Source organism: Bacillus sp. AFS098217 (assembly GCF_002551815.1).
Lineage (GTDB): Bacteria > Bacillota > Bacilli > Bacillales > Bacillaceae_G > Bacillus_A.
The window spans coordinates 1-57,671 of sequence record NZ_NVPR01000024.1 but is presented as its reverse complement, the minus strand read 5'-3'; the positions used below and the strand labels follow the sequence as shown (position 1 = coordinate 57,671).

The following is a 57,671-nucleotide window of genomic DNA, read 5'->3' as shown; positions in this document are numbered from 1 at the left end:
TATTCTAATTGCTTACCATATACAAGCATGTCTTCTCCATTCGGAAGCATCGCAATTCCTGTAATTGGTTCTTTTAATTCCCATGTTGTTAATGTCTTTTTCGACTTTTTATCAATAAAACTAACGCTACCTTCTTTAATATTTGTCGTTATGAGTATACTTTTATTTTTAGCAATCGGTGTATATGAATTTCCTTGACACCCTGCTAACAGAAACAAAAAACATAGAAGAAAAACGTACTTCTTCAAAAGATTCCCTCCATCTTTAGATGATTTCGTTATAATTGTAAAATAGCAAATATTTGTGAGGAAAGTGTGAAATCTTCCTATCTTAATGAAACTACATATATAATGTACAACAAACAGAAATAGAGGTGTGCAAATTATGCTTTTTCCTGATTTAGCAAATAAAATTGTACGTGAAGTTCGAAGGCTAATTACAGAGAACATCATTATTATTGATATACAAGGGACAATTATTGCAAGTACAGACACTGAACGAATTGGACAATTTCATGAAGGTGCTCTTCGTTGTGCAAAGCAAAAGAAAACAGTCATTATTACAAAGGAAGATGAACAGCATTTACAAGGGGTAAAAGCTGGAATGAATCTTCCGCTTCTGTTCCATGATGAAGTAATCGGTGTGATCGGTATAACGGGAGCACCCGAAAATATTTCACAGTATGGAGAAATATTAAGAAAAATGACCGAATTATTAATTCATGAAAATTATTTTCTAGAACAACTAGAACTTGAGCAACGTTCATATGAAGCATTTGTTTTTGATTGGCTTCAAAGTAATGATTGGTCCCCTAGTTTTCTAGATCGTGCAAAAACACTGGGCATCGATTTATATAAAAAGAAACAACTCATTTTATTTTCCTTTGATCAAGATGACACGATGCTGCAACGTAAAATTTGGCAACATATTCGGAACCTGCTAACGAAGGAGGAACTATTTGTACGCTGGGGAAATGACCGTTTTATTTTATTTACGACAATGGAGTCAAAAACGAAGTCCTTTCAATTTTTAAAACGATTAAAGCAAGATTGTGAAACTTTATTCCCTATTACACTATATATCGGTATTGGGCAAACTGTTATGCCAAGCGAAATGCATATATCCTATGAACAAGCATTACGTGCTCTTTCAGTTGCTTTTGAAACAAAAGGTATTATATTTAATGAAGATTTACGTTTAGAAATGTGTTTACAAGATATTACTGCTGAAACCCGTACAGAATTTCTGAAACGCACGATTTATAACTTATTATCTGCAACTGAACTCATGCAAACGCTACGCTTATTTATTGATCATAATCAATCATATAAACAAACAGCAGAAATATTGCACATTCATATTAATACATTGCATTACAGACTCAACAAAATCGAAGAATATACAGGACTTAACCCAAAACACTTTAAAGATTTAATCGTTTTATATTTCGCCCTCCTCTTATTAGATAATCATACAAAAAAAGATGGAAAAATCAATTAATCTTCAGTCATTCATCCATAGAAAGAAGTCCCCTACTTTTTTATGATTATAATGAAAACACTGTTACAACGCTTTTATCCTTATGTTCTTTCATCGGTATATAATAAGTACAATTTGAAAAACCAACATAAAACCTTTCTTTTTAAGCGGGAGAGAGCATCCAGCTATGCATAGAAGCGGTCAGATCCCTTTCCTGCCCCATGCGAAGTTAAAACAAAGAGAAAAAACGAGTTATTCTTCGGAGTAGCGACTTATATGTTGAAAAATCAAAATGGATTTATATATTCACGGACAATAAAAGCAACTTGAGATGAAGGTTCGTTTTATATCACAAGGTCAAACTCTTATAAATAGGATAACAAGTTAACAGTTTGAGGGGGATTTCTAATGTTAGAACAGCGTATTATCGATTCATTCGTATCCATTGTTGGTCAAGATAATGTAGATACATCCAACATGGGGCGTTTAACGTATAGCTATGATGCAACGCCAAACTTCCAAGCGATGCCTGATGCGGTCATTGCACCACGTAATACAAATGAAGTAGCTGAAGTCTTAAAAGTATGTAACGCCCATAAAGTTCCTGTGTACGTTCGTGGTTCTGGTACCAACCTTTGTGCAGGAACATGTCCACTTGAAGGCGGAATCGTTCTTATCTTCCGCCATATGAATCATATTTTAGAAATAGATGAAGAAAATTTAACAATTACTGTGCAAGCTGGCGTAATTACACTTGATATTATTAAAGCCGCAGAGGAAAAAGGACTATTTTATCCACCAGATCCAAGCTCCATGAAAATTTCTACAATCGGTGGTAATATCAATGAAAATTCCGGTGGCTTACGCGGTTTAAAATACGGTGTAACTCGAGACTATGTTATGGGGCTTGAGATTGTCTTGCCAAATGGCGATATTATTCGTACTGGCGGTAAATTAGCCAAGGATGTAGCTGGATATGATTTAACTCGCTTATTTATTGGTTCGGAAGGTACACTTGGCGTTGTTACAGAAGCAATTTTAAAACTTGTTCCAATGCCTGAAACGAAGAAAACCATGCTCGCATTATATCAAGATATCAATGAAGCCGCTCGCGCCGTTTCTGCAATTATTGCCAATAAAATCATTCCAGCAACACTTGAATTTTTAGATCAACCAACAATTGAAGTAGTAGAGGAATTCGCACAAATTGGTTTACCTACCGATGTTAAAGCCATTCTTTTAATTGAACAAGATGGTTCACCTGAAGTTGTAAACCGTGACATTGAGAAAATGGCTGATGTTTGTCGCTCCATGCATGCTGTTGATGTTCGCATCGCTAAAGACGAAACTGAAGCAGATGCACTTCGTACAGCACGCCGTAGTGCACTCTCTGCATTAGCAAGACTGAAACCTACAACAATATTGGAAGACGCAACCGTACCACGTTCTAAAATTGCTCCAATGGTTGAGGCGATTAATGCTATTGCAAAGAAATATGATATTTCCATTTGTACATTTGGTCATGCTGGTGACGGAAACTTACATCCAACTTGTATGACAGATGCTCGTAATAAAGAAGAAATGCACCGTGCTGAACAAGCCTTTGCAGAGATTTTCCAAAAAGCAATTGAACTTGGTGGTACAATTACAGGCGAACATGGCGTTGGTGCCATGAAGGCTCCTTATTTAGAATTGAAATTAGGTAAAGAGGGCATCGCTGCTATGCAAGGAATTAAGCAAGCTTTCGACCCACATAACATTATGAATCCTGGAAAAATGTTTGCCAAAGATTCTCGTAAAAGAGTGGTGGTTGAACGATGACAACATTACATACAGAACAGATTCAAAAAGAATTTAAAGAGCGTCTTAGTGAAGACGAATTATTAAACTGTATGCGATGTGGTTTTTGCTTACCAACTTGTCCTACCTATATTCAATCTGGATATAAAGAGTCACACTCCCCGCGAGGTCGCATCGCCTTAATGAAGGGAGTCGTAGATGGTTTAATTGAACCTGATAAAGATGTTGAAAATACATTAAATGTTTGTCTTGGCTGCCGCGCTTGTGAACCTGTTTGTCCATCCGGAGTAAACTACGGGCATTTATTAGAAGAAGCGCGTGATATTATGAATCAAAATAAGAAATTTTCTATGCCAGTCAAAACTGTTCGTAAGGTTGTATTTGAAGGTCTATTCCCTCATCAAAATCGCATGCGAACATTAACAGGACTAATTGGGTTTTATCAGCGCTCTGGTTTACAAACATTCACACATAAAACAGGTATAATGAAGTTATTCCCAGAAACACTTGCAACAATGGACCTTGTCTTACCAAAAGTACCAAAAATGAAAGACATGAAGAAACGCCCAGAATTTTTACCAGCTGAAACAACCAAGAAAAAACAAGTTGCTTTCTTTACGGGGTGTTTGATGGATACAATATTTTTAGAAACAAATAACGCCACAATGAAACTCCTTCAGCTTGCTGGCTGTGATATTGTCATCCCGAAAGAACAAAGCTGCTGCGGGGCTCTGCATGGTCATGCTGGTGAAAAAGGCGGGGCAAAAGAACTTGCCAAACGAAATATCCAAGCCTTTGAAGATCTAAAAATTGATTATATTATTACAAATGCTGGTGGTTGCGGAGCATATCTCGTAGATTATGATCACTTATTAAAAGATGATCCCGAATGGGCTGAGCGTGCAAAACAGTTTGTTGCAAAAATAAAAGATATTACAGCTATTTTAGTAGAATTAGACTTCCATAAACGAACTGATTTACGTCTTCCACCGCAAATTATTACGTATCAAGATTCTTGTCATTTGCGCAATGTGATGCGGACATCTTCTCAGCCACGTATGCTACTGCAAGCAATTCAAGGTGTAACATATCGCGAAATGAAAGAAGCAGATCGTTGCTGTGGCTCTGCTGGTATTTATAATATTGTTCATTCAGAATTATCTATGGAATTCTTGGATTATAAAATGGAACGTGTGCATGAAACAGATGCCACAACAATTGTTACTGCCAATCCAGGTTGCTTACTACAAATGAAACTTGGCATTGAGCGTGAACATCTTTCTCATAAAATGAGAGGCATTCATATTGTAGATCTATTATTAGAAGCAATTGAACATCACTCTTAATATATGTAACAATGCGAAAACGGCTATCTCTTTCTTCTATGTAAAGAGATAGCCGCTTTTTTATCCGCTACAAGATTAAAAATATGTTACTATCTCATAAAAAAGAACAACAAAAACATTACAGCTTTGTAAAAAAACACCCATTATATTCCTCAAAAAAACATAGAAACCCTTGATATAATAGGTTCCTCAATTTCTGAAAAAGGTAATTCTAACCAAAAAATCTCCTTTATAAGCAAAGTGAAAAATGCTGAAAATTCCTCTTATAATCTAGTTTTCTCCCATTTCATCTCTTATTTTAATATAGGATAAAATAGGAAATTTTATAGTCTATGAATTTTTTTCCATCTTTTTTTCGGCCTTTTGTATGCTACGATGAATTTGTCAGCCGGACAGGCTATCAAAAATTAGTCTGTTTGAAAGCAGTTCAAAACTTTTATATAGGGGGACACACATCATGAAAAAACGTGGTCTATTATCTGTCGCAGCAGTAGCGGCACTTACACTAGGAGTATCATCTCTTGATGCACAAGCTGCAACAGTTCAGCCATCTGCAATTAAAGTTCAAAATATTCAGCAATCTAAAGTTGTTATGAAGCATATGAATCAACAAGAATTGCAAGCATACTTACAATCTATGGGAATTCAATCTCTATCACAATGGAAGCAAGTACAATTCCAACCAAATTGCTCTATTCCTAACGAACCAACTGCACCTACTACACCAGAAACTACTACACCGGAAACTACTACACCGGAAACTACGCAGCCTGTAGAACAAAAACCAGCTGAAAATAAACCAGCTGAAGACAAAAAAGGTTCTTTAAGTGAATTTGAACAACGCGTTGTTGAATTAACAAATGCTGAGCGTGCAAAACAAGGCTTACCAGCATTACAAGTTGATGCTGAACTAAGCAAAGTAGCACGTACTAAATCTGAAGATATGCAAAAAAATCACTACTTCGATCATAACAGCCCAACATATGGTTCTCCATTTGATATGATGAAGAAGTTTGGTATTTCTTATAAAGCTGCAGGCGAAAACATTGCACAAGGTCAACGTACACCAGAAGAAGTTGTACAAGCTTGGATGAATAGTGAAGGCCACCGTGCAAACATTTTAAATAAAAGCTTCACTCACATCGGTGTCGGCTATGTAGAAAATGGAAACTACTGGACACAACAATTTATTACGAAGTAAATAGAAAAGGAGTCTTCTTAACGGAAGGCTCCTTTTATGTTTCATAGTTTTCTAGTATATATGAGTACAAAATGCAAAACATAAAAGAAATGGATCCACAACAAATAACACTAACCAATAAGTAAAATCCCCATTCAAGCTTCAAAAATAACGAAATCAATATGATACACGCCATACTTTGAAAAATACGTTGACTAAACAAACGTATTTTCTGTAATTTTATCGGTTCTTCCTCTTTTTTACCACTCTTTTTAAATCCCTTACTAATCATAAACAGGAACACACTAATTCCTATTGTGAGGCCCATTTGAAATGGGATAACGATTCCTAGACTAATGAAAAGAACGAGCATATGGATAAACACCAAAAATAAAGTCACATTCTTTTTAAATCTCATTACAACAAAATAATCATCCCTGTTAAACTTATATACATATTGTGAAATCATATGCATCAAGCCATGAAAAAAAATGATGAGACAAGGAATAAATACTGCAACAACTTGCTTCCTTGCAAATTCATTTGGCTCACCGTGCTGGTTCCAGTGTACCGCTATATGATTCGGCAAGTACGGGTAGAGAAATAAAGTAAATAGAAGGCAAGCAAAAAATATCCCCATCATATATTTATATCTTACCAAATGATTTTCACCTCTCTTTTCTATTTACGGCTTCGATTCTTACAAAAAAATTTCCTGCAAAAAATATTTTTCTCAACCAAAAAGCCAAACCTTACTTGTTTGACTTTTGGAAAGACTGCATAATTTTGTTTATGTGTGCAGGGAATGGAACTTCTACTGTAATCTCTTCTTTTGTAATCGGATGTAAAAAAGCAATTCGCATAGCATGTAATGCTTGATGAGACATATATATTACTTGGCCCCCATATAATACATCACCAAGTAACGGATGCCCGCTATAACTCATATGAACGCGAATTTGATGGGTCCTTCCTGTCTCTAATTGTAATGTTACAAGCGTCACATCTTGGTTCTTAAAATATTTCTCTACCTTATAATGCGTTACAGCATGATCACCTTTTAAAGAAACTCGGCGCCTTGTTGCATGATGTCGATCTCTTCCAATCGCTGCATCAATTGTTCCTTGTCTCTTTTTCACTTTTCCTTCAACCAGTGCCATATATGTTCTTTTGATTTTGCGTTCCATCAATAATTGATCCATAATAGCTCCAGCTAATCTATGTTTCGCAAATACGACACCGCCCGTCGTATCTTTGTCTAACCGATGGATATGACGAACTTTCGTTTCTAAACCTTGCATTTGGAAATGAAAAGCGACCAGATTCGCAAGGGTTCCTGTCCCTTTTTTTTCAGAGGGATGTGTATCCATTTGCGCTGGCTTATTAACGATTAACACGTGGTCGTCTTCAAATATCACGTCTAAATCACCAAATTCCGGCTCGACACCATATTCTTCTTGAATAAACATATGAACTTGCAACTTGTCCCCTTCTTCTAAACGTTCATTCCATCGCTTCTGCTCACCATTCACAACAACTCCTTTTTCCATGCGAAGTTGATGCAACAATTTTTTAGGCACACCCCACTCTTCTTTTAGTAAGGACTCAATACTCATACCATTCCATTTAGTAGGAACCGTAATTTCGCACCATTCTCCCTTTTTCTTCGTTTCCATACCTTATCACCTTATTTCTATTGATTCTCCTATTGTAACGGAAAATACATTATGATGCACCGTCTAAACAAAAGACAGCCTATATAATAGACTGTCCACTAGGCGCGTAGCCTCCTCATCTCTTGCAATACTTCTTCTGCTTTCTGTTCATACGATAAATCCTTAAAGAAATCTGCTAACCGTTTATAGTCGTTATATGCATCTAATAAATCATCCATTGTGTCTATCTTAGCAGTTTTTGATTTTGATTTTGATTTCACTTTAACTGGATATCGATAGCCAGACACCTCATGAATTTTATAATACTCTTCATCTACTTGGATCACTTTCACAAGTTCTTCTTCTTCCGCATCAATTGTATACCCATCAAATTCTCTCAATAACTCATAAATAATATGAGTCCATTCATCTTTTGGATAAAACCCTTTTTCTAACCTATAGCCGACAATGCGATACATGTGCCCATCATTTTCTGCAAACTGTACAGTATCATTTAACTTAAATTTAAAATAACGAAACATTGTCTTCACCCGCTTTTATATGTATTGTTCTTATCACATACTATTTGCAATATGAGGGGCATGCTATTCATAAAAAAACACCCATCTATAAGATGAGTGTTCTTCAGTCTAATGATTTTTCTTTTTTCTTGCGAAATGGCAGCCACCAATTCCAATCTCCAAACATTTTCATTAAACTTGGTACAAGCATAAGTCGAATGATTGTTGCGTCAAGAAAAATAGCAAGTGCTACACCAAGTCCCATTTGTTTTACTGGTAAAATGTCAGTGAATGCAAATGCACCAGTAACAACAATCATAATTAAAGCAGCTGATGTAATAATACGACTTGTTGATACAAGCCCTTCTAATGTTGCCGTATCGTTGTCTTTCGTTTCTTCATATAATTCATGGATACGCGAAATAAGGAACACTTCGTAATCCATACTTAAGCCAAATACGAGACCAAAAATAAAGATTGGTAGCACGAATAAAACTGAACTTTCTTCCAATCCAAAATGCCCGCCTTCAAATAACCAAATAACAATACCAATTGTCGCACTTAAGCTAAGTATATTCATAACAATCGCCTTAATAGGAATGAGTATAGATCGAAAAGCGAATAATAAAATAAAGAAAGTGGAGCCGAATATGACAGACATACCAATTACAACTTTATCTTTTATTTCATCCTCTAACTCTTGCTGGAATGTTGTCATACCACCTAGATAATATGTAATGCCATCTTCCTTATAGTTCTCTTTAAAATCACGGACCCATTGCTTCGCGGTTTCAGTCCGCGGCTTCGTATCCAAGAAAATTTGAAGAGTTGTCTTATTTCCTTTTGTATATGCTTCAAATACAGGCGCTATTTGTGCTCCTTGAGGTGATTGTAATAATGCAGCAACTTGTTCAGCTGTCATTCCATTTAGCTCATCATACAAACTCTTTACTTTGTACACATGCTTATCTTTTTTCAGCTTCTGAATCACATCTTCTATCTTTTGTAAACTTTCTTTTTCAGTTACTTTCTGCTTCGTCTCCAGTACTACGGTCACATCAGCATGTGTTTTCACAATTTTATTAAATGCCTCTTCATATCTTTCATACGCGATTCGTGTATCGCTTTTCTCTGGCAATGCTTCTACACCAGGAAATTGAAGATTAGCCGTACGAAGTGGTAACAAACAAATGAGAATAAACATTGTAACAACGATAATCATCATGATAGGGTGCTTCATTACAAACTGGGCAAACTTCCTCCATATACTTGATGTTCGAGGAGGCATTTGATTTTTTTTCAATAACCGTTTTCCAATTAAGGATAGCAATGCTGGAAGAAGTGTAAGCGAAAATAAAATACTCATTACAACAACAATCATTCCGCCGATTGCAACAGATTGAATATAATCTATTTCAAAGAAAAACAAACCGGATAAACCAACAAATACACATAACCCTGAAAAGATAATGGCACGTCCCGCTGTTTGATATGTAACAGCTATCGCTTCCTTAACCGTCCTGTGCGCCACTTCCTCGCGAAAACGATTCACAAATAACAGCGCAAAATCAATTGATAATGCAAGTCCAATCATCGGTGCAACATTTAAAACAAAAATAGATAACTCTTTATCTACACCGATAAAATATAAAATTCCCATCGTACTAATGACACTAAGTGCCCCATTTAAAATCGGTAAGATGGATGCAAGCAAACTCCCAAATGAAAAAAGTAATACAAGAAATGCAATTGGTAATCCAATCATTTCTGCTACTTTCAAATCATTCTGTGTTCGTTCATTAATTTCCTGATTAATCTTTGGATATCCTGTTGGTGTTACTGTCAAAATATCGTTACTTTCCTTCTTGATTTCTTCAGCAAACCGTAATGTCTTTTCACTTCGTTCTTTATTTGTTTTCCCGGAAAATAAGATTGTCGCATAACCAATATCATCTTGTAACATTTCTTTATTTTCTAACGGATGATGAAAAGAGTCATATGATTCTTCTGCTTGAATTTTATTAATAATTTCTTCTATTCGTTTCTGAAAGGTCTCTGTCGAAATTCCTTTATGCTTTTGAAAAACAAGAAAAAGTGTATCTTGAGACTGCTTAAAATCTTTATCCAAAATTGCTTTTGTCGTTAAATAGTCTCCTTTTGTTTGAAAACCATCACCACCTAATACACCAGGAAGTTTCGGCGCAAAACTACCAAGCACAATAGCTAATACAACTAATACTGCTATCACTGTATAGCGAAATTGATAAAGAAAAGCTCCTACTTTCCCCCACTTGTCCACTTTATGTACATTTGTCTTCACACATTTTCACCTACTTTATGTAATTCGTGAATCCACTTATATTTTAGCACATCTATATTATATAAAGCTTCACGAGCAGCTTATCTACTCCCTAATTTCTTTACTTTTTCTAAGCTTTGAGGTGAAGGTAACAATTTATATCATATACAAAAAAGCATCTAAAAAAACCGTTCATTCCGGTCTTTTCAGACGCTTTTTATCTCTCTTGATTCATTGCAAATCTCTCTGAAAATAAACGATGAAAATAAATTGCAAGAATTAACAAAATGCCACCTAAGCAATAACCCGCTAAAACATCAGTTGGATAATGAACAGATAGAATAACCCTGCTTAATCCAATCCCTATAATAAACAATGCCATAATAATCGTAATCATATACTTTCCAGCTTTATTTTTTAAATTTGCGGCAATGATATAAGCAAGGAATCCATATGTAATCATTGATAACATTGCATGTCCACTTGGAAAGCTATACCCAAGTGCATCAAGCGCCTCATTCAAATTCGGGCGATTTCTTTTCACGATTTCTTTGATTCCTTTATTCACAATATGCGTTGTTAAGATAGCAAGCGGGTAAATAAACATCGCTACATAATAACGTTTCTTCCAGAAGACAAGCAAACTTAGGATAAGTATACTAGTAATACCAATCGCAGATCCCATTTTTGTAAAATATGAGAAAAATAAAAGAGAGCTCTCCGTTTGTAATCCTCTTACAAGCTCTTGTACATATTTATCAACCCTTATTACACCACCGGCTTGTACTCTCCACGCAATGATGCCGAATACAACAAATAATAAAGTCATACAAACCAGCTCATATCGATGTAATTTTTGCTTCAATCCTTTTCCCCCTATGTATAAAAAAATGCGATTTCTATTCAGAAACCGCATTTTTATTACTTATTTTCCTTTTGTTTTTAACTCTGTCCAGTAACGGTCGTATTCTTTTAATTTATCGTCTACATCAACAAGCCATTCTGTACGATTTAATTCATCTTGCGATAAGAAAATCATATGATTATCACGGTAAGCTTTACTGTGAAGATCCCAAGCTTTTTCATTTGGGTTACTATATCCAATGGATTCATAGTTTTTCACACTTACCTTTTCATCCATTAAATAGTTCATAAATTTCTCTGCAAGCTCTTTATGTTTCGCACCCTTTGGAATCGCTAATGTATCAGCCCAAATTGTACCGCCTTCTTTTGGAACAACATATCCTATATCTTTATTCTCTTTTGCAATGTACGCTGCATCCCCAGACCATACTGTTCCAATCCATGCATCCTCTGTAATAAATTTTTGTTTAATATTATCTGTATCAAATGCAAGTAAATTTGGAAGTAACTTATTTAAATCCGTAGCTGCTGTCTTTAACTGTGCATCATCTTTCGTACTATTTGAGAATCCATTCTTCTTAAGGGCCATGCCTAATACTTCACGAGAATCGTTTAATAAAGTAACATGTCCTTTATATTTGTCATTCCATAAGTCATTCCAGCTTGTTGGAGCTTCTTTTACATGCTTTTTATTGTAAGCAATTCCTGTTACACCCCAAGTATATACAAGAGAATATTTATTCTCTGGATCAAATGGAGGTGTTTTAAAATTAGACACAAGATTCTTTACGTTTGGAATGTTTTTCTTGTCTAACGGTTCTAATAAGTTCATTTTCGCCATTGTTTGAACCATGTAATCAGACGGTTGAATTAAATCATATTTAGCTCCGCCAGCTTGTAATTTTGCAAGCATTTCTTCGTTACTTGCATATTTATCATAGTTAACTTTCACGTTATATTTCTTTTCAAAATCCTTTATTACGCCCTCATCAAAGTTATCAGCCCAGCTATAAATATTTAACTCTTCTTTCTTTTCTCCACAGCCCGCAAGTACGCCTGCAACAAGGCCGAAGCCAATTGCTGCACCAGCTATCGTTTTCACTAATTTCATTAATTCATTACCTCCTCGTTCTTTGTAGTTTCTTCCTTCTCTTATAAAGGAAGAGGTCCTCCGGAGTTTTCTTCACCATCTGCCCCTTTATTGCGGAATACTTCCGATAGAATCATCAATCCAACAATAACAACAATTAATATTGTAGAAAGTGCATTAATTTCAGGTGTTACCCCACGTTTCACCATACTGTAAATATATAATGGCAATGTCGTTGATCCTGGTCCAGACACGAAGAAACTAATCACAAAGTCATCGATTGATAATGTGAATGTTAATAATGCCGCTGAAATAACTCCAGGTGCAATTCCCGGAAGCGTGACGTAACGAAACGTTTGCCATGGGGTTGCTCCTAAATCACTCGCCGCTTCTTCTAAATCACGTCCCATACCAGAAAGACGCGCTGCTAAAATAACAACAACAAATGAAATACTAAATGTAATATGTGCAATAATAATTGTGACTTTTCCAAGCTCTATCCCAATTTGACTAAATAAAATGAGTAACGATAATCCCATTAAAATATCAGGGATTAGAATTGGTAAATACACAAGACCATTAATTGCCCCTTCAAAACGATATTTATAACGATGCAACGCAACAGCACAAATCACACCAAGAACTGTCGTCACAATTGTCGTTACAATCGCAATTGTAATACTATTTATAAATGCATCAATCACATCTTGTTTTTGAAATAAATCTGTATACCAATGGAGTGTAAATCCTTCCCACTCTGCGTTAATACGAGAATCATTAAAAGAATATACCATTAGAACCATCATTGGAAAATACAAGAACAATAAAATTAACCAAGAATAAGAAACTAAAAACTTCTTCATCTTTGCCTATTCCCCTCCGTTTCCATATTTATATACTTTCGTCGCACGATAATATAAGTAAATTAACAGAACAGAGAACAGAACAACAATCATTGATAATGCGGATCCAAATGGCCAGTCACGCGCACCCAAGAATTGGTTTTGAATAACGTTTCCGATCAATGCTACTTTCGATCCACCCATAACATCTGATACAACAAACATTCCAATAGATGAAACGAATACTAGAATCGAACCAGTAGCAACCCCTGACATTGTCATTGGCAATGTTACATTCCAAAATGCCTTCATTGGTGTTGCTCCTAAGTCATATGCTGCTTCTAACTTACGTTTATCAAGCTGCTCAATTGCTGCATACACTGGTAAAATCATAAATGGCAGTAAAGAATATACCATTCCTAATATTACAGATGGTGTATTATATAATAAATTTAATGGTTCAGTAATAATGCCCAACTTTAGCAGTAATGTATTTACAAGACCTTGTGAACGTAAAATGACAATCCATGCATATGAGCGCACAAGAAAGTTAATCCAAAACGGAATTGTTGCTAACAATAAAAGAATAGACCGATATTTACGATCAACAATTGTAATTGTATACGCAAATGGATAACCAATAAGTAAACAAATCACTGTTGTAATAACTGCAATTTTCACTGTTTCCCATAATGTATTCATATACAACGGATCAAACACGCGCGATATATTATCTAATGTAAAGTGCATTTCCACTGTTCCGTATTCTCCGCGCTGTAAGAACGCAAATGCTAATACGAATACAAGCGGAATTAAAAAGAAGATTAGCAGCCATGCAACCGTAGGTAATGCAAGTAGTTTCCCTTTTTTCAATTTAAGGTCACCTCATCTTCTTGCTCCCAGCCTACGTATACATTATCTCCGATACTCCACTGCGCTGCTTTTTCAGCAGTTTGATATGCCATTAATAGTTCAGATGTTTTTTCATCACGTACATAAAGCTTTTCCATATTTCCAACAAACTCAATATCTTCAATATGCCCAAGATGGTATTCTTTTAGAATTGGTTGCTCAACCGAACGCACTTTTACATTTTCAGGGCGAACTGCTACATAGTTTTCCCCATTTTTTATAATATTATTTTCACCAATGAAAGTCGCAACAAACAATGTTTTTGGCTCTTTATAAATTTCCTTTGGCGTTCCAATTTGTTCAATATGGCCTTGATTCATAACAACAATACGATCACTCATACTCATTGCTTCTTCTTGATCGTGCGTTACATAGATAAACGTAATTCCTAAATTACGCTGTAAATTTTTTAATTCGCGCTGTAAATCTTTTCTTAACTTAAAGTCAAGCGCTCCAAGTGGTTCATCCAGTAATAGCACACGTGGATTATTGACAATTGCTCGTGCAATTGCAACACGCTGCTGTTGTCCACCAGAAAGCTTTGATGGTTTACGATTGCGGAATTCAAGTAGCTGCGTTAAACGCATTGCTTCTTCAGCACGCTCTTTTTGTTCTGCCGCCGATACTTTTTGCATCTTCATACCAAAACAAATATTTTTCTCAACATTCATATGTGGAAATAACGCATAGTGCTGGAACACTAGGTTCATATGACGCTTATATGGTGGTAAATCATTGATTCTTTCTTCATCAAGTAAAATGTTACCTTTTGTAGGAGTTTCGAAACCTGCAATCATACGAAGTAACGTTGTTTTCCCACAACCACTTGGTCCAAGAATCGTTAAAAATTCTCCTTCTTTAATATCTAAAGAAAGAGGTGGAATAATCACTTGATCTCCAAAATGTTTTTCTATCGCTTCAACTTTAATAATCTTTTTCATTTTCCCGTCCTATCTACCTCAAATTTTTAATTTTTATATTCATGAATAAATATTAATTTTCTATAGATTATTTTTTGTTTCGATCCAAACAAAAATGATTGTTTAACAGTGTTCTATTCTATTCTCTATGTAGTATGTTTGATTCATTTTCGCACGATACATATGTCGAACAGAAAAACCCCTTCAGGTAAGAAGGGGTTTTTATCATACGGCTACGCCTACTGATAAACACCATCATCATTTTAACAACTTTCGTATAAATTTTAAAGCACTTTTTGTAGAAGAATAACGAATTTTCATATCCAATACCGTGGATTGGGACAAAATACTCTTATAATGGGAAAATGTGCGAAAACTTTGTTCACCGTGATAGCTCCCTAATCCGCTACTTCCAACGCCGCCAAAAGGTAAATATGGTGTCGCAAGATGATACACGACATCATTGATACACCCTCCGCCATATGAAATATTACTTGTAACTTGTTTTTGAATCTCTTTATTGTCTGAAAAGACATATAGAGCGAGCGGTTTCGGATTCTGCTGAATGACTGCAATAACATCCTCTATTTTTTCATACTCCATAATTGGCAAAATCGGACCAAATATTTCATCTTCCATAATAGAATGCTGCCATGTAATATTTGTTAAAATGGTCGGTTCAATGTGCAATGTTTCTTCATTATAATTCCCACCAATTTCCACACTACCATCTTGTAAGAACGAACATAATCTTTCAAAATGACGCTTGCTAACCATTCGCACATAATTTTCGTTTTGTAGCGGGTTTTCCCCATATTGATGCGCAATTTCATTTCGTAACGCTTCAATAAGCTGTTCCTTTATAGACGAATGAACGTATATATAATCCGGCGCAACACATGTTTGCCCTGCATTCAAAAACTTCCCCCAAACAATACGCCTTGCTGCTACATCTAACTTTGTATCTTTATGTACAATACAAGGACTTTTCCCGCCAAGTTCTAACGTAAGTGGGGTCAATTTTTTTGCTGCTGCTTCCATAACAATCTTTCCAACTCCAACACTACCCGTAAAGAAAATATAATCAAACGGCTCGTTTAACAGCACCGTACTCTCTTCCACACCACCTTCAACAACCGCAACAAGTTCTACCGGAAATAACTCTCGTAACATGTTGGCAAGAAGTTTCGAGACATTAGGTGTTAATTCAGACGGCTTTAAAACAACTGTATTTCCAGCGGCTATTGCTCCTACGAGCGGCGCAATTGCCAATTGGAATGGATAATTCCAAGGAGCTAAAATAAGCGTAACACCATAAGGCTCTGGAACGATTTTTCCTTTCGAGCCAAAATGTGTAAGAGCCGTTCGAACACGCTGCGGTTTACTCCATGAAGAAAGATGTTTGATTTGAAAGGAAATCTCCTTTAATACATACCCAATTTCTGTTGTAAATGATTCATGATTCGATTTATTTAAATCTAATTTTAGCGCTTGAAAAATCTCATTCTCAAAGCGTCTAATTCCTTCATATAGTTTCTGTAACTGTTGCTTCCTTACCTTTATATCTCTTGTGTGACCTTGATAAAAATATGTTTTTTGTTCGTTTACAATAGAAGTAATGTTCATCCATTCACCCGCTTTCTATATTTATATAAATCCATTTTAATTTTTCGACCTCTACATCCTTGCTATGCAGAATAAAAAGTAACCTACACTCGTTTGCTCTTTCTGTTTTTACTTCGCATGTGGCAGAAAAAGGCCTGACCCCTTCTATGCATGAATAGGTGCTCTCTCCCACCTAAAAAGAGCGGTTTTATGTCGGTTTTTTAATTGATGTATATATACTACTACTTCATTTTATATAAAATTTCTATGATAGAAATATTCCTATACTTAAAGTTTAATTATATATGAGTTTTCACTCCATGTGTACTTCATTTGCTCATCAAAAAAGCTGTTGAAAGAAAATCTTTCAACAGCCTCTTCAACATTAGCGATATAAACGAATAGCACCTGCAGAATTATCATCCGCTTGACCTACTACTTCAAATTTCAGACCAAGCTTCGGTACGATACGTCCTGCATCTGGAATTTGTTTGTTAATATATGCTTTAGAATCATCAAACTTCGTTACCCCTGGTAATCCGTCGTATACAAACGTACCACGAGTTGGAGATACAACTTTCCAAGCTGGGGTTTGATCAAACGAGAACGCTGCATCAGCAATTTGATAACGTGTACTATTTTTAAATGTCGGTTTCCCATTCAAAGTACCTGCAATCGCTTCTGGATGAGAATCAACTACACCAAGGAATCCGTTCCCTGGATGGATTCCAACCCAGTTATCTGTATAACTTGAATCTGCATACCATACAACCATACCTGTGTTATATACTGGACCGCGAGCAAATTTTAATGCTTCATCCGCACCAGCGTAGTTTCTCCACTCTAAATAGTAGTTGTTCTTTTTCTTTTCCATTCCATTAGATACAACGAAACCATCTAATTTGAATTGTGGTGTACCTTCTGCATCATCGGAGAATACAACATTACCATCTACTGTTAGCGTTGCATTATCAAGAGCAAAACCATTTAATGCTAAGCCGCCATCCGTAATATATTCAAATACAAGTTTCACTTTCTTACCTTTGAATTGACTTAAATCATAGGACTTATCAATCCATTTTCCATTTGTTGTATCAGCATTTTTATTATTTGCTTTCTCACCAAGTTTATCAATTAACGTTTTTGTACCATCTTCTGTAACAGCATGTACTTCAAGGAAATCATACCCTGCTTCAATTTCATAAAGTGATTTGAAATTTAATTTTGCATTCGTTGCATTTGTTAAATCAAATACAGGCGTTTCTAACGTTGTATGAAGATTATCACCTTTTGTACTGTAATAGTACTTCTTGCCGAATGCAGGCTCGATTCCCTTTACCTCTTTATCTGGTAAGTTTACACGAATCATACCTGGTCGTTCCGATTTCGTAACACTTTGATCTAAATATGTCGCGTAACCGATTCCTCTGTTTAATTTATCATAATCTACTTCTACAATATTCGCCCAGTTTCCACCAATTATTTTTTGGAAAAACTCTTTGTTTTGTGGAGAAAAGCTTGTTGGCGTTGTTCCAGCAATTTTACCAGCCCAGCTACCACCACTCATAATAGACCAAGCCTCAATTGGCTCACCTGAACCAGTATACTGTGTATCATATTCATCTGGAAGACCTAAGTCATGACCATATTCATGAGCGAATACACCAACTGCTCCATCTTCTGGCTCAATTGTGTAGTCAAATGCCGCCATCTTCCCGCCCCAATACGGCACTTTTGCTTTTGTACCATCGATTTGGAAAGGTTGTGGTCCAATCGTCCAGCGGTGTGACCAAATTGCGTCGTCTCCTAATTTACCGCCACCAGCTTCTTGTCCAACACCAGCATGAATAACCATTAAATGGTCGATTAAGCCGTCAGGTTGATTTTGATTTCCATCTCCATTCACATCATATTGATCGAATTGATCAAATTCTGATAAATCGATCCCACTATCCACTGCTGCTTTTAATGCATCTTTAATTAAATCACGAGGTCCTAATGGCCCTTTATTATCATGACCGCTTCCAGCATCTGCGCCATAATCAGCTGCCTTGCCTGGAACTGTTAACCATTTTGTAACCGTTCCATCTACTGTATAACTACCGCCAGATTGTTCTTCATAATATTTCTTAAATGTTTCAATTTTGCTTCCATCATCTAATGTAAATGGTTCATCACCAAATAACATTTTTTGATAATGTTCCTGATTAAAATCATTGGAATACATATAACCAGGCTCTTTATCGATATTGTTATGTTTAAAGTCAGCATATTCTACAAGTAAAACAAGTACTTTATCCTTACGAACTGGACCATTGTATTCTTTTTGCTTCGCAGGAGTAGTGGGTACTTTACCATTTAAAGCACCTTTAGTTGGAGCTGTTCCTGCGCCATTACCATTTGCCTGCTGCTCTAGCTTTTCTTTCGTGTCTGCTTTTGCATCGTTTACCTTCTTCAGAAAGTCAGACGCTTCTTTTGTCACTTGATCCCCTGTTCGTTCTTCTTTTCCAGGCTTGTCACCTTTCTTTTTCTCTACATACTTTTCAACAGCTTTCTTTGTTTCCTCATTGGAAGCTGTTGATTGAATTACCCCACGCTTCTTAAGTGCTTCTGCTAAACGTTCTTCTGGAATTAAGTGATCATCAATTGGACTTGTAGCTGTTGTTTTTGCAGGCGTTTCTGCATAAACAGGCGCACTCCCAAACCCAAATGAGCAACCAAGAACAGCTGCTACAGCAAGTGTTGATAACACTTTAAATGGTTTCTTTTTCATCTCCCTAGTTCCTCCCCTAATAAAATATGTACTGTACTTTGAATTTTATTAAACATTCAGTATGTTTTCAATATTCAGTCATATTATGTAATCTTTTTAACATTTTTGTAAAAATTACTTTTTTCGTATAAGAATATATCGTAATTCATTAATGTTTTCTGAAAATATTGATAAATCTCACGAAACCTTTTATAATTTTTTTATGAGAGAACTCAGCGGGGACTTTATCTTTGGTTTTTATATGTAAAATATTGGCTTTATTGACATATTTTTAAATTGATTGTCGAATTTGTCATGAAAATGTTAAAACATCGATTATTTTGCAACACCGATTACGACCGATAATTAGGGAGGAATACACTTGTACGAAGATAAGACGGACTCACTAGATCAAGAATGGATTGATTTAATACTTGAGGCTCTTGATGCTGGAATTACGATTCAAGACATTGAACACTTTTTCGAGCGTATGAAGCAGCCTACTCGGACTTAACAGCATTGTTCTTTTTAACGAAGTTTGTGTTATAATAATAAACATCATAAGCCGACTACATACTTACAGAAAGGTGCGCAAATATGATTGGAGAACGTATAAAACGCCTTCGTTTACAAAGAGGGATTTCTTTAACAGAACTTGCTGAAAAAGCTGGTGTTGCAAAGTCTTACATTAGTTCCATTGAGCGTAATTTGCAAAAAAACCCTTCCATTCAATTTCTCGAAAAAATCGCAACGGTTCTGCAAATACCTGTTGACACACTCCTTCATGACGAAACAACATCGGAAAACCAATTAGATTCAGAATGGACACATCTCGTCAAAGAAGCAATGAACTCTGGTGTCTCAAAAGAGCAATTCCGTGAATTTCTTGAGTTTACAAAATGGAAAAAAAATCAAAAATAATACATATCAAAAAGGGGACATACTGGGGACACCCCTTTTTTTCTTTACAAAAAAGCGGGAATTCCCGCTTTTTTGTGTTTTATTTCTTGATTATTTCTCTTCGCCATCTGTTTGGTTTGCATTGAAAGTCCATTCTAAGTTTAATTTATCGCCTTGGAATTTATTTTGATCTTGCTTGTTATCAACAAATTCAAATTGTACCCATAGGTAATCCTCTGTTCCAGCTTCTAAACCACCTTTTTCACCCCACTCTGGAGCAAAGATATCTTTTGCTAAAAGATCTGGATCAGCCTTTTGTAAAGCTGCTAATGTTGTTTCATATACAGGCTCACTTTGTTTATCCCAGTTCCAAATAAATTTTACTTTAATGTGCTCACCGAAATCTTCCCCAGCATTATCGCCTTTTGCATCTGTAACCGTATATTTCGTCGCTAATTTAACATCTTTAATCGCTAATGTCCCAGTGTTCTTTAATAAGAACTCTTTCTTAACAGAATCCCCTGGTTTAAGGTCTTTCACATCTACAATTGTTTTAGGATCCAAAGTAAGATCTAATGTACCTGCTGCAAACGTATTGTTGGATACTTCTTTGTCACTAAAGTAAGCGAACGTCCCTCCGCCGATTAAAGATAATCCTAATGCTGCTGATGCAACTCCCATACCTAATTTTTTCTTTACACTCACTTTAAACTCCCCCTAGCTTTTTTTATTATCTCTTTAGACCATTAAGAAATATATGAATAGAGCGCCTTGCATTTCCCCATCCACTACACATACAATCTCCCTAATTCCTTTCTGTTCTTTAAAAAGTTACCTTATATTCATTATAAAGAACTAGATAATCCAAATACAACTATAAAAAGTCATTATTTTTTTGTCTCAACATTATACTGAATATTCTAAAAATAATTATATATACTTTTCTAGTAAACATTTATTTTCTAATTCTGTATGACAGAAGAATCCGTTTCTTGTACACGTTTCCCCTCTTCTACGTCACGAGATTGCTTAGATTCTTCTACAGGTTCTTTACCATTTGTAGGTACCTCCTGGTGCTTCTCTATTTCTTTGGCTTGTTCATTTAATTTGTGTACTTTTTCATCATTTATTTGTTTTTGAAGCGCTTGAATCTGTTCATCGATTGTTTGTATACTTGCAGATTTATCTACATTCTCACAAATTGTATGGATAAAGTTAACATCAGCTTGTATGGATTGAAGTTGTTGATTTGATTCCCCATTGTTCTTCTTTTCATCTTCAGTTAATTGATTATAGTAGCTTTCCATTTCTCCATATATGTTTTGCAACGCCTCACGCTCAGAAACGATCTTTTCACGTTGCTGTTTCCATAAAACAAGTCTTTTTTCAAGTACTTCTAGAGAATGAGCTTCTAACTCCTTTTTCATTCCTTCATATTCTTGCAAGATAGACTGTTCATGCTGCTTTGCCTCTTCCTTTAATAAATGTATTGTTTTTGGAAACACAGGTGCTGCTGAAATAGCACCTTGAACTTTTTGTTCTGTCACAAAAGCAGCTTCTGTATGAGTGACGACTTGAGAGCCCATATAAAAAGCGATTGAACACATACAGGGCAATATGAGTACTGTTTTTATTCCCTTTAAATTTTTGGACATTCTATCATCTCCTATTACATATACGCTATATTCTTTTTAAAGAACCTTTATATTCATTATAATGAAATTATATTTAAATGAAAACAGCCTTTTCCTCCAGCGCATCCTGTTTGGCATCCTAACAGAAAAAAGCTATCAATTTGATAGCTCTTCTCTCCTTTATTTGCCCTCATAATAACCTACTCATTATGGCTTTACTTCATACAGATTGTCCTACATCTGCTGATTTATTTTTCTTATCACCATCTATACTACGAATTGCACTAAAAATAGTAATCGCTGAATAACCAAGTAAGAATAGACCTGGGATAATTAAAAGTAAAGCCGCTCCTGCTTTAGAGTTTGCATAATTTAATAAATAACCTACATAAGGAACTGTGATATCTTGATATTTTCCTATTACATTCTCTGCTAAAACCGGTTTCAAATCTGGTCCATTGTTATTGTCACCTTTTGTTTCATACATGACTTTCCCATTCACATTTTTCACATCAATAATGCGGTGAGTCACAATTTTCGTCTCATTTTCTTTAAATGTAATGACATCCCCTTTTTGATATTTAGAGCCATCTTTCGTTGGTTCAATCGCAATAACGGATCCTGTTAAAAATGTCGGTTCCATTGAACCAGATAGTACCGTTTTAAACTGATATCCCATTATAGTTGGATCCCCACCACTTGCTTTAGACGAAATCACAACAAATGCTAAGAAAACCATTAACGCAAATAAAACAAATGAAATGAAGTTACTAATAATCTTCCAAACTAGTTTCATCGATATCTCCTCCTATATATAGCAATTAAAAAACTGACATAAAACCCCTCTTTTTAAGTGGGAGAGAGCATCTGACCATGCATAGAAGCGGTCAGNNGAGCAAACGAGTGTAGGTTACTTTGTATTCTGCACAGCAGAGATTTAGATGTTGAAAAATTAAAATGGATTTATATATTTATGATATATATGCATGTAAAATAGAATACTTCACAACGTTCTCAAAAAAGAACTTAAAATAATACTATAATGAACAATTTAAAAACGCAATAAAAAAATAGGCAATCATCGTTGCCTATTTTTCTTCTGAAACCGCATTCTTTTTAGCCTTTCTTATCATATATATACCAAACAATATAAGAACAATGATTCCGGCTCCAATTCCCGCTATCATTTTAAAGGAGTATGTTGGTCCGGCTGGCTTTATAGTCTCTTTCGGCATTGCGAACGCAACATCTTCTTTTGCAAGAACATTAATACTTGCAATTGTTTGATTATTCTTTGTAACATCAACTGTTCCGACTACTTCACCGCGATGAATCCCCTTGTGATACAATACTTCTTTATCAGCAGGAGCTGACCGAAAAACTGTTTTCACATTCTTTCCTTCATCCTTCTTTAACATAAGCTCTGCACTTCGTTCCAGTTCGCAATCTATATCTTTGTCTAAATATGTCGTTCTTTCATGCCAATTATTCTTATCTAATACCGTTTGTTTCGTAAATTGTGAAAAAGAATAATCAGTCATCTGCCGCATATCTTCATAAATTTCCGGCTTTCGTGAGGCCATTACTACATTTATAATTCGATTGCCATCTTTCTCATTTAATAATACAAGCGTATTCCGTGCTTCATTTGTAAAACCTGTTTTCCCACCAATACAATATGGATTTTCAAAATAAGTCGCTTTATTAAAAATAGAAACTGTTTGTCTAGATGTTGTAACCGTTGTTCGCTTTGTATTCATTGCTTGCAAAATTTCAGGGTATTGTTGAACCCCTCTCGTAATCATTGCCATATCATATGCCGTTGTATAATGATTCGGATCATGCAAACCATTTGGAGTTACAAAGTGACTATCTGTTGCCCCTAACTGCTTTGCTTTCTCATTCATCATCTTTGCAAAGTTTTCTATATTTCCTCCAATGTGCTCACCAATCGCATATGCGACATCATTCGCACTTAGTACCATTAAAATCATTAGTGCTGTATCACGATTCACCGTCTCCCCAACTTGAAATTCAAGCTGATAATTACTCTTTTCCTGGTCTAACGCCAATTGCGAGAACGAAAATTGCTCGTCAGGCTTCGCATGTTCCATTAACAAAATCGCCGTCAAAACTTTTGTCATACTAGCCGGAAATGCATGCTGATGTGCATTTTTGTCGTACAATACATCCCCTGTTTTTGCATCAATCGAAACCGCGAACTGTCCAAACACATTTGGCCCTGGTCCAGGTGCTGGTGCTGGTGTTGGCGTCGGCGCCGTTTCAGTACCAGTTTCAGCATACAACGTCATAGGTGTTAAAAAAAACAAACAAACCGCCAGCATAAAAACCATAATTTTCTTACAATTTACCATATGACTCTCCCTTTTCACTTTTCTTTTACAACATATATATGAATTCGAACACCCTAACATTTGATTGGGACTTAAATGGAAAAACAATCACCATTTTTCACTATATCACACTTTTACAATAAAGTGAAACCTCCATCAATGGTATTTTCTTCCCCCCCACTGATGGAATGCCTCACAAATTAGGTTTTTACGAGCAGTTACTTCTTTTCTTTCGCTGAGTTTTGAGGCGGAGTCTTACTGCCCGCAAATAGCAGGATAAAGGAAATCATCATACGCATAAAAATAAGAAGGACTCACTCTTTCTTATCCTTCTCATCACGCAATAAATCTATTAAATGATTCCCAGCTTCCTCTTCTGTAATCTCATCTGTCATCCCCATAAATGACCACCCTTTAGAATCTATCCATTCAATTAACTCCTCCAAAAACTCGTCATGTGACACATCCACATCAAGAATCGCACCACGAATTGAAATCGTTCTATTTCTAGGGACACGCATTTTGAAAGATTTTCTTACCATTATATATGTACTCCTTTTACTCACGAATATTTGATAAAACTATTTTCTAGTTCTGTTATACCTTATTTCCATAGGATTGTAAAAAGTATCTGCTATTAAATAACAAAAACTAAATGTTCTGAAATTTTATACTTTTCTATTGATTTTATCCTTCTACTCCTTTAAAATTAAATATACATTCTTTTACATATCATGATCCCGTAGCTCAGCAGGGAGAGCGCCACCTTGACAGGGTGGAGGTCGCTGGTTCGAGGCCAGTCGGGATCATATGAGAAACCCCTTGCGCTGCAAGGGGGTTTCTTTATGGATTCCTAACCCATTTAACTATAAATTTATATAATACATATTAAAATATTATTATATCTTAATATAAATTCATTTTATTCCTTCTTTAAGATGGTTATAGCACTCATCAATTCGTGGTATCAATAACATCATAGTACCTTGCAATATTTACCAGTTAATGGTATATTTTAAAATAATTTGATATCCATTAAGTGGAATTATTATATTAAAGGTGATGAGAGGTCCTATGAACATACAATTTAAAAAAGGCGTGTGAACTAATAGCTTTAGCAATACTAATTGAGAGTGATCAATATGGTTATTCATTGGCTAAACGTATTTCTAATTAAGATAGAAAGATCTGAAGGTTCTCTCCATCCTCTACTAAGAAGATTCGTTAATAATGGCTGTCTTTTAACTTATTTTCAATAATATCCCAAATATCCTGTGAGAAAATATTATTCTATAACCGAAAAAGGAGGAGAAAGGTTGCACTGTTTACTAAATGAACGGATAGAATTCTCAGATATGATTAATCATTTCATAAAGGAAAGTGATTTTAATGAACAAAAATGAATTTTTAAAACAACTTAGCTCTTCCTTAGAAAATATACCGAATTCAGAAAAAAAAGATATTATCTCAGAATATGAAACTCATTTTATCAGTGGTAAACAGGATGGGAAATCTGAAGAAGAAATTTCTAAAAATCTAGGAAACCCTAAAACTATCGCTAAAGAACTTAATGTTACATATGCTATAAGCAATGCTGATAATAAACGAAGCCTCAAAAATATTATAATAGCAATATTTTCTGTTATGAGCTTAAGTTTTGTGAACTTTATATTTATCATTATTGCCTTCTTCTTGTTACTCTTGTTATTACCAATTCTCCTAACGCTCATAATTGCTACTCCATTACTATTAATTTCACCTATCCTATTAATAGTAGTAGGATTTATCAAAGGATTTCATCAAATCCATTTTTCAGATGTTTATAGTGTATGTGTAGCTTCTCTCGTTGGTTTAGCAATTGCTGTAATATCTTACCAGGCACTAAAACATTTATACTCACTTTTAGTAAAGTATTTAAAATGGAATTTAGCCATTTTAAAAGGAGATTAAAATGAAAAAATATACTTTATATCTATTCATGTCGCTCACTATTGTATTTATATCTGCTTGCTCACACAATACACAATCTAATGAAGCAAACGATGTACAATCTATTAAAGTTGTTACTATTAAAATTCCAGAAAATGTATTTATCTCTCAAAAAAAGAATGAAAATATTAATGAAAATGAAATGAAACAAAGTATAAAAAATTATTTAGATTATAGTGGGGAGTTATCTGAAAACATCGTTCCGCTTTCTTCAACAACTTCTGATGAGAATTTTACTGAATCCGATCGAGAAAAATTACAAAAACTAATAGATTTAGCGAAACAAAATGATATGAATTTCCATGATTTTATTAGTAATAATAATATACCTGAGGATTATAAAAAACCTTCAAAGGAAATCTATGAATATATTTCATCTACTACGGCACTTTTATTAGAACTAGAACAGGAAATAGATAAACTCACGGAAAATGGTAACTTGTTAAAAACAGATTTTTCTTTTTCAAAGCATTTCACTAAAGTTAATGGAAGGAAGCAAAAAGAAATCGAAAAGTTTTTGAATGAAAAAAATATTAAAACTACATATTTCAATCAACAATGATATATCCCCTTCAAAATAGTCACTAAAAAAGGTCTACTTTGAAGGGGATTTTTTGTGGAAGGACTATAAATGGTGAAAGTCGCTAGTTCAAACCTAGTCTGGATCATAAAATACGGTAAAATAGCATTGGAAGCTATTTTCATACGATGATTTACTCGTTAATTTAGCCAACATGGTTGCTGATTCAAACTATGCAAAAGAATTCAATGAGATATTTAATAACCATCAATATTACTTCCCCTTTATTTACAATCAATCATTAGAAATGTTTTCCAACCCTATATACAAAAAGAGAGGGCATATATTTATCCCCCTCTTCTGTCTAATCAATATTAATCTTGCTCATCCATCATTTTCTCAAACGCAGCAGACACTTTTTCAAACTCCTTGTCACTCTCAATGTATGACAATTCATCATCTTCTTCTACTCTTAAAAAGAAAATGTCAATGTCTTCATCTGTTTCCTTTTGAAGGTCCTCTACAAAGCCAACAGCAATGTATTCTGCTCCTTCGACATTCATCGTTCCCAGCACTTCAACTTCCTGCTCCTGATCGTTCTCATCGTTAATGGTAAAAATTTCGCCTACTTCAATTCCTGCCATATTCATACATCTCCTTTCATACTCTAAAAAATAGAGCGTTTAAATCGTATACCTACTAACATATTCTCCCATAAAAAATGAAATTAATCCTCAAAAAACAACAAATTCTTGCTGCCTCATGACCAGGAACGAGATGCCACTTTCCAACCATATATGTAGCCATCCCATTCGACTTCAAAATTTCAGCCAAAGTGGCAGCAGCATCTGAAATTCTCCCTCGTTTATTCGGGTATTGAGGTCCCAAGTCTATTTCAGTTATGAACCCCACTCCCACAGAATGGCAGTTACGGCCTGTTAAAAGACAAGCGCGAGTAGGAGAACATAAAGGAGTTACATTAAAGTGATTGTACCGCAGACCGTTTTCCGCTAACGAATCAATATTAGGCGTTTCAATCTCTGAACCAAAGCAACCTAAAGCCGAATAACCTACATCATCTAAAACAATATATATTACATTGAGAGCAGATTTTCCGCCGGAACTTTCAAGCCTTGTCCTCATCCCCATTACCACCTATCCTTTCATAGTACAAGGTTTGTAAACAATGGATCTCGTATATATTAAGTAATTTATTAAGGGGATGATTTTATAATGAGTACCTACTAAAAAAAGAAGCTGTTTTCACACGCCGATTCCTTCGACTATCCTTTTTTATTCTTATAATCATCGTGGACTTTTAAATATATCCTCGTTAAACCTTATTTATGATACGGTTCACCGTGATTAATCTAAGTGAGGTTCATTAAATTAAGGTTTTTATCGGAGTAAACGTCTATTCTTCTATTTTGGTATACCACTATTTCTGAATCGCAGTTAGTTATTCCTCAACATCTCAGCAAGTTCATATAGCTGGTTATGCTGCTGAATGCGATAGTGACGTCCTTCCTTTTGCAAATACCCTTTGTCGCAAAATTGTGCAAGCACATGCAATAAATGCCGATAGGAGACGCCTAAAAAATCACAAACAGTTACGTGTTTCTCCTTATAGACCTCTTCATCCGAGGTTTGCAAAATAAAATCCGCAAGCCGGTTTTCAAGCGGGAAGGCGAGACTATACGAATATTTTGCAGCCATTTGTGTTGCTTTTATACTTAAAAACTTGGTTAATTCACGTAGGAATTTTGCATCTTCCATCAATTGTGCGCGACAGCGATGAAAAGGAAGCGCAAAGCAAATGGTCTTAGTGGAGGTTTGGATCCCTTTTGTATAGTACACCTCATTTAATAATTCCATTTCCCCAATATACTCATTCGCATTGATAAAATTAATTAAGGAAACTTTCCCATTTTGATGCGTTACATAAATTTTTGCTTTTCCTTCAATGACATAAAATAAGAAATCCGGTCTCATGCCTTCTTGAATAATCCATTCATCGCGTTTATATTCATGCACTTCTATAAACTCTTCAATCGGAAAAGAAAATAAATGCGCAATGGAGTACTCATTCAAATATCTTTTCCTTTTCTCATTTTTATAAATTTCCATAATCCACCTCAAAAATGTGAGATATCTCATATTATTGTACGTATCTCCATGTTATCATGCAAACAATGAGGGGGATACAGAATGAACACACAACGCTGGATGAGTAGACAGTTTTTTAGTTTTTATATGACATGGGGCATTTTTCTACCCTATTGGACAGGATGGATGATTCATACAAAAGGGCTTACGCTTTCACAAGCTAGTTTGATTATGAGCTTAGGTTTGGTTGCAAGAGGCCTTTCTACATTAATTGCGTTTCCTTATTTATCGAGGAAATTTAGTAGTAAAACCTTATTAAATGGAATGGCAATCGGCACACTAATTGCTATTCTGTGTTGTATTCCAGCGAGTTCCTTTGTTAGCTTACTTGTGGTAACGTTACTTTTGAATTTTATTTACCCAGCACTGATGCCTGCTTTAGATAGCGCAGCTGGCGTACTTGCGCAGAGTAATCAATTAAGACATTATGGGAAGAGCCGCTCGTGGGGATCCATTGGGTTTGTCGTGGCAGGTATGATCTTAACCATCTTTACAGGGGCGTTTGGGGATGAAGTGATTTTATGGGCACTGTTACTCGGCACATTGGTATTCGTGTGTCTTGGTTTTATGCGTGCACCCGTTGTTTTATCTAAAAAACCGCAAGCGGATCAAACAAAAAAAGGCGGTATGCTGGAATTATTTCGTATCAAACACTTTGGTTTGGTGCTCGTCATTGTGATTTTACTGCAAGCGGCACACGCTTCTTATTACAGCTATGGCTATATTTTTTTACAAGATATTCACGCACCCAAATATTTAATTGGGGTAATTATTAACATTGCCGTGATCGCAGAAATCATTTTCTTCTCAATCGCAGATCAGAGCTTTCGTAAATTTTCAGTAGGCTCCTTACTGACACTAGCGGCACTTGGTTCATCCGTCCGTTGGATATTAGTATTTGCCTTTCCAAATGTTATTGTTTTCTGTATCGCGCAAACATTGCATGCATGCTCATTTGCAATGGGGCATTATGCCTTTATGAAATATTTAATCAAAAATATTCCACATGCGCAGATTCCAAAAGCACAAGGCATGTATTCAGCACTGGCACTTAGCTGGAGTACTGCGGTGTTCACGATGTTCGGCGGTTATTTATACGAAATCGAGCCAAGATACGCCTTTATCGGGATGATTGTTTGTACCATACCGTCGATGCTACTTGCACTTGTTTATCGAAATTTGGAACATAAAAAGAAAGCAGCAGTTTTTATTTAGTTTATTTAAGACTATACAAAGCGAAATCGATCTTATATGCCGCACAAATCTTCGGATATTCAAGCGCGGCATATTTTCGTTTTTCCTAATACTTAAGATCATCATAGAGCATTAGGTAATACTGGATTATTATAAAGCAGGCTTGTTCATTTTGGACAAGCCTATTAATTTACCATCAATTTTATTCCGTATTAACGTGCAGTAAGATGCAGAGAGAAGCGAAGAAGATAGGTGAGGGATAACTGCACGTAAAAGCCCGATTGGTTCAACTAACCATCAGTGGGGATGAACCCCCCACTAATGGAAATTTTACTTTATTTAATGCATCCTTTCCTACATAAATCCTAGATCTCTTTTTCATTACTAAAAAACGCATACCAGGACGCAACCGCATTTACTTATGGTACGGTTCACCGTGACGTATCTAAATGAGGTTCTCTTGGATCGCCCTCCCCCCTCTCACTTCCTTTAAATATGAATTCTTGTCCTTAATTGAGTAACCAGCGATAGTAAAATAAGCGCAGATTTTTCGGTTAGATGCAGAATAGAGCTCGTTCCGGAGTTTATAAGGGGAGGTTTTCCGATTATGCAAAGCAAAATTACCCATTTTCATATTTTTCGAGTCAATAGGCGGAATCTCTCCGTCTATTTATCAGATCGGGTGTTTAACCTGTTCCCCAAACCGATAAGAGATATAAACTTTTCTTCTGTATAAAGCATATCCTTATTGGTCGACTTAATCTCCATGAAAACTCCCACCACTTATCTCCTTCGGATCTTGAAGTGGGGGTTTCTCGTGTATCACCTTCAAAAGATGCTTAACACGAGTGGAGTTGACACTGCTGCCTGATGGCACAACCCCTCTATTCCATCGGAAAACGCCTTTGGAACTGCTTTTTTTAAGATATTATAGGAACCATTCACATCTGCATTTAGTAATTTGTTCTCTTTTGTGCGATACAAGCCACGTTTGATACGTTTTCCACTGAACTCAGGAATATCTTCCTCACCGTAAGTTGGGATTGCATCATTGTCTAGAAAGGATGCTTTGCTTGTTATACGATTCTTCCACGACTTGTACATTAATACCCTGTCGATGCGCCTTATATGTGATCATTTCAATGAGTAGATTATATGGGATATGGCAAAAGGATTGATTTTGTCGTTTCCCCATATCACTGTTTTGTTTCCATGATATATTTTTCCCTATCACAATCATAGAGATCTCATGCTGAACTGCAAAATCGACAATGTGATAACTGATTTTGTGGAAAATGTCTTTGATTTTGAGAAACCGTTTCTCATGAAGCTTCTCTAAACGCTTTGATGTGTGTGGTCCTTCTTTTGTTTCTTTTCCATGACGAAGAATACCCAGTAAATGAGCCTTTTGCTTGTTGTAGTATTGATTAATGCTTTTGATGACATTGCCCTTTACTAACACAGGAGTAGCCCCTGTATTCGTTGTGATAGTTGCAATGTTATCGATTCCTAAATCAATACTCATATAGCGGTTGTTGTCCACATGCTCAGATGCTGACTCGGGTTGTTCTGCCACAATTTCCACCTTAAATTTCCCATAAGCAGGAGAAACGCGTACCTCCTTGAGATTTTCGATACGCCCAAACAATTTACCGATATTTAATTTCATGCTTGTTTTTGGAAAGCGAATATATTTGTCTTGGAGTTTGCATACTTGATTGGTGAAAACAATTTCTTTCATAGATGATTTGATATATTTTGGAATGCGAGGTCTACCCGTAAAAGTGGAAGGCTGTTTCTTGTATGCCTTGATGGATGCAAAGAATGATTTCCAGTTTTGATATAACTTCTTCATAACCGCTTGATTCGTTTGTGCTGGCAAATTCATATAATCTTGTTGTTTCATTGTTTTAAACAAACAATCTAGAAAGTTATAGGATAGAAACGAGTTTTCTTTTGTCGGTAATGTAAACGAGTTATATCTTATTTCATTTTGTTTTTTCGCAGGTTTTTCTTTTTGTTTTTGCACGCGTTTTTGGTATGCATGCAGTTGATTTTCATTCATGATTTCAATATGTGCTTGTAATGTATGAAGAACTTCTTGTTGAAGTGGCTGTAATGGTTGATCCGTACGTAAGGCCGTATACACTTGGCGAATATAGAAGTTTGTTGTATTGTAGAGATTTTTTGCGTTTTGACACATTTCTAAGAAGTAAGAGTATAACTTATGACCTTTCTTAATCCAAATTTGATAGGTTGCATATTCTTTTTCTTTTGTCATCATGTTCACCTCCTTCTCCCCTTCATGATACTACAAAACACTTGGAAAGAACATACATTCGTCATACTACGAAAATATTTTTACAAATGCGATGGCAATTCATCTCCACCTTAAACTGGGCTATGCCCTACACGTTTTGAAGATGGAGTTTTCTTGCCAATTTTCCGATAAAAAGTCCATCCAATAAATTTCTTAATGGATGGATTCATCTAAGATAGTTAATTTCACCGGTGGTTAGCTCAACTTAATGACTATGGGATCTGTCTCCACTTAGTGATGAAACCTATTATCACATTTCGTATCATGTGGCATAGGCCCGTCCAGGGAATCCAGAAAGGCAACGGCCTGTTTGAGGTTCATCAAAAATAAATGCGCGAGATCCATGGAAAATCCATTTCGAACCACAACGCGCATAATCGTCACCGCTTCCATATCTGGAGGCAATGGATAGGCGGGTACTTGCCAGCCGAACACACGCAATTGTCGAGATAAATCATAAAGATTCCAGTTTAATGTGTAACCATCTTTCAGTCGCCAAGCGAAAACCGGAATATCCGAACCATCAGACAAAAGTTCGAACGGTTCCATCTTCTGAATCGCCTTGCTAAGAAAAAGAGCGACTTTCTGAGAAGCCCTTTGGACATCATAGTACCCACTTTTCCCCAAACGCAGGTAATTGTAATATTGCAGGAGCACTTGTGCGCCAGGACGAGAGAAATTCAGGGCAAAAGTCGGCATGTTCCCGCCCAAATAGGAGACGCGGAAGATTAGATCCTCAGGGAGATCTTCAGCTTCCCGCCAAATTATCCAACCCAACCCAGGGTAGACTAATCCATATTTATGTCCGGATACATTGATGGACTTCACCCTCGGTAATTGAAAATCCCAGACTAAATCTGGTTGAAGAAACGGTGCTATAAATCCCCCCGAAGCCGCATCCACATGCATGGGAATGTCGAGGCCCGTCCTCTCCTGTAAATCGTCCAACGCTTTCGCAATGGCGGCAACCGGTTCGTAAAGCCCGGTATAAGTCTCACCGAGAATCGGTACCACACCAATCGTATTTTCATCCACGGCAGCGAGGACCCCCTGTGGATCCAATTTGGGATGCTCTGGGCTAACCTTCACATAGCGTGGTTCAACCTCCCAATAGTTCGCGAATTTTTCCCAAACGACTTGAACAGCAGAACTAAACACAATATTGGGCCGATCCACCGGCTTCCCTTCGCTTTTGCGTGCGTTTTGCCAGCGTCTCTTTAACGCAAGCCCCCCGAGCATACATGCTTCCGACGATCCAGTTGTTGAAACGCCCATAGTCGTAATAGGGGTGGGCGAATGCCAGAGGTTGGCTAAAATGCGGACACACCGCTCCTCAATTTCAGCTGTCTGTGGATATTCATCCTTGTCAATCATGTTCTTGTCGAATGATTTGGCATATAAGTGCTCTGCGGCAGGCTCCATCCATGTGCTAACGAATGTTGCAAGATTCAAGCGGGCATTGCCATCAAGAGCAATTTCATCATGGACGATTTGATACGCTGTTTCTGGTAACATGCCTTTATCAGGCATGTGAAAGCGCGGAACGACTGATTCTCCTTCGCGGGTAAACAGAGGATTTACAGAAAATTCGTGAGGCAGCTCCATTTGCACGTGACGCGGTAGATATTGTGGATTATCTGACATGATCTCTTTTCCTTCGTATGCATCGTTTTGAACTTCTGCTTTTCGATCCTGTGGCATACAAGTCCCCCTTAATTAATTGTTTAACAAACATATTATTTACAAAAAAGCATTTGTTAAACCAAGGGGACAATTCTAATAAAAGGTGCTGCCACCATTCGAATTAAAGGAGTATATTAACGTAAGCCATTCAAATAACAAAACAGCACCTCTCCAGCAAATTAGAGGGTGCTGTTGTTTTTTCGCTAAAACCTCATTTACTTATGATACGGATCCCCATCCCGGTATCACAAACTAACAATATCTTAGTTATATTCAATCTCCTTCTGATTAAACACCTAACTCTTTGATCATATTACCGTGTAAAAATCTCATCAATTTAGTTTTAAAAGCTATATTTTTACTGATTAGTCCTAATCCATAGCATGCTCAAGGAAGTTCTGCTTTTATAGCTATGAATAAAGGTTTCTTTAACTACGGCTCGAATTTCCAACATAAAAGACAGGAGCTTGTTGCTCACTGTCTTTTATTTATGAACTATATATTTAGTTGTAATACATACACTTCAAACATTACTAATCCATAGCCGAACATGTTATTGGCGTTCTATGCTTCTAAAAAATCATATTTGCACTAAAACTAGATTTCTTCTTTATGATGCTTTGTCGATATTTATTTTTTTCCCTTTTTTACGCCACTCTTTAAATTCAGCTGTTGCTGTGAAAAGTACGTCTGTGGATGAGTTAAGTGCCGTTTCACAAGAGTCTTGTACAACACCTATGATAAAGCCTACTCCAACTACCTGCATAGCAACATCAGATGAGATTCCAAATAAACTACATGCTAGAGGAATCAGTAATAAAGATCCACCAGCAACCCCTGAAGCACCACAAGCGCATATAGCTGACAATACGCTGAGGATGATTGCTGTAGGGAAGTCTACTTGAATACCAAGTGTATGAACCGCTGCAAGTGTCAAAACAGAAATAGTAACAGCGGCACCACCCATATTGATGGTTGCACCTAATGGAATAGATACTGAATAACTATCCTTATTTAAACCTAGATTTTCACATAATCTCATATTTACAGGAATATTCGCAGCTGAGCTACGTGTAAAGAATGCTGTAATACCACTTTCCTTTAAGCACTTAAACACAAGTGGGAACGGATTTTGACGTATAAATGCGAACACAATGATTGGATTGACAACTAGCGCCACAAAGACCATACAACCAAGCAAAATTGCAAGTAATTTTCCATAGCTTAGTAGTGCCCCGATTCCATTTGTAGTAATAGACTCAATTACTAGACCCATGATTCCTAATGGTGCAAACTTAATAATCCATGTAACTATTTTAGATACAACATCTGAAAAGTCAGAAATCATTGTTTTTGTCGTATCAGAGGCATTTCGTAAAGCCAAACCAATGAGTACCGCCCAAGCTAAAATACCGATATAGTTCGCATTATAAATCGCTTTAACTGGGTTATCAACAATGTTCAGCAGTAATGATTTGAGAACCTCCACAACACCGCCAGGAGCAGTCACACCTTCAGCACCCTTTGCAAGTGTTAAACTTACAGGAAAAATAAAACTTACAACAACGGCAGCTAATCCAGCTAAAAAGGTTCCTAAAAGGTATAGGAAGATAATGGATTTCATATTCGTTCGTTGACCACTCTTGTGTTGAGCAATGGCCGACATAACTAAGAAAAGTACCAACACAGGCGCAATTGCTTTCAAAGCACCTACAAATAAAGTACCTAAAATTACAACAGGTTTTGCTGCTGCTGGGATTGTCAAAGATAGAATAATACCAATAATCAAACCTACAATAATTTGTTTTACAAGACTCACTTGATTCCACTTTTTCAGTATACTGTTCATAGATATTCCCCCTTTAGTTTCAGATAAAATTGCAACATTGCTACTATGGAGCTATTCATTTCTCACAACCCTATGATAAAGTGAAACTTTAATCAGTGGGGTTTTCTTCATCCCCNNCCCACTGATTATTAGTTGAACCAATCGGGCTTTTACGGGCAGTTTATCTCCCACCTAACTTCTTTAGAAAAGCGGAAGCGGCTCGCTCAGAATCGCAGGACGTTGGAGCCTCCGACAGAGAGGCACTTTTTGCCTCGTCCGAGGGGGCGAAACGACCGGAGATTCTAGCCGCTAGAGCTGGACAATGCTTTCACTGAATTTTAAGGTGGGAGTATTACTACCCGTTAATGCGGGATAAAATTAAGCCTATTTCAGATCGCTTCGATTGAATAATAAATGATTTTTATTAAATATGTACCAATCCAGCTTGGCTTTTAATCTTCTCCTTCTGTGCTCTTTCAGAATTTCTCCAAAGATTTATCTAATAGAAATCCCATTTTCATCACATTTCACTCCATCAAGATAACTATCTTTCTAATAAGTAGTATTATAACGGATTATTTTCATATATCACAATATTATTCGCTTTATTTTTCAAAAAATTTTAATTTTCGAAACAAAAAACCATAAGCAAGACTGAACAATACATATTACACATCCTATTTACAACGTTCACTCATGTAAAAGAAACGAAAGAAAGAACGCCTGGTACTTTACGTCAATACCGCGAAAACTTTCATTATTTTAAAAAGGTATACTTCATGATTTATCTGCTCTGAATACGGAAATAATCCGAAGCTAACCTCCTCTCAGTTACTTAAATACCAAACACATACTAAGATTAGTATGTGTTTGGTCGCACATTGTCGAAGAGTCGATATATTCGGAGTTACGTTCGATTAAAGAGGCTGCTCCTAAGAGCAGCCTCTTTTCTTTCATGATAAAATTATGCACTATCCGATTAAGGAAGTTGAATGCTGGAATACAATTTCACCGTCTAGCATGGTCAGTTCAACCTGTATGTCCTTAATCTGTTCGTGAGGAACGTTTAGAATCGGTTTATCCAAAACAACCAAGTCTGCAAGTTTCCCCACTTCGATGCTGCCTTTCATCGTTTCTTCAAAACTTGCGTACGCGCCGTTCCAGGTAAATAGTTTGATTGCTTCCAAAACGCTAACACGCTGATTGGCTCCGACTTCCTGTCCCGATGCACTCAAGCGGTTAACAGCAACATGAATACCAAGAAGTGGATTTGGCATGATAACTGGACTATCGGAAGCAGCTGCAGCAATGATACCAGCATCAATATAATCGCGAAGGGGATACATATGATTTACCCGCTCACCATAGTCTTTTATATACCCTTCCCCAAATTCATAGAAGAACCCAGGATTAGGAATAGGAACCACTCCAAGTTTTTTCATGCGGATAAGTAAATCCGGCATTGTCAACCCCGCATGTTCAATCCGATGCCGGTGATTTGACCGCGGATGTTTTTCCAGCGCACGTTCCATGCAAGTAAGCAACATATCAATCGCTCGATCTCCCTGTGCATGTGCCGTAATTTGAAACCCTTTTTCGTGCGCTTCTCCCAATATCTCATCCAATTGTTCCTGACTATAATAGAGAATTCCGCAATCATTTGGATTACTTGTGTATGGTTCCCTTGTTGCAATTGTTGGACCTGTGCTGGCACCGTCCGTAAATACCTTTGCAGGACCGATTCGAAACCACTCGTTACCCACCCCTGACAACATACCGGCATCTATCATTTTCTTAATGTAATTTTCAGGTTGGTTCAGTTCACAGATCATGGCATAAATCCGTGTCTTCACAGCCCCGGAAGAAACCGCTTTCTGCATTGCTCTAAAAACGGAAGCACCGTATGAGCCGGCATCATGAATACTCGTTATTCCTAATTTAACAAACTCATTGCTAGCTAGAGCAAGCCCTTTAATCAGTTCCTCTTCGGAAAATTGCGCAAGTGCAAACATACTCATATGAGCGGTTTCGTACAACAGTCCATTAAGATCACCGTTTTCATCCCGTCCGATGATTCCTCCCTCCGGATCGGGAGTATTTTTAGACAAACCAGCCAATTCAAGTGCTTTGCTGTTTACTACAGAAATGTGACCGCAAGTACGTCCAATGATAATTGGATGCTCCCTGGAAATCTCGTCAAGCTCCCATCTCGTTGGAAAACGCTTTTCTTCAATTGTATTCTCGTTAAATCCCCATGACCGGATCCACTCCCCTTTAGGCGTCCGATCCGCCGATGCCTTCCCTGCTGCCAGAAGATCACATAAGGATTTCAAATGCATCTCTTTAAAATCAATACCAAGCTTATTCGTTCCAATAACCGCCATATGTAAATGAGAATCAATGAAGCCAGGCAGTAAGCTCTTTCCTTCCAGGTTTATTACATGAGTATTATCATGAATGTAATTCTTTATTTCCTCGTTTGTACCAACTGCAATAATTCGGTTCCCCTTGACCGCAACCGCTTCTAAAATTCTGTTTTTCTCATCGACTGTAATTACTTCACCGTTTAAAAATACACGATCTGCCATTTCAAATCCCCCTTAAATCGTTATTTTTGTCTCTGCTTTCTGAACAAACGGCATTCCAAGTACAAAGGGAGTTACTTTGTCTACGAACGAGACACCTCCCAACATGCGGATAAAGTGAAACTTCCATCAGTGGGGGTTTTCTTCATCTCCCACCTATCTTCTTCGCTTCTCTCCAGGTCTTGAGGTGGGGGTCTTACTGCCCGTTAATGCGGGATAAGTGTCAGCATTCCTAATACATGCGTTTTTTCAACTTCATAGCCCCTCTTCATGAATCAATTTGCTCTACTTCTGACATTTGTTAGTTACCGATACGATTCAAAGGCTTCTTCTCTCGTCTCTTCAAAAACGCAAGATTGATACCACAAAGTTTGATCAAAAACACCTCACAAACCAGCATCTTACTATGAATAAAAGGAATCCATTTTGAAAAAAGAACCTTCAATCCAAAGATAGATCGAAGGTTCTATGTTTTATTTTCAATGATATTCTATTGATGAAACATGTTGCTTAAACCTTTTCATTAAATATCTTTGTTTCTACATCCAAAGAATTAACTATATGCCAGTTCCTTTTCACTTAGACCAAGCGTCTCCGCTGTCGAAGTATGAATCTCTTGGAATAGCTCTGGGTTATCAACTAGTGAAACACCATAAGAAGGAATCATTTCTTTTATTTTCGTTTCCCACTCTTGCATATGTTGTGGGAAGCATTTTTCTAATACCACAAGCATAACATGAACGGCAGTAGAAGCACCCGGAGAAGCGCCGAGCAATGCAGCTATCGAGCCATCAGAGGCACTAACAACTTCCGTACCAAATTGAAGTGTTCCTTTACCGCCGGCAGCAGTATCTTTGATAACTTGCACACGTTGACCTGCTACTACTATATCCCAATCCTCGCCTTTAGCGTTCGGGATAAACTCGCGTAATTCTTCCACGCGCTTTTCATTCGATAACATAACTTGTTGGATCAAGTATTTTGTCAATGACATCTCTTTTACGCCCGCTGCCAACATAGTGAAAACATTATTCGGTTTTACAGAACCTAGCAAATCAAAGTTTGAACCAGTTTTTAAGAACTTTGGTGAGAAGCCGGCAAACGGTCCAAACAGCAATGTTTTTTTGTTGTCGATATATCTTGTATCAAGATGCGGAACAGACATTGGTGGAGCACCAACCTTAGCTTTACCGTATACTTTTGCATGATGCTTCTCTACAACTTCCGGATTGTTACATACCATAAATAGGCCGCTTACCGGGAACCCTCCAATATGTTTTGACTCAGGAATACCAGTTTTTTGTAGTAAAGGCAGACTTCCGCCCCCACCACCGATAAAGACGAATTTTGCAGTATGGTATTCGATTTTACCGCCATCCATATCATGCACTTTCACTTCCCACAAGCCGTCGCTCGTACGTTTAATATCCTGAACACTATGCTTGTAGTTTATCTCGACGTTTTTACTCTGTAAGTGGTCAAACAATATGCGTGTTAAAGCACCAAAGTTGACATCCGTTCCAGAGTCGATTTTTGTTGCTGCTATCGGGTCATTCGATGTACGGCCTTCCATGATAAGCGGAAGCCATTCTTTCAGCTTTTCAGGGTCATCGGAAAATTCCATCCCTTGAAAAAGAGGATTGTTTGACAGCGCTTTAAAACGTTTTTTCAAAAATGTTACATTTTTTTCCCCTTGTACCATACTCATATGAGGTATTGGCATAATAAAGTCCTGCGGATTATGAATCAGATTGCTGTTTACAAGATAAGACCAAAACTGTCTTGAAAGCTGAAACTGTTCATTAATTTTTATAGCTTTGCTAATATCTATAGATCCGTCAGATTTTTCGGATGTATAGTTCAGTTCGCACAGTGCAGAATGACCCGTACCCGCATTATTCCATTCGTTAGAGCTTTCTTCTCCTGCGTTTGCAAGTTTCTCAAACACTTTGATTTCCCATTCAGGTGCCAACTCTTTCAGTAATGATCCCAAAGTCGCGCTCATGACTCCGGCACCAATTAAGATAACGTCTGTTTTTTGCTGCATGTTGCTCATGATAATCTCTCCATCCCCTATATTGGCAAAAAAGAGTAGACGCTTCTGCTTAGATGTCGCAAAAAGCAAGGCGCCGCCTAGGCCCCACCTAGGAATACATCTTTTCTGTCTCAATTATAACCATCTCATATTCTATTATAAGTATTTATAGGGTAAAATATCTAGTATTATCTGATAATTATAAACTGTTTAAGGCTAATAAAAAAGTGAGAAGTCCATCTGCAAGGCCCTAGGAACACAAAAAAACAAGGCCTTAATTCCCAGATTGAGGCTTTGTTTTGCCGTTAACAGTGAATCGACACCCTATAATTTCCGCCATTACTTGTAGTATAGCTCTCCTAATTTTAAGCAAACTTATTTTTTTAAAAAAATTACATTTGTTGATTAATATAATTTCATGAATGTCTGGAATAACAGTTAGATTAGGTAAAAAAACAATAAAACAACGCCTATTTTTACCAAAAAGTGATATTATCTAATTATAATAATTTATTAATTTTATAGGTGGTGAATGGTAATGTTAGGAATAAACGTAGAAAAATCAAATGAGAACATTGTAATCAAATACCATTTAGCTAAAGTGGAAATTCCTATCTCAGATATTATTGAGGTGACTTTAGATGATACATATGCTGGGACAGATGAGGGAGCTATAAGAATTGGTCCTCCCTATGGAACTACTGATAGAGTTTTAATTAAAACAAAAACGAATAACTACATCTTATTCACGACTAATTATACCTTTATTATGAATAAAATTAATTCAGCTATTGCAGAAAACTAAATAAACAACGATTGTTTTAATCGTATAAAGTAGAATTTTTATTACACTAATGAATGTCTATATATACATCCATTAAAAAACGACATCCCCCCCTCTTTTTAGATGGGAGAGAGCATCTATTCATGCATAGAAGCGGTCAGTTCCTTTCTCTACCACATGCGAAGTAAAAGCAGAAAGAGCAAACGAGTGTAGGTTACTTTTTATTCTGCATAATAGGGAGTTAGATGTCGAAAAATTAAAATGGATTTATATAGTTTAATCAGACATCCACTAGTGTTAAAGCCGCTTGGATCATACTCCAAGCGACTTTATGTGCTACATACACTGCTAATAATTCTACTACTCTCTTTTAATAATGCCTCTTTTCACAAGGAATGTGTGTCTTGTGCATTTTCTCCATAATCATCTCATTCATTTCCAATATACTGATTTAAGAAATCAGCAACACTCGTGTAGGCAGTAACATTATTTTTTAGTTTGACGAAAAAATGTCCTTCGTCTTCAAATCGAATATATGAAACTGGATGATCTCGTTCTTTTAGCTCATTAACGATTTGTTCTGTTTCTTCAATTGGAACGCGAGGATCATTGGCACCATGAAGCAACATTACCGGACATTTAATCTGATCAGTACGATGTAATGGATCTATCTCATCAAAAAAGTTCCCATCCGCTTCAATACATCCGTATTCTGCCTCTCTTAATTTACGGCGCCATGGACTTGTATTCTGTAAAAACGTTTTAAGACTGGAAATACCAACAATATCAATTGCCGCAGACCACAAATCAGGATAATGCGTGATGGCAGCAAGAACCATAAATCCACCATAACTGCGGCCCATAATTGCGATTTTATTTGGATCAGCATTTCCTTCTGTCTTTAACCATTCTACTAAATAAGTAAGATCTTGAACTGAATGCATTCGTTTTCGAACATCATCAAGATGAGTGTATGCTTTCCCGTATCCAGTACTACCACGAACATTCGGTGTACATACTGCATACCCTCGATTTAAGAAATATTGAAGAAAAGGGTTGTAAACGGCACGAATCTGACTTTCAGGCCCCCCATGAACAAATACTACTACTGGAAGCTTCTCATTTTTAACCTGTTGTGGTTTATAAAAAAACGCTGGTACTTCTAACCCATCAAATGAAGTAAAATGAATAAGCTCTGGTTCCACTAGCGCATGTTCCACAACAGGAGACTGTGATACATAGGTAAGTCGAGCATTTTTCTTTGTTTTTAAATCCAACTCCCATATGTCTGAGGGGTGTGTTGCCCCATTTAAAACATAGGATAATCTAGCATCATCTTGTGAAAAAGTAATATTTGTAATAACTCCGTTTGGTGTATCCCACGATTCAATGGTTTTATTCTGAAGGTTCAATAAAACTCCTTTAGAAATCCCGCCTTCATTGATTGAATACGCTAATAACTGTTTATTATTACTCATTTGTAAGCCTTCCAGATCCCAATCTCGTTGGTCAAGCCAAGTAAAATGGCTTGTTGCAAGATTAATCACTCCTAATCCTATAAATTCTTGATCTATATTAGTGAGAACATATATATGATCTCCATTCTTATTGAAGTTTGGGCATTCAAATCGTGCTTCTCCTTCATGCTTCGTTATCCAATTTACTTCCCCACTCTCAAGATGTAATAATCCAAGGTCATTATCTAGATTAGAGTTAGCCTTTTGAATAAGCAATAAATCACCACTTGGTGACCATTTTATTGCAAAATAAAGTCCATCACCATCAAATACTTTTCGAATTTCATACGTTTCTAGAGATTGTATGTATATATCAAAATGTGCTATATTGCGACGATTACTTGCCCACGCTATCCACTTTCCATCTGGAGAGCTTCCGCCATAATGATGGATATAATCAGGTGAATCAGTTAATGGAATTAACTCCCCATCATCTTCTAAAAGAAATAACTGTTGACGTTCATTTACACCAGCATCCATTCCGATAATACGCTTTGTTGTTCCCGAGATATATTCCATAAAGATAATTCTTTCATCCGTGAAAGATATTTGCGTAGGCCAATCATTGCCCTTTTTTAATTCCCATACTTGCGGGAGCCCAGTAATATTTGTAATAAAATTTAAGCTTTCACCAGTTGGATGATATACAGGTTTTTCTGCTGTCCGTACATGTAAATATGGCTTTATACCGATGAATTTCATTTTCTCTCTCCTTTTCTGACTCTCTATTAAAAAGAATATTCACACTATTAACTCTACCATATTTACACATTATTTTATTATTAAAAAATACATACGCAATAAATGCATTACATATACTGAATTTTAATCTTCCCAAAAAGATACCTTAGGAAATACGAATGAGAGCTGACTCCAATATCGAAGTCAGCTCTCATTCACATTTCCTATCCCCGAAACCTTCCATGAATATTATTCCACTTATACGTCCCTGCCTCACTAAACTCTGCGAGTTCCATCGATAGTGCAAAGTACCGCTTTGCGGCTAGATCGGCGAAGTGCTCTTTCATCATATTGAAGATATGATTACATGTTTCTGTTTTATCTTCTTCTGTTCTGCCTGCACCGATTTTAAATGTAGCATGGACGAATGCATCATCTTCTTTTCCATCTGCAATATAGTAATCTTCTAGTTCAATTGCTCTTGAACGAATACCTCCTGTTGGAAAGATATCACTTCGTGAGATTAGTATGTGGTTTACTTTTTTTAATAAATCCGCAATATTCGCTTCTTCCTTTATATTATTTGTATACTCTACAATAAAATGCGGCATGCATATAGCTCCCTTCTTTTTATGTATAACGAGAATGAGAGTAGCCTCTTTATTATATACATCCATTTTAATTTTCCGACATCTAACTCCCTGCTATGCAGAATAAACAGTAACCTACACTCGTTTGCTCNNTGGCAGAAAAAGGCCCTAACCGCTTCTATGCATGGCTAGATGCTCTCTCCCACCTAAAAAAAGAGTTTTATATCGGTTTTTTAATTGATGTATATATAGCTACTCTTTTGTTTTCCTTTCTATCGTTTAGAAAACTTTTCCTCACCAACAATTGTATTTATTAAGCGGCCAATTCCTTCAATTTCCGTAATCACTTCGTCTCCAACCGCTGTATTGACTAGTCCTTCTGGCGTACCTGTTAAAATGATATCTCCTTTACTTAGCGTCATAAAGCTGCTTAAATATTCTATTAAAGATGGAATATCAAAGATCATATCTTTTGTTGTTCCTTCTTGTGTCAACTGGCCATTTACATACGTACGGAGCGTTAAGTTCATTGGATTGTCAATGTCAGCTGCATCTACAATCCATGGACCGATTGGCGTACATGTATCACGATTTTTCACCCTAAGGTTCGGGCGATAATAATTTTCTAAGTAATCCCGTATGGCATAATCATTCGCTACTGTATATCCTGCGACGTAATCGTATGCCTCCTCTTTCTTTACATTTCGAGCTGTTTTACCAATTACGACTGCTAGTTCACATTCATAATGCATATACGTTGCGTCTTCTGGACGATACGTTTGACCACGGTGGCCGATGAATGTGTTAGGCCCTTTTAAAAAGACAAGCGGTTCTGTTGGCGCATTGAATGATAATTCTTTTGCGTGATCTGCATAGTTTAAACCTAAGGCAAATACTGTTCGTGGCTCAACTGGCGGTAGCCACGTCACTTCTTCTTCCGATAGAAGACGTCCATCATCTAATTTCAACTGGCCATCTACTTCAGTAGCGTTATAAATGGCACCAGCGTATGCGACACGTGCTCTCTTCATCGTACCCCTCCTCTCACAAGTTCTTTTTCAAGTACAACCTTATTTTCTAAACTTCCAATTCCTTCAATCTCAATACGAATGATATCTCCGTCTTTTACAAAGGGCGGATTTTCTGGAACACCAACAAGCAGTATGTCTCCTTCATTTAATGTCATAAATTCTGTCACATCAGCAATAAGGCGTGCTACTGGCCTAATTAAGTTTTCCGTATTATTCTCCTGCCGTAATACACCATTGATATACACTTGTATCTCTAAACGATCTGGATTTTCTACAGCATCTCGATCCATAATCCATGGACCAACTGGACAAAATCCATCGCGTGCTTTTTGCTTCACAGCGGGACGATATACGCTATCATGTGGCACGCTAATATCATTCACAATTGTATAACCAGCTATATATTCCAGCGCCTGCTCCTCACGTACTCCCGTTGCCCTCTTTCCGATTACAATGCCAAGAGCTGCGCCAACTTCTAACTCTTCTACTTCACTTGGCAACGGAATGGACATTCCCCTGGCAATAATCGTATTCGCAGGTTTTATATACAAAATAGGAGCACTTGGCGCTTGTTTATATGGTAATTCATGTACCGAATTTCCTAATGCCGCAAGTACTCCTTTATAATTCAACAATGTTCCATATATATTTCCTATAGTTGGAACATCTAATGTTAGTTCATTATTCTCATAATGCTTTCCATTCCATTTGATTATGTCTTCTACTAAATTTACTTCTCCTTCTTCTATCTGCTTCGCACCACAAAATTTAAACTTTATCTTACTCATTTTCTCACCCCTAATGAACAAATATTTACCTTAGTGATGACTAACACCCTTCACATCACTTCCTGTATTCGACTTCACTAATATTTCTTCAAAATTACCAGTCTTACTTCTTTTCGCAAATAGGATCGTACCTATATAAGCCCCTAAAAATCCTAACGGAATAGAGACAATTCCTGGAGATGTTAACGGGAATAATGGTTCTCCAACAAAGAGCGCCTGCCCTACTTTTGGACTCCACACACTTGGACTTAGTGCAACAAGAATCATACTTCCAAATAAACCAACGAGCATTCCTGTAACAGCTCCAGCTATATTAAAACGCTTCCAATATACAGTAAATAAAATAACCGGTAAATTAGAACTCGCTGCAACCGTTAACGCTAGTGAGGCAAGAAATGCAACATTCATTTTTTGAACAAATAACGCTAAAATAATAGAAAAGATGGTGATCCCAATAGATGCAAGCCGCGCCATACGAAGCTGTTCTTTCTGGGTCGCTTTTCCTTCCCGAATAATTTCATTGTAAAAATCGTGAGAGAATGCAGTAGCACCTGTTACAACAATACCTGCTACTACAGCAAGAATAGTCGCAAAGGAAACAGCTGATATAACAGCGAATAATATGTCACCACCTAATATTTTTGCAAGTAACGGTGCAGCCATATTTCCAGCTGGATTTGCCGCCATAATATCTGCAGCCCCGACAAATTTTGCTGCTGCGAACCCTAAAAATATTACCATGATATAAAATAAGCCGATGATCCAAATAGAATACACGACGGATTTCCGTGCCACTTTTGCGTTTGGCACTGTCAAAAAGCGACTAAGAACATGTGGAAGCCCAGCTGTACCAAGAATTAACCCGAGTGTTAATGAAAATGCATCTAACCCATTCGTATATTTTGCACCTGGATTTAAATAGGCTTCTTTTAGAGGAGTAGCTGTTTTCATTTCTTCAAAAATCCGTAAAATATTAAAATCAAATTTAGTCATTACCATCATAAAAATAATGAATGTCCCGCCTAACAGAAGAAAAGCTTTTGTAATTTGAACCCAGCTTGTAGCTGTCATGCCACCAAAAATAACAAAAATGAGCATAACAAGTCCCACAATGACTACCGATATTTCATAATTAATATTTAATAATAACTTAAATAATGATCCTGCTGCTACAAGCTGTGCAAGCATATAAAAAACAGAAATCACAAGTGCATTAAATGCAGTAACACCACGAATCTTTTTATTTTGAAAACGCTCCGTGATCATGTCTGCTAGCGTATACTTTCCAAGATTCCGAAGAGGTTCAGCTACTAACAGTAATACAACTAAATAGGAGACAAGTGCACCGTACATTAAGAAGAAACCATCATATCCAAAAAGTGAAATCGCTCCAATTAAACCTAAAAAAGAAGAAGCTGACATAAAGTCACCAGCGATGGCAAATCCATTTTGCCATCCCTTCAATCCCCCTCCGGCTGTATAAAAAGAGCTCGCATTACTTGTTTTTTTCGAGGCATAATATGTAATCAAAAGTGTAATCACAACAATCAATCCAAACATTGTCACAACTTTAAAATCCATCTGCTTGTCTCCCTTCTGCCTCTTCTGTTAATACTTCCTCAGCTAATGTATCAAAATAGGCTGCTTTTTTTACATATAAATGACAAATTACCCCTGTCATCACGAATTGTGCAAAAGCAAATATCCAGGCCCATGATATTGCACCAATAGCCGGCTTTGTTAAAATATCGGTATCTAATGTTAAAATAGGCAGAAGTAATGCAAAACAAATGAAAAAAATCGTAACGGAAACGGTAAACTTCTTTCTAGCATTCAATAATTCTTTAAATTTTTCCGAATTGGCAATCTTCTTATAATTTATGTTTTTACTGGATTTTATCATATAAAACCCACCTCACCCTTTACTCAGTTTTATACCAATTTAACGCTTCTCTTTATTTTCCACATTACATCGCTAAATCGCCTGACAAAAAATATCGATTCATATCATATGCATGTTGTTTCCCAAAAATATATTGAATCCATTTTACTTTCACATGTTTTTGCGATAAATCTACAGAGCAGTTTGATAACTGAAGAAGGAGAGATTGCACATCATTATGCTGGGAGATTTGTTGGCATACGCCTTTATATACACGATTATCTATTTCTACTTCAACATGATAGACACCATGTACTGGTAGCATGTAATCTTTATCTACTAAAATTTCGGCAAACCTATAGATTTGATAAAAAGAAGCTGATTTTTTCACTCTTCCTCTTATCTCGTAATAATCACCAAGGTACGCCGGAATATCGTGTGCTGATCCCATTGCAAGCAACTGCCGAATGGCAGTTGAACTAATCTTGTTATGACTATGCTCTATTTTTGGAATCGTTGTAACATCAAATCGTTTCTGGCCTTGTTCTTTCAGTAACAGCATATTTCCTTGGCCCTTATATCCATAGTGATAGTCGAAACCAGCAACAACATGCTGGCATCGAAATCCTACAATATATGTTTCTACAAATTCTTCATGGGATAGGCGGGCAAATGTTGGATCAAATTTCACCACGATTAGTTTTTCAACCCCCATATTTTTAAAGCGTTCTTCTTTCACTTGCAAAGGAGTTAAATATTTCATTGGACCTTGAGAGGAATCAATAATGTCTCTTGGGTGCGGATAAAAAGTCATTACAGCAAATGTTATATTTTTCTGACGTGCAATCTCTTTCGCCGCCCTAATCAACTGTTTATGCCCCATATGAACTCCATCAAAGAAGCCTAGTGCAAGCACACATTCTTCAGCTTCATCTCGTAACGCTTTAGAAATTGGATGTTGAATATACATCGTCTTCACCTTAACACCTACCCCTTTTCATTAAACTGTTCACTTCACAAAAGGTGATTTCCTATAATATCTGTCAATCTACAAAACAAAATCTGGTTTTCGTTGTTCTAACGTAGGACTTGCTTCCTGTATTCTTTCACCTGTTTCAATATCTAGAAATGGTGATGTCTCATTAAACCAGCTATCCGGTGCTTTATGCCCCCAGAATGTTTGGCGTCTTGGATCATTTAAATCCCAGCGCACTGGATTAAAGTCTGGATCACTTGTTAAATAATCCCCGTTATAAAGTTCGATTCGATACCCATCTGGATCCCGTAAATATAAGAAGAACGCATTGGATAATCCGTGACGACCAGGTCCTCTTTCAATATTTGCTCCATAACCAAGAGATGCAAGTACATCACAGCAATGAATAAGTGCCAACGGGTCTGGTAACCAAAAACCAATATGATGAAGCCTTGGCCCTTCTCCATTCATAAATGCTTGATCATGCACAGTTTGTTTTCGATGAAGCCAAGCTGCCCACACGCGATCATCTTCTGTTGCTGTATATTCGGAACACGCAAAACCGAGTTCATTTACAAAGAAATTGTAAGCTTTCTCCACATCAGGGACAGCACAATTCACATGATCAATTCGCTGGATTCTCGCTCCTCTATACTGGTCATAACGCTGAATCATACGCTCCGCACCTGTCATCTTACAGAAGAATTCAAGCGGCATACCTGATATATCATGTACATGTAATGCTCTTCCAAGCGCATATTGTGTCCCTTCCTCTTTCCACTTTGTTTTTAATCCTTTTGATTGGAAAAACGCTGCTAGTTTATCTAAATCTTCTTCACTCTTTACTTTATAACCGAGTGCCTGAACGCCTAGCTGATCTGATTTTTTTAGTACTAAACTGTGATGAACATGCTCTTCTAATCCTCTTAAGTAAATGTGTTCTTCGTCACACTCTGTTTCGATAAATCCTAAAGCGTTTACATAAAATTCCCTCGAGCGCTCCAAATCCTTTACATGAATTACCGCTCTTGCAATTCGAATAATATTAAAATCCATCCCTTCCACCTCCAAGTTTCTTTTTCTATCCTTTTATGCTTTTTCAACCAACTCTTCAGAACGATTTAAAAACTCTGTTACACGATCCACATACACTTGTTTATCGTAGCCGTTGTACAACGCACTTGCCATTCTAACTGGATCTCCAAAAAAGAAACGCTCATATAATGTCTGTCTCGTACCAAATGCACTCATACAAACGTCCCAAGCAAGTCGGTAAAGTTTGACGCGATTATACGCATCCCCGTTTGCTGCTTGTAAATATTTATCTAAATCTGGACGTAAATCTGACTTGAAGTCTGACTCTGATGGAATCGCCATTAAACCACTTGCTCCAAGTAATTGCATAATTTCACTGAACCTTGGATAAATTTTTGGGTAATAATGACGCGCAATGTTTAATGGCGTAAAGTCTGGTGTCATAATGCCCCACTTATCCAGTTTTGCATTTGCTTCTGCCGCTGTCACATACGCTTTCACGGTCTCCAGCGCCATAATGACTTCTGACATCTTCTCTTGTACGTGTTGAAACTGACCAATATTGATTGTTTCTACCATTAACTGAAGAATGCCTAATACAAATTCGGTTTTCGCAATATTTTTTGAGACAACTTGATGTGTCATATGAACAACTGCATTGCTCTCATTGTAAGCTTGGTTACAAACCCCTACATCACCTAAAGCGAATACACGATTCCAAGGCACCACAACATCATCAAATACAACAATTGTATCCATCTCTTCAAAGCGTGATCCGAGCGGATGATCAAAATGAGACTTCCCATAATCAAACGATTCCCGGCAAATAAACTTTAATCCTGGTGTGTTATTCGGAATCGAAAACGCATATGCATATGGATTTTCCTCTTCGGATTGTTTTAAAAGAGTTGAAGGGAATACCATAATTTCATCTGTAATTCCACCCTGCGTTGCTAGTAAACGTGCTCCTCGAATCACTACGCCTTCAGAGGTTTTCTCTACGATGCGAGCTGCGATATAAGGATCAGGTAATTGAGCAGCATTTACAGCACGATTCACTTGAGGCTGAATTAATGTATGCGTTAAAGACAAATCATTCTCCCGGCAATATTCATAGTATTCAGCCATATTTTTCGCATAAAATGCATCCTGCTTTCCAAACATTTCTGAAGCCGATCCGTAAGCCATCATACCAGCATTAATATAATCTGGAGAGCGTCCCATCATGCCGCCGTTATACTTCGCCCATTCTTGTATCATCTTGCGGCGCATTTCTAGATCTTCTTTTGTTTTTGGTTGTAGAAACGAAGTACCTACACGCTCTCCCGTAGTCGGAGAAGTATAAGTCATATACTCTGCTTTCTCTTTTTCATGCTGCATATCATATAACTCAGATTGCGTTTTCATAACTCCTTTAAAAGCGGGGTGTTCTGAAATCTTCCCTTCCACTCTCTTCCCGTCAATCCATACATTTGCATTCGCTTGATCTACTCTTTCAATATATTCTTTTCCCGTTTTTGCTGGCATTTCACTCTCCCCTTTCGAAAAACTATTATTTATATAAATCCGTTTTAATTTTTCGACATCTACATCCCTGCTATGCAGAATAAAAAGTAACCTATACTCGCTTACTCTTTCTGTTTTTACTTCGCATGTGGCAGAAAAGGTCCTAACCGCTTCTATGCATGGCTAGATGCTCTCGCCCACCTAAAAAGAAGGGTTTTATGTCGGTTTTTTAATTGATGTATATATAGAAAGTTGTTCCAGCTATTTGTTCCTAACGCCTATTTCTTTTTTCCAAACTTCGGAATATGATGCTCTCCAATCGCAACATGGATTACCTTTGGTTCTGTATAAAATTCAAAAATTGCATAGTGACCGCCTTCTCTTCCGATTCCGCTATCTTTTGCTCCACCAAACGGAATACGAAGATCGCGTACATTTTGCGCATTCACCCATAACATCCCCGCTTCGATCGACTGTGCAAGACGATGCCCTCTCTTTATATCATTTGTCCAAACATAACCAGCAAGGCCATATCTGACGTCATTTGCAATTGCGATTGCTTCTTCTTCTGTTTCAAATTCAATAACAGCCATAACAGGACCAAAAATTTCTTCTTGGCATACACGCATGTCATTTTTTGCATGTAATAATAAAGTTGGTGGCACAAAGTTCCCCGCCTTAATCTCTTCTGGAACCATCCCCTGTACAACCTCACAACCTTCTTCTTTTGCAAGCTCAATGTACTCTTGCACCTTTTGAAAATGTTCTTTTTCAATTAAAGGTCCGAGTTCTGTTGCTGGGTCCATCGGATCACCCATCGTAATATATCCCACACGTTCTTTTAATTTTTCAATGAACTGATCTTTAATATTTTTGTGAAGTAATAAACGAGAATTTGCTGTGCAGCGCTCTCCGTTAAATGAGAAAATCCCCCAAACAGTCGCATCTAAGGCACGCTCTAAATCTGCATCATCAAATACAATAAGAGGTGATTTACCGCCAAGTTCCATTGATGTTTTCTTTAGCGTGTCAGCAGCATTTTTAATAATGATAGAACCTGTCGTTGTTTCGCCCGTAAATGATATCGCTTTCACATCTTTATGTGCAACAAGAGCCGCACCAGCAGTTTCTCCAAACCCATGAACTACATTAAATACTCCTTTTGGCACTTCTGCTTTATCAATAATTTCCGCAAGCTTGTTAACTGTTAAAGGAGATAATTCAGCAGGCTTCAAGACAACCGTATTCCCAGTAGCTAATGCTGGAGCAACTTTCCAAGTTTCTAACATGAACGGTGCATTCCATGGGGTAATAAGTCCAACAACCCCGATTGGGTTATACACAGTGTAGTTAATAAATTCACGGTTAACTGGATACGATTCACCATGTAATTTCGTTTGAACCATTCTTGCATAAAAGCGAAAATTTTCAGCTGCTCGAGACGTCATGTTTCTCGTTTGACTAATAGGAAGACCCGTATCTAATGCTTCCAAATATGCGATTTCTTCTATTTCTGCATCAATTAAATCTGCAATGCGATTTATATATTTCATTCTCTCTTCGACTTTCATCTTACCCCATGGCCCCTTTTCAAAAGCCACCTTTGCTGCAGTTACTGCCGCATTTATATCGGCAGTACTACCCTCTGCTACTCTATTAATCTCTTCATTTGTAAACGGATTCATATTTGTAAATACTTTACCTGATTGCGCAGGTATAAATTCCCCATTAATATATAAATCTATATTTTCTACTTGCTCATGCGCTCTATATTTTTGAGCATTCTTTGCTTCCGTTTGCATCCTCTTCCCTCCACAGCTCAGTTATTGTGCCTCTTTAACGTATTTTCGAAAGAAGTCCCCATCTTCAAGCGCGTGACGGGCAAGAGCCCAGCGGTAAGTAAGGTGGGGATGAATTTTGGTTAGGCATAGCCTAAAATAACTCTTGGCAAATACACGCATGTTTTGCCCATCCATATCAAGATGTAGTTTCCCTTCGCCAATGTTTGTAGGTGCCCTCAACTTCTCATGTAAGAAGGCATGTGGTTGACCGTTCCTTCCCAATCAGAACTGTTACATAGCCACCATAGAGCCAAGAACTAGAGAATCATTCTTGGGTATGCAACCTACGAACGGAGTCCACAAAAGACTGAGGCTAGACAACCAGGACTTTTTACAAGTCCCCACTTCAAAACGTGTTAGCGTTTAAGTAGTGGATAGTTGACAGGGGCCGTGTTCTTATCTAGATACAATACTTTCTGGTAATTCTACATACTGCTTTAGAACCTCACGAATTTCATCTTGTAATTCCTGCGTTGGAACATCCATTGGTAAACGTAATACAGGTTTAATTTTCCCCATCATTCCTAACGCTGCTTTTAAAGGAGCAGGGTTTGTATCTTTAAATAAAACATCATTGAGCGGCATTAACTCATAATGAAGATTTAATGCACGCTTTACGTCACCTTCATTCCAAGCATCATATATTTCTGCAACTTGTTTCGGTGCAACGTTAGCGGTAGCGCTAATATGTCCCGCACCACCAATTGCTAGCATTGGATAACATAACAATTCAATACCGGAGAATAAAAGAAAATCTCTTCCGCAGTTTAAAAGAACGCGATTAATGTGCTCAAAGTCTTTATTCGATTCTTTCACTCCAATAATGTTCGGACAATCTTTATTCAGTTTAGCAATTGTCTCGACTTGTAGATTTACAGCTGTTCTTCCTGGAATGTTATAAATAATAATTGGAATATCAACCGAATCCGCAACAATTTTAAAATGTTTATATAACGCATGCTGTGATGGTTTATTATAATAAGGCACAATAACAAGCGCTGCATCTGCACCAATTTCTTGTGCCTTTTTCGTTAAATACAATGTCTCTTCATGATTTGTAGAACCTGTCCCTGGTACAAAAGGAACTCGTCCACGAATCGCCTTTGCCGCTACCTCCATTACTTGTACACGTTCTTCAATCTTTAATGAACTTGGTTCTCCCGTTGTACCTGTAACCGAAATACCATGACTTCCACTTTCTATATGCCAATTAATTAGATTTTCTAGCGTTTCAAAATCAATCGAACCGCTCTCATCAAATGGCGTAATAATTGGAGCGATAGAACCTCTCAATTTTTTCTTTGCTTCTGCGAATTTAGCCATCTTAAAGTCTCCCCTTTTTCATTTGTACTTCTGCACGCATTTAACAGAAGTCTTTTTTGTAAAAGTCAAACTTATCCGAAAATTAATTACAGTGTTACTGTATCATGTGATATCATAGATGAAAAATACTAAAAAAGTTGGCATTCAATACGAAAAAAATATACTTAGCTACGGGAGGTAGGTAGTGTGGATATTAGACAACTTCGCTATTTCTTCACAATTGCACAAGAAGGTCAAATTACACGGGCAGCAAAAAAGCTTCATATGGCACAGCCCCCATTAAGTCAACAATTGAAATTACTAGAACAAGAACTTGGTGTTCAATTGTTAGAAAGAAACGGGAGACAATTAGAACTCACAGAAGCCGGAAGTGTTTTATTTAAAAAAGCACAAGAACTTTTAAATCAATTTGATGAAGCAATTATAGAAGTAAAAGAGGTAGGAAATGGGTTAAAAGGAACCTTATCAATCGGCTCCGTGAAATCATCGTTCTCTCATTTACCAGAAAGACTCCGCTTATTTCGTGAAAAATATCCACTCGTTACCTTTCGTCTACATGAGGGAGATTCATTTCGTCTTGCACAATCTATAAAGAACCGGGAGATTGAACTTGCCATTGTACGACTTCCGTTAGAGATGGAGGACTTTTCTTCCCTTCCGTTACCTACAGATAAATTCGTTGCCGTCCTACCTAATGAAAGCGCAGATAATCGGACAATGATCCCAATGAAAGAACTCGCCAATGCCCCGCTTATGTTACTGCAGCGTATAAAAGGGCTCGGTCTTTATGAGCAAGTCATTGACGGCTTTAAAAAACACGGATTAAAACCAAATATTATTTGCGATTGTCCAGATGCAGCTATGCTGCTATCATTAGTTAGATCCGGTGTTGGATTTACACTACTCCCAAAATCAACTCTCATCGCACTCCCTTTAAATGGTATAAAAATCGTTGACATAGAAGACTCTACCATTACATCCGACTCCGCCGTTATATGGCTAAAAAATCGCTCCCTTTCAAAAGTCGCTATGCATTTCCTTGAAACATTTCGCAGTGAATCTCTTACATAGAAAAGATACAATTTATATAAGGCTATTTTTATTTTTCGACATCTAAATCCNNTTTTACTTCGCATGTGGCGGAAAAAGGCACTGACCGCTTCTATGCATGAATAGATCCTCTCTCCCACCTAAAAAAAGCGATTTTATATCGCTTTTTTAATTGATGTGTATATAATCACTCTCTATCATGTCATAATAAAAAACCCTATTTTTGACACTGAAACAAAAACAGGGTTTTCATTCTATCCTTTTCTTATAATCGCTTACTTACCAAGACAACCATCACGATAATGCCTACAAACATTACGCCCAAACACCCGATCAGCTTATAGAAACCTCTCTTCGTCAATGTATTCCCTTGTATATCCTTACGAATAAATAAGTACACTGCTAAAAATAAAAGCAGGGCTAACCCAAAAGCATATATACTTTGCATCTATCTGATTCACCTTTCTCATTCCAGCTTTAATATTTTTTAGACAAAATAACGAATGAAATAAAGACCGTACAAATTGTTAATGCCGCTAAAATGTTGAGCAGTTCTGTAGCAGATAATGTAATAATCTTTAAATTTAATCCAACAGAAAATAAAATATAGTACGCTAACAACGCAAAGTAGGAATAGAACATTCCTTTTTGACGAATTAGCTTCATCCTTTCGTCTTTCTCCTTAAATTGTGGATGGAGATAACTTAAGCAAAAGCACATTACTGTCATTGCTAGTAATGTATACGTTTGTGGCGGTGGTGAAGAATGCGCCATTATACCTATAAATAGCATAAATCCACTCATAGCCGAAAAGATAATCCCCATAATCAAAAAATACTTTTGTGAGTAGTTCATCTTTCTTTCCCCCTTATGTAGATTTACTTCTCTTTCCCTTCATAAATAAATACATTTTCTATCGTTGTCTGAAATGTTTTCGCAATTTCAAATGCTAAAGGAAGTGATGGATCATATTTTCCTTTTTCAATTGAAATAATAGTCTGTCTAGAAACGCCAAGTTTTTCAGCTAACTTCTCTTGTGACAGGCCAAATTTTTTTCTGTATTCTACCATTTTGTTTTCCAAGGAAATCTTCCCCTCCTCCTTACACAGAGTATAGATGTAAAGCAACCTTTACGTCAAGTTTCCTTTACACAACTTCCCTACTCCCACCTTTTCTTTTTAATCAATAATATTTTCATAACGAGTGAAGTAATTCTACTCATATGCAAACTGTATTCAAAAAAAAGAAACTAATTTTCCGCTCAAACAATTAGTCTCTTTCATCAAACCACTTTACTTGCATATTTCTTTCCTGCAAAAATTCGCGAATTTGCTCTACTTCTCTCTTGTTATAATGCTTCTCTAAAAACATTTGAAATTGATCTTTTATTTTAAAAATCGGATTGTACGTGATCGAAATTCCTTCTCGCTTTATTCTTTCTTCTATTTCCTTCATTTTGCGCTGTTCCTCTGACCAATTGTCCTCTATACATTTTACTTCGATTTTTTCATTCGCATTTGTATAAAATACAAATTTAAAGCCCAACCTATTTGATTTTGCATCCTTATAAGCATCATACACTTCTACCTTTTTAATTTCTCCCCAGCTAGCCCTTTTCGCACTTCCCCAAAATGGATCTTCAATAATTTCTGTATTGCTTATGCTAGAATAAAAGAAGAAAAGCAAATAAATGATTCCAAAAGAAGTACTAAAAATTATGAATAGTACACGCCTTATACACTTTCTTTTTGGTAATACAACCGAGAGAAGATACAACATCACCCACAGCACATAGATAAGAGCTAATACTGCAGCACTTGCTTCTCGTTCCAGATCATATACAATAGGAGAAAGCGAATGCATATAACTAATCTTATTTGACATAAATAGAGCTAAACCAACTATCGATAGAATCATAGAAAATACTATTATCCGAATAACATTAACACCAACATTTTCATTATCTGTTTTCTTTTTCATTTTACAACTCCTACGTATCTCTACATAAAGCGAAACTTTATCTCTTATTTCTTTCCTGCCTATTTTTAATGTAACACTTTTATATAAATCCCTTTTCATTTTTCGACATTTAAATCCCTGCTATGCAGAATAAAAAGTAACCTCCGCTCGTTTGGTCTTTTTGTTTTTACTTTGTATGTGGCTGAAAAAGGCACTGACCGCTTCGATGCATGGC

Annotated in this window: 50 protein-coding genes, 1 tRNA gene and 1 pseudogene (1 of these 52 running past the window's edge); 12 read left to right on the top strand and 40 right to left on the bottom strand. The window is 36.8% G+C overall.

Features of this window, described 5'->3' with window-relative positions; genetic code table 11:
* Window positions 1-248, bottom strand: the beginning of a protein-coding gene (locus COO03_RS06395; protein ID WP_097896076.1) for a YncE family protein. 724 nt of this gene lie to the left of the window's left edge; the window shows 248 of its 972 coding nt (coding positions 1-248); it begins with the start codon at window positions 246-248; the stop codon falls past the left edge of the window.
* 136 nt (window positions 249-384) lie between these two features.
* On the opposite strand from COO03_RS06395, the gene COO03_RS06390 reads away from it, so the two are divergent.
* The 4 genes from COO03_RS06390 to COO03_RS06375 all read left to right on the top strand — a co-directional run bounded on the left by COO03_RS06390 (window position 385) and on the right by COO03_RS06375 (window position 5,826).
* Window positions 385-1,500, top strand: a complete 1,116-nt coding sequence (locus COO03_RS06390) for a CdaR family transcriptional regulator (RefSeq protein WP_097896073.1) — start codon at window positions 385-387, stop codon at window positions 1,498-1,500.
* Between the two features lie 387 nt (window positions 1,501-1,887).
* Entirely contained in the window at window positions 1,888-3,300 is a 1,413-nt protein-coding gene (gene glcD / locus COO03_RS06385) for a glycolate oxidase subunit GlcD (protein ID WP_097896071.1), read from the top strand.
* On the top strand, window positions 3,297-4,625 hold the full coding sequence (locus tag COO03_RS06380; RefSeq protein ID WP_097896069.1) for a (Fe-S)-binding protein: 1,329 nt from the start codon (window positions 3,297-3,299) through the stop codon (window positions 4,623-4,625). The genes glcD and COO03_RS06380 overlap by 4 nt, the downstream gene beginning before the upstream one ends.
* A 457-nt stretch (window positions 4,626-5,082) precedes the next feature.
* Window positions 5,083-5,826 carry a CAP domain-containing protein gene (locus tag COO03_RS06375; RefSeq protein ID WP_097896067.1) on the top strand — a complete coding sequence of 248 codons (744 nt, stop codon included), beginning with the start codon at window positions 5,083-5,085 and terminating at the stop codon, window positions 5,824-5,826.
* Between the two features lie 34 nt (window positions 5,827-5,860).
* Here the strand turns inward: COO03_RS06375 and COO03_RS06370 are convergent, their stop codons facing one another.
* The 11 genes from COO03_RS06370 to COO03_RS06320 form a co-directional block, all read right to left on the bottom strand.
* Window positions 5,861-6,466 carry a DUF1648 domain-containing protein gene (locus COO03_RS06370; RefSeq protein ID WP_097896065.1) on the bottom strand — a complete coding sequence of 202 codons (606 nt, stop codon included), beginning with the start codon at window positions 6,464-6,466 and terminating at the stop codon, window positions 5,861-5,863.
* A 91-nt stretch (window positions 6,467-6,557) separates the two neighbouring features.
* Window positions 6,558-7,481 (bottom strand): RluA family pseudouridine synthase, encoded by a 924-nt coding sequence (locus tag COO03_RS06365; protein WP_097896064.1) that lies wholly within the window; start codon window positions 7,479-7,481, stop codon window positions 6,558-6,560.
* Between the two features lie 98 nt (window positions 7,482-7,579).
* A complete protein-coding gene (locus COO03_RS06360; protein ID WP_097896062.1) occupies window positions 7,580-8,002 on the bottom strand; it encodes a histidinol dehydrogenase in 423 nt (140 codons plus the stop codon).
* Window positions 8,003-8,105: 103 nt separating this feature from the next.
* Window positions 8,106-10,301, bottom strand: a complete 2,196-nt coding sequence (locus COO03_RS06355) for an MMPL family transporter (protein ID WP_097896061.1) — start codon at window positions 10,299-10,301, stop codon at window positions 8,106-8,108.
* 196 nt (window positions 10,302-10,497) lie between these two features.
* Window positions 10,498-11,145: a phosphatase PAP2 family protein gene (locus COO03_RS06350; protein WP_097896058.1), complete on the bottom strand. Its 648-nt coding sequence runs from the start codon at window positions 11,143-11,145 to the stop codon at window positions 10,498-10,500.
* A gap of 60 nt (window positions 11,146-11,205) precedes the next feature.
* Window positions 11,206-12,255: a polyamine ABC transporter substrate-binding protein gene (locus COO03_RS06345; protein ID WP_097896055.1), complete on the bottom strand. Its 1,050-nt coding sequence runs from the start codon at window positions 12,253-12,255 to the stop codon at window positions 11,206-11,208.
* A gap of 41 nt (window positions 12,256-12,296) precedes the next feature.
* A complete protein-coding gene (locus COO03_RS06340; RefSeq protein WP_097896053.1) occupies window positions 12,297-13,097 on the bottom strand; it encodes an ABC transporter permease in 801 nt (266 codons plus the stop codon).
* A gap of 6 nt (window positions 13,098-13,103) precedes the next feature.
* A complete protein-coding gene (gene potB / locus COO03_RS06335) occupies window positions 13,104-13,949 on the bottom strand; it encodes a spermidine/putrescine ABC transporter permease PotB (protein WP_097896051.1) in 846 nt (281 codons plus the stop codon).
* Entirely contained in the window at window positions 13,946-14,929 is a 984-nt protein-coding gene (gene potA / locus COO03_RS06330; RefSeq protein ID WP_097896049.1) for a spermidine/putrescine ABC transporter ATP-binding protein PotA, read from the bottom strand. Before potA ends, potB begins: the two co-directional genes overlap by 4 nt.
* Window positions 14,930-15,166: 237 nt before the next feature.
* Window positions 15,167-16,534, bottom strand: a complete 1,368-nt coding sequence (locus COO03_RS06325) for an aldehyde dehydrogenase (protein ID WP_097896048.1) — start codon at window positions 16,532-16,534, stop codon at window positions 15,167-15,169.
* 364 nt (window positions 16,535-16,898) lie between these two features.
* Window positions 16,899-19,286: an immune inhibitor A domain-containing protein gene (locus tag COO03_RS06320; RefSeq protein ID WP_097896046.1), complete on the bottom strand. Its 2,388-nt coding sequence runs from the start codon at window positions 19,284-19,286 to the stop codon at window positions 16,899-16,901.
* 361 nt (window positions 19,287-19,647) lie between these two features.
* On the opposite strand from COO03_RS06320, the gene COO03_RS06315 reads away from it, so the two are divergent.
* Together COO03_RS06315 and COO03_RS06310 are read left to right on the top strand one after the other, a co-directional pair.
* Window positions 19,648-19,779 carry an anti-repressor SinI family protein gene (locus COO03_RS06315; protein WP_097896043.1) on the top strand — a complete coding sequence of 44 codons (132 nt, stop codon included), beginning with the start codon at window positions 19,648-19,650 and terminating at the stop codon, window positions 19,777-19,779.
* Between the two features lie 83 nt (window positions 19,780-19,862).
* A complete protein-coding gene (locus tag COO03_RS06310; protein WP_097896041.1) occupies window positions 19,863-20,186 on the top strand; it encodes a helix-turn-helix domain-containing protein in 324 nt (107 codons plus the stop codon).
* A gap of 90 nt (window positions 20,187-20,276) precedes the next feature.
* Here the strand turns inward: COO03_RS06310 and calY are convergent, their stop codons facing one another.
* From calY to COO03_RS06285, 5 genes are all read right to left on the bottom strand, one after another.
* Window positions 20,277-20,870, bottom strand: coding sequence for a biofilm matrix protein CalY (gene calY, locus COO03_RS06305; RefSeq protein ID WP_097896039.1), 594 nt, complete (start codon window positions 20,868-20,870; stop codon window positions 20,277-20,279).
* A 257-nt stretch (window positions 20,871-21,127) separates the two neighbouring features.
* Window positions 21,128-21,820, bottom strand: coding sequence for a DUF4047 domain-containing protein (locus COO03_RS06300; protein ID WP_097896038.1), 693 nt, complete (start codon window positions 21,818-21,820; stop codon window positions 21,128-21,130).
* Window positions 21,821-22,019: 199 nt separating this feature from the next.
* Entirely contained in the window at window positions 22,020-22,595 is a 576-nt protein-coding gene (sipW, locus tag COO03_RS06295; protein ID WP_097896037.1) for a signal peptidase I SipW, read from the bottom strand.
* Between the two features lie 292 nt (window positions 22,596-22,887).
* Window positions 22,888-24,174 carry a D-alanyl-D-alanine carboxypeptidase family protein gene (locus COO03_RS06290; RefSeq protein WP_142316240.1) on the bottom strand — a complete coding sequence of 429 codons (1,287 nt, stop codon included), beginning with the start codon at window positions 24,172-24,174 and terminating at the stop codon, window positions 22,888-22,890.
* A gap of 293 nt (window positions 24,175-24,467) precedes the next feature.
* Window positions 24,468-24,695 carry a hypothetical protein gene (locus tag COO03_RS06285; RefSeq protein WP_097896033.1) on the bottom strand — a complete coding sequence of 76 codons (228 nt, stop codon included), beginning with the start codon at window positions 24,693-24,695 and terminating at the stop codon, window positions 24,468-24,470.
* A 194-nt stretch (window positions 24,696-24,889) separates the two neighbouring features.
* Here COO03_RS06285 and COO03_RS06280 point away from each other — a divergent pair.
* The 3 genes from COO03_RS06280 (at window position 24,890) to COO03_RS06265 (ending at window position 26,704) form a co-directional block, all read left to right on the top strand.
* Window positions 24,890-24,962, top strand: a tRNA-Val gene (locus COO03_RS06280).
* 580 nt (window positions 24,963-25,542) lie between these two features.
* On the top strand, window positions 25,543-26,103 hold the full coding sequence (locus tag COO03_RS06270) for an HAAS signaling domain-containing protein (RefSeq protein WP_097896031.1): 561 nt from the start codon (window positions 25,543-25,545) through the stop codon (window positions 26,101-26,103).
* Window position 26,104: 1 nt separating this feature from the next.
* The gene (locus tag COO03_RS06265) at window positions 26,105-26,704 is read left to right on the top strand and encodes an NDxxF motif lipoprotein (protein ID WP_097896030.1); all 600 of its coding nucleotides are present in this window, start codon (window positions 26,105-26,107) and stop codon (window positions 26,702-26,704) included.
* Window positions 26,705-27,036: 332 nt separating this feature from the next.
* Here the strand turns inward: COO03_RS06265 and COO03_RS06260 are convergent, their stop codons facing one another.
* The 3 genes from COO03_RS06260 to yeiL form a co-directional block, all read right to left on the bottom strand.
* Complete coding sequence (locus tag COO03_RS06260; protein ID WP_097896028.1) at window positions 27,037-27,306, bottom strand: DUF1292 domain-containing protein; 270 nt, start codon at window positions 27,304-27,306, stop codon at window positions 27,037-27,039.
* A 55-nt stretch (window positions 27,307-27,361) separates the two neighbouring features.
* Window positions 27,362-27,805, bottom strand: a complete 444-nt coding sequence (locus COO03_RS06255) for a sulfatase-like hydrolase/transferase (RefSeq protein WP_230322423.1) — start codon at window positions 27,803-27,805, stop codon at window positions 27,362-27,364.
* Between the two features lie 312 nt (window positions 27,806-28,117).
* Window positions 28,118-28,789, bottom strand: coding sequence for a transcriptional regulator YeiL (gene yeiL / locus COO03_RS06250; RefSeq protein ID WP_097896027.1), 672 nt, complete (start codon window positions 28,787-28,789; stop codon window positions 28,118-28,120).
* A gap of 81 nt (window positions 28,790-28,870) precedes the next feature.
* Here yeiL and COO03_RS06245 point away from each other — a divergent pair, with 81 nt between their 5' ends.
* Complete coding sequence (locus tag COO03_RS06245) at window positions 28,871-30,043, top strand: MFS transporter (protein WP_097896025.1); 1,173 nt, start codon at window positions 28,871-28,873, stop codon at window positions 30,041-30,043.
* Between the two features lie 807 nt (window positions 30,044-30,850).
* Here the strand turns inward: COO03_RS06245 and COO03_RS06240 are convergent.
* The 5 genes and pseudogenes from COO03_RS06240 to COO03_RS06220 form a co-directional block, all read right to left on the bottom strand.
* Window positions 30,851-32,303, bottom strand: a pseudogene (locus COO03_RS06240) (RNA-guided endonuclease InsQ/TnpB family protein).
* Window positions 32,304-32,573: 270 nt separating this feature from the next.
* On the bottom strand, window positions 32,574-34,043 hold the full coding sequence (locus COO03_RS06235; protein ID WP_097896024.1) for a glutamate decarboxylase: 1,470 nt from the start codon (window positions 34,041-34,043) through the stop codon (window positions 32,574-32,576).
* A gap of 592 nt (window positions 34,044-34,635) precedes the next feature.
* Window positions 34,636-35,874, bottom strand: coding sequence for a serine/threonine transporter SstT (gene sstT, locus COO03_RS06230; protein ID WP_097896022.1), 1,239 nt, complete (start codon window positions 35,872-35,874; stop codon window positions 34,636-34,638).
* Window positions 35,875-36,824: 950 nt separating this feature from the next.
* Window positions 36,825-38,441, bottom strand: coding sequence for an amidohydrolase (locus COO03_RS06225; protein ID WP_097896020.1), 1,617 nt, complete (start codon window positions 38,439-38,441; stop codon window positions 36,825-36,827).
* 550 nt (window positions 38,442-38,991) lie between these two features.
* Window positions 38,992-40,515, bottom strand: coding sequence for a malate:quinone oxidoreductase (locus COO03_RS06220; RefSeq protein WP_257132036.1), 1,524 nt, complete (start codon window positions 40,513-40,515; stop codon window positions 38,992-38,994).
* Between the two features lie 496 nt (window positions 40,516-41,011).
* On the opposite strand from COO03_RS06220, the gene COO03_RS06215 reads away from it, so the two are divergent.
* Window positions 41,012-41,278 carry a SunI/YnzG family protein gene (locus COO03_RS06215; protein ID WP_097896015.1) on the top strand — a complete coding sequence of 89 codons (267 nt, stop codon included), beginning with the start codon at window positions 41,012-41,014 and terminating at the stop codon, window positions 41,276-41,278.
* A gap of 407 nt (window positions 41,279-41,685) precedes the next feature.
* On the opposite strand, the gene COO03_RS06210 is transcribed toward COO03_RS06215, so the two are convergent.
* The 11 genes from COO03_RS06210 to hpaI form a co-directional block, all read right to left on the bottom strand.
* Window positions 41,686-43,476, bottom strand: coding sequence for a S9 family peptidase (locus COO03_RS06210; protein WP_097896013.1), 1,791 nt, complete (start codon window positions 43,474-43,476; stop codon window positions 41,686-41,688).
* A 203-nt stretch (window positions 43,477-43,679) separates the two neighbouring features.
* Window positions 43,680-44,066, bottom strand: a complete 387-nt coding sequence (locus tag COO03_RS06205; protein WP_097896011.1) for a 5-carboxymethyl-2-hydroxymuconate Delta-isomerase — start codon at window positions 44,064-44,066, stop codon at window positions 43,680-43,682.
* A gap of 251 nt (window positions 44,067-44,317) precedes the next feature.
* On the bottom strand, window positions 44,318-45,076 hold the full coding sequence (locus tag COO03_RS06200; RefSeq protein WP_097896008.1) for a fumarylacetoacetate hydrolase family protein: 759 nt from the start codon (window positions 45,074-45,076) through the stop codon (window positions 44,318-44,320).
* Entirely contained in the window at window positions 45,073-45,864 is a 792-nt protein-coding gene (locus tag COO03_RS06195) for a fumarylacetoacetate hydrolase family protein (protein WP_097896007.1), read from the bottom strand. Before COO03_RS06195 ends, COO03_RS06200 begins: the two co-directional genes overlap by 4 nt.
* A gap of 30 nt (window positions 45,865-45,894) precedes the next feature.
* Window positions 45,895-47,445, bottom strand: coding sequence for a solute symporter family protein (locus tag COO03_RS06190; RefSeq protein ID WP_097896005.1), 1,551 nt, complete (start codon window positions 47,443-47,445; stop codon window positions 45,895-45,897).
* A complete protein-coding gene (locus COO03_RS06185; protein ID WP_097896004.1) occupies window positions 47,435-47,767 on the bottom strand; it encodes a DUF485 domain-containing protein in 333 nt (110 codons plus the stop codon). Before COO03_RS06185 ends, COO03_RS06190 begins: the two co-directional genes overlap by 11 nt.
* Window positions 47,768-47,831: 64 nt before the next feature.
* Window positions 47,832-48,716 carry a riboflavin kinase gene (locus tag COO03_RS06180; protein WP_230322425.1) on the bottom strand — a complete coding sequence of 295 codons (885 nt, stop codon included), beginning with the start codon at window positions 48,714-48,716 and terminating at the stop codon, window positions 47,832-47,834.
* 78 nt (window positions 48,717-48,794) lie between these two features.
* Window positions 48,795-49,778 (bottom strand): 3,4-dihydroxyphenylacetate 2,3-dioxygenase, encoded by a 984-nt coding sequence (gene hpaD / locus COO03_RS06175; RefSeq protein ID WP_097896001.1) that lies wholly within the window; start codon window positions 49,776-49,778, stop codon window positions 48,795-48,797.
* 33 nt (window positions 49,779-49,811) lie between these two features.
* Entirely contained in the window at window positions 49,812-51,284 is a 1,473-nt protein-coding gene (gene hpaB / locus COO03_RS06170) for a 4-hydroxyphenylacetate 3-monooxygenase, oxygenase component (RefSeq protein ID WP_097896000.1), read from the bottom strand.
* 257 nt (window positions 51,285-51,541) lie between these two features.
* The gene (hpaE, locus tag COO03_RS06165; protein ID WP_097895997.1) at window positions 51,542-53,065 is read right to left on the bottom strand and encodes a 5-carboxymethyl-2-hydroxymuconate semialdehyde dehydrogenase; all 1,524 of its coding nucleotides are present in this window, start codon (window positions 53,063-53,065) and stop codon (window positions 51,542-51,544) included.
* Between the two features lie 435 nt (window positions 53,066-53,500).
* Entirely contained in the window at window positions 53,501-54,427 is a 927-nt protein-coding gene (hpaI, locus tag COO03_RS06155) for a 2,4-dihydroxyhept-2-ene-1,7-dioic acid aldolase (RefSeq protein WP_097895992.1), read from the bottom strand.
* A 186-nt stretch (window positions 54,428-54,613) separates the two neighbouring features.
* On the opposite strand from hpaI, the gene COO03_RS06150 reads away from it, so the two are divergent.
* Window positions 54,614-55,498, top strand: coding sequence for a LysR family transcriptional regulator (locus COO03_RS06150; RefSeq protein ID WP_097895990.1), 885 nt, complete (start codon window positions 54,614-54,616; stop codon window positions 55,496-55,498).
* Between the two features lie 244 nt (window positions 55,499-55,742).
* On the opposite strand, the gene COO03_RS06145 is transcribed toward COO03_RS06150, so the two are convergent.
* The 4 genes from COO03_RS06145 to COO03_RS06130 all read right to left on the bottom strand — a co-directional run bounded on the left by COO03_RS06145 (window position 55,743) and on the right by COO03_RS06130 (window position 57,457).
* A complete protein-coding gene (locus COO03_RS06145; RefSeq protein WP_097895988.1) occupies window positions 55,743-55,925 on the bottom strand; it encodes a DUF3976 domain-containing protein in 183 nt (60 codons plus the stop codon).
* Between the two features lie 29 nt (window positions 55,926-55,954).
* A complete protein-coding gene (locus tag COO03_RS06140) occupies window positions 55,955-56,332 on the bottom strand; it encodes a permease (protein ID WP_097895987.1) in 378 nt (125 codons plus the stop codon).
* A gap of 23 nt (window positions 56,333-56,355) precedes the next feature.
* Window positions 56,356-56,559: a helix-turn-helix transcriptional regulator gene (locus tag COO03_RS06135; protein ID WP_097895985.1), complete on the bottom strand. Its 204-nt coding sequence runs from the start codon at window positions 56,557-56,559 to the stop codon at window positions 56,356-56,358.
* Between the two features lie 187 nt (window positions 56,560-56,746).
* Window positions 56,747-57,457, bottom strand: a complete 711-nt coding sequence (locus COO03_RS06130) for a hypothetical protein (RefSeq protein ID WP_097895984.1) — start codon at window positions 57,455-57,457, stop codon at window positions 56,747-56,749.
* Window positions 57,458-57,671: the final 214 nt, after the last annotated feature.

What these genes read in the sequence shown, in the direction of transcription:
- COO03_RS06390 (WP_097896073.1), top strand. Translation starts at nt 385, where the DNA reads ATGCTTTTTCCTGATTTAGCAAATAAAATTGTACGTGAAGTTCGAAGG.
- glcD (WP_097896071.1), top strand. Translation starts at nt 1,888, where the DNA reads ATGTTAGAACAGCGTATTATCGATTCATTCGTATCCATTGTTGGTCAA.
- COO03_RS06380 (WP_097896069.1), top strand. Translation starts at nt 3,297, where the DNA reads ATGACAACATTACATACAGAACAGATTCAAAAAGAATTTAAAGAGCGT.
- COO03_RS06375 (WP_097896067.1), top strand. Translation starts at nt 5,083, where the DNA reads ATGAAAAAACGTGGTCTATTATCTGTCGCAGCAGTAGCGGCACTTACA.
- COO03_RS06365 (WP_097896064.1), bottom strand. Translation starts at nt 7,481, where the DNA reads ATGGAAACGAAGAAAAAGGGAGAATGGTGCGAAATTACGGTTCCTACT.
- COO03_RS06360 (WP_097896062.1), bottom strand. Translation starts at nt 8,002, where the DNA reads ATGTTTCGTTATTTTAAATTTAAGTTAAATGATACTGTACAGTTTGCA.
- COO03_RS06345 (WP_097896055.1), bottom strand. Translation starts at nt 12,255, where the DNA reads ATGAAATTAGTGAAAACGATAGCTGGTGCAGCAATTGGCTTCGGCCTT.
- COO03_RS06340 (WP_097896053.1), bottom strand. Translation starts at nt 13,097, where the DNA reads ATGAAGAAGTTTTTAGTTTCTTATTCTTGGTTAATTTTATTGTTCTTG.
- potA (WP_097896049.1), bottom strand. Translation starts at nt 14,929, where the DNA reads ATGAAAAAGATTATTAAAGTTGAAGCGATAGAAAAACATTTTGGAGAT.
- COO03_RS06325 (WP_097896048.1), bottom strand. Translation starts at nt 16,534, where the DNA reads ATGAACATTACTTCTATTGTAAACGAACAAAAAACATATTTTTATCAA.
- COO03_RS06320 (WP_097896046.1), bottom strand. Translation starts at nt 19,286, where the DNA reads ATGAAAAAGAAACCATTTAAAGTGTTATCAACACTTGCTGTAGCAGCT.
- COO03_RS06310 (WP_097896041.1), top strand. Translation starts at nt 19,863, where the DNA reads ATGATTGGAGAACGTATAAAACGCCTTCGTTTACAAAGAGGGATTTCT.
- COO03_RS06300 (WP_097896038.1), bottom strand. Translation starts at nt 21,820, where the DNA reads ATGTCCAAAAATTTAAAGGGAATAAAAACAGTACTCATATTGCCCTGT.
- sipW (WP_097896037.1), bottom strand. Translation starts at nt 22,595, where the DNA reads ATGAAACTAGTTTGGAAGATTATTAGTAACTTCATTTCATTTGTTTTA.
- COO03_RS06290 (WP_142316240.1), bottom strand. Translation starts at nt 24,174, where the DNA reads ATGGTAAATTGTAAGAAAATTATGGTTTTTATGCTGGCGGTTTGTTTG.
- COO03_RS06285 (WP_097896033.1), bottom strand. Translation starts at nt 24,695, where the DNA reads ATGGTAAGAAAATCTTTCAAAATGCGTGTCCCTAGAAATAGAACGATT.
- COO03_RS06270 (WP_097896031.1), top strand. Translation starts at nt 25,543, where the DNA reads ATGAACAAAAATGAATTTTTAAAACAACTTAGCTCTTCCTTAGAAAAT.
- COO03_RS06265 (WP_097896030.1), top strand. Translation starts at nt 26,105, where the DNA reads ATGAAAAAATATACTTTATATCTATTCATGTCGCTCACTATTGTATTT.
- COO03_RS06260 (WP_097896028.1), bottom strand. Translation starts at nt 27,306, where the DNA reads ATGGCAGGAATTGAAGTAGGCGAAATTTTTACCATTAACGATGAGAAC.
- COO03_RS06255 (WP_230322423.1), bottom strand. Translation starts at nt 27,805, where the DNA reads ATGAGGACAAGGCTTGAAAGTTCCGGCGGAAAATCTGCTCTCAATGTA.
- yeiL (WP_097896027.1), bottom strand. Translation starts at nt 28,789, where the DNA reads ATGGAAATTTATAAAAATGAGAAAAGGAAAAGATATTTGAATGAGTAC.
- COO03_RS06245 (WP_097896025.1), top strand. Translation starts at nt 28,871, where the DNA reads ATGAACACACAACGCTGGATGAGTAGACAGTTTTTTAGTTTTTATATG.
- COO03_RS06235 (WP_097896024.1), bottom strand. Translation starts at nt 34,043, where the DNA reads ATGCCACAGGATCGAAAAGCAGAAGTTCAAAACGATGCATACGAAGGA.
- sstT (WP_097896022.1), bottom strand. Translation starts at nt 35,874, where the DNA reads ATGAACAGTATACTGAAAAAGTGGAATCAAGTGAGTCTTGTAAAACAA.
- COO03_RS06225 (WP_097896020.1), bottom strand. Translation starts at nt 38,441, where the DNA reads ATGGCAGATCGTGTATTTTTAAACGGTGAAGTAATTACAGTCGATGAG.
- COO03_RS06215 (WP_097896015.1), top strand. Translation starts at nt 41,012, where the DNA reads ATGTTAGGAATAAACGTAGAAAAATCAAATGAGAACATTGTAATCAAA.
- COO03_RS06210 (WP_097896013.1), bottom strand. Translation starts at nt 43,476, where the DNA reads ATGAAATTCATCGGTATAAAGCCATATTTACATGTACGGACAGCAGAA.
- COO03_RS06205 (WP_097896011.1), bottom strand. Translation starts at nt 44,066, where the DNA reads ATGCCGCATTTTATTGTAGAGTATACAAATAATATAAAGGAAGAAGCG.
- COO03_RS06200 (WP_097896008.1), bottom strand. Translation starts at nt 45,076, where the DNA reads ATGAAGAGAGCACGTGTCGCATACGCTGGTGCCATTTATAACGCTACT.
- COO03_RS06195 (WP_097896007.1), bottom strand. Translation starts at nt 45,864, where the DNA reads ATGAGTAAGATAAAGTTTAAATTTTGTGGTGCGAAGCAGATAGAAGAA.
- COO03_RS06190 (WP_097896005.1), bottom strand. Translation starts at nt 47,445, where the DNA reads ATGGATTTTAAAGTTGTGACAATGTTTGGATTGATTGTTGTGATTACA.
- COO03_RS06185 (WP_097896004.1), bottom strand. Translation starts at nt 47,767, where the DNA reads ATGATAAAATCCAGTAAAAACATAAATTATAAGAAGATTGCCAATTCG.
- COO03_RS06180 (WP_230322425.1), bottom strand. Translation starts at nt 48,716, where the DNA reads ATGTATATTCAACATCCAATTTCTAAAGCGTTACGAGATGAAGCTGAA.
- hpaD (WP_097896001.1), bottom strand. Translation starts at nt 49,778, where the DNA reads ATGGATTTTAATATTATTCGAATTGCAAGAGCGGTAATTCATGTAAAG.
- hpaB (WP_097896000.1), bottom strand. Translation starts at nt 51,284, where the DNA reads ATGCCAGCAAAAACGGGAAAAGAATATATTGAAAGAGTAGATCAAGCG.
- hpaE (WP_097895997.1), bottom strand. Translation starts at nt 53,065, where the DNA reads ATGCAAACGGAAGCAAAGAATGCTCAAAAATATAGAGCGCATGAGCAA.
- hpaI (WP_097895992.1), bottom strand. Translation starts at nt 54,427, where the DNA reads ATGGCTAAATTCGCAGAAGCAAAGAAAAAATTGAGAGGTTCTATCGCT.
- COO03_RS06145 (WP_097895988.1), bottom strand. Translation starts at nt 55,925, where the DNA reads ATGCAAAGTATATATGCTTTTGGGTTAGCCCTGCTTTTATTTTTAGCA.
- COO03_RS06140 (WP_097895987.1), bottom strand. Translation starts at nt 56,332, where the DNA reads ATGAACTACTCACAAAAGTATTTTTTGATTATGGGGATTATCTTTTCG.
- COO03_RS06130 (WP_097895984.1), bottom strand. Translation starts at nt 57,457, where the DNA reads ATGAAAAAGAAAACAGATAATGAAAATGTTGGTGTTAATGTTATTCGG.